This window comes from Pseudoflavonifractor phocaeensis, from assembly GCF_021531815.1.
In the GTDB taxonomy this organism is placed as follows: Bacteria; Bacillota; Clostridia; order Oscillospirales; family Oscillospiraceae; genus Lawsonibacter; species Lawsonibacter phocaeensis_A.
The window spans coordinates 1-57,671 of the sequence record NZ_JADYUM010000013.1 but is presented as its reverse complement, the minus strand read 5'-3'; the positions used below and the strand labels follow the sequence as shown (position 1 = coordinate 57,671).

Genomic DNA, 57,671 nt, shown 5'->3' with positions numbered 1-57,671 from the left:
CGCCCTTTTTACTCTCCACGGTCATGGTACCGCCCATCAGATCTACATATCGCTTTGTGATCGTCATGCCCAATCCGGTGCCCTTATAGTTCGTCCGCGCGCCGTTTTCTTCCTGAGAAAACTCATCGAAGATATGCTTTACGTATTCCTTGCTCATGCCCACGCCGGTGTCTGCAACCCGATAGCGCATCATGATGTGCCGATCATCCCCGCTGAGATGGTAGCTGGCTTCAAAGGTGATGCTCCCGCCGTCCTCCGTAAACTTGACCGCGTTGCCGAGAATGTTCAACAGCACTTCTCGAATGCGAAGGGAATCGGCAAGCACATAAGTGGGTTCCGGCACTTCCAAACTTGTACGGAATGTGATATTCCGATCGGCCAGAAAGCCATGTATGATGCTGAGCGCCGTATCTGTCACCGCCGAAATATCGACGGGAACAGGGGCAAATTTGATTTTGCCGCTTTCGATGCGGCTGATATCCAGCACGTCATTGATCAGGGTCAGCAGATGCTCCGTACTATTACTGATCTTCTGGAGACAGCTCATTACCTCCGGATCGGGGTCCTGTTTCAGCGCGATATTGGTATAGCCAATGATGGCGTTCATGGGTGTCCGAATATCGTGGGACATATTATTCAGGAAAGTGGTCTTTGCGCGGCTTGCGTTCTCGGCAGTACGGACTGCGTCTTCAAGCTCCTGATTGATTTTCTTGTCGCCGGTACGGTCAGACAGATCCAAAATGATTTTGTTCTCACCCTGAATGTCACTGCAGAATGCGACCACGTGAAACCAGCGTACCTCGCCGCTTGACTGGTGGATAAACTCCCGGTCCCATTCCATCTGCTCGCCGGGAAGAATGCCTGAAAGCTGTTCCGGAACGTGGGGAGTTTCGTTTGTGCGGACAAGCTGCTCCAGCACATGGACTTCTTCCCGCACCTGCGCTTCCGAAAAGCCCAGGAGTTTTTCAATGTTGGGGCTGACGTAATCCACCCGAAAATTCCGGGCGTCCAGCATCAGGAACACATCGTCCACATTGATAGACAGTTTGGAGAACAGCTCGTCGCGGGCAAGCAGTTCATGATCCTTCTGTCTCAGCTTCTGCCGGTTTTGCTGGATCACCAGCAGCAGAAGCATGACCGCCAGAGCAATGGCAATTTCCGACACCACGAGTATGGTAGTGGACTGAAGCCTGCTCATACTGGCATTGACCACATCGGCAGGCACGACGCCCAGGACCATCCAGTTCTGAAAATTCGCAGACTCATACACCAAATAATGGGGTTTTCCATTGACATCAAACAGCATTGTGCCGGAATTGCCTGCCTTGAAGTCCTCCTGCAGCGTGTTCAGCTCCACGTCAGAAAGCCTCTCAGATCCTTCCAGAAGGGCAAAGAAATTGTGGGTATTCTTCAAAGCCTCGCTGCCGTTATCCACCACGACCCGGCCATCGGGCAGGACCGCAAAGGTGCTGGCCTGCCCACCGAAGGCTGAGATTTTCAACGCCTCCACCAGGTCGGAGTTGTTATAGGTAATGGCAATGGCCTCATAGTCAAAGCCCCGATAGCTGCCCTGAGCGGTGGGAATGGCAAACACCATGATCTCCGGTTTATCCGGAACAACGGAACGGGCGACCACGGGCTGGTTTTTCAGGATCAAATCCGCAAGCTGATTCCGCAGGTCCAAGTAGCCCATCTGTCCTTCCAACGTAAGGTATTCACCGTTTCGGGAGATAAAATAGAAATCGGTGAAATTGCTTTCTGCTTGTGCCTGGTTCACATAGTCCTGAATATCTGCTTCATTTTCCGCAGTCTCCAGATAAGGCGCCCACATTCGCATACGGCTCCAGTTGAAGGAAACCAGATTGTGCAGCCGCTGATTCGCCTGATTAAAAATTTCCACAAGGTGAGCGGTACTCTCCTCGTAAATCGTCCGGGTGACAAACTCAAAATAGGCAAAGCCGGCCCAAATCATTCCGGAAGCCACCGCAAGGGTCAGCAGCAAAGCAATCACTCGCTTTTTCGTGGCTCCCCCTCCTTTCTTTCGTCCGTAGCCCGGTTGCTCATTTGCCCTGGAGAATGGTTACATACTCCGTAGGCTCCAGAAGCTGTTTTGTTTTCGCCAGGGCATCCCGGATGCAGTCATGGCTCGTGTAATGATCCACATACCGGTCCTCGCGCTTCTCTTTCAGATCCTCCGGCATGGGGCAGTTGCAGAATGTGGGGTGCTCCAAATAGGTATCCGCACCCACCAGCAGCACCGTATATACGGTGTCATCCTCCAACGGCTGGCCGTTCACCGTGATGTCACCCAGAGTGAACTTGCCCCGCTCCGTCTCAGTGACCGTGTATTCCATGCCGCTGGTGATCGGCAACTGGTTGCGGTGCCGGACGGGGTTGGAGCCGTCTTCCTTCACATTCACCAGCCAGTCCATGATCCGGCGGATCTCCGTGCCGGTGTACTCGCTGCGATAGACGTCGTTCTTGTAGGTCATGATCCACTTGATCTGCTGCATGGTGTAATCCCCGGAAAAAATAGGAGAGCTTACCACGCTGGCATAGCTGATGGCGATTTGTTCATCATTGGCCGCCCGCAGAGTATTCATCAGGGAGGAACCGGCGGCGGTGCCATGGACGCCGAAGTCATTGGAATAGGCTTTTTCCTGGGTGAACAACACCTCGTCCGCTTCCGGATTGACATAGTTCGTGATCTGGGCATTGAACGCCTCATAGGCGCCCTGGGCATCATACTCGCCCGACATCATCTTATGTGCCACATCCTGAGAGATCGCGAACATTTCGGTGGAGGCCAGCCGCACATACAGGTGGTTGCTGTCAATGCAGTCCTCCACATACTGCAGAGAAGGGGCAGGGGCGATGCTCACTTCCTTGTTATAAGACAGCACGGAAGCACCGGCGGCAACGTGCTTCTGCCCTTCCTCGCTGAAAATCGCCAAAAGGACCTCCATAATGGCTTCTTTCTTGGCCTCGTCCTCCTCCACGCGCTTGGAAACGGCCAACTGGCACATGGGGTAGGTGAGTACCCAGTTATCCCGGGATGTTTCGCCAAAATATGGAAGTATGACGCTTGAGACACCGTATTCCGCCGTGATGCTCTCTGCCATGGCCGCTGTGGCGCGAATCATGGCGGTCTGTCCAGCCAGATAGGGCTGGATCACAGGGCCAAAGTTCAGTTCCTCGTCGCCGGACTGGAAATGAACATCCTTTAGGAATTGCTCGTACTTTGCAAACACCTGAGGCCAGACAGTATCGTCCAGACTCACCTGATTGCCTGCGTTTTCACTTTCATACTCCATGCGCCATTGGGTGCCTTCCAGGGTCATCAGCTCCGGGATGGCACAGCCCTGCATGGTCTCCAGACAGGTATAATCATACGTCCAGTCGGTCTGGAAGCCCTTGATACCCACTGTCTCGAAGGCTTCGATGGCCGCCACGAACTCAGAATAATTGGTGGGCAGCGGGATGTTATACCGGTCGTACAGATCCTTGTTTGCCATGATGCAGTCCACCTCGGCGCACATGGGCAGCCAGCGGATGGCACCGTTGTTTTCCCGGTTGACCTCCAGGTAACTGCTGTAGAAAGTGCCCGCGACCTCAGATGTGCTCAGATCCATCAGATGCTCAGCTAAGGGGGCCGCATCGTTCAGAGAGAACCGGCGGCAGGTGATGACGTCCGGTATGTCCTCACCCCGGGCAAGCAGATCCTTGTAGTATTCCATGGTGTTGTAGCTCTGGATAAAGGTAAACTCAATGTCGGGGAACTTCTGTTCCAACCAGGGAGTCAGCTCCTTAAACATAGATCTGTCCCACATATACATGGAGATGGCGGTTTTATCCTGTTCAGGCTGCTGGGCGGTGTTCTGCTGACCGCCGCAGCCGGCCAGCAGTGTTGACGCCATCACAACGGCAAGCGGCAGACATATCCGTTTCTTCATTTTCATTTGTGTTCGCCCCCTCCTATGCTTGTTTTCTTATCTATGATCGGAATCTAAAAAAGCGCGAATTACACTTGCGGTCAGCTCATAATCCCTCTTTACTTCTTCAAAAAGAAGATCGGCGCCCGCTGGGATGTTCTCTGACTCAGCCCGAAGCAATTCCGCAAGCTGGGACACAGAAGAATGCAGACTGGTCAAGCTGAGACTTCCGCTTACGCCCTTGAGTGTATGCGCCGCACGAAATGCCTTGTCGCGGTCACCTCCCGCCATGGCAATACACAGATCAGAAAAACTGCCGTCATTCAGGAACTTTCCAATGAATCTCTTGACCAGGCCGGCACTTCCCAACTCCTTTTCTACCTGGGCAAAATCACCGCCCAGCTGCCGGTAGCACTCTTGAATTGTCATATCTCATCCTCTTTTTCTCCGGGGCTTGTCCCCCGATCCGGGGTCCGCTTGTTGTATTTTCGTTCTGTTGTAATTCGTGCGTGCATATAAAACTTGACGACATAATTATACATTTCTCCCTCAACTGATTACAAGAAAAAACCATCGACAGTTTTCTGCACCGTTCAAGCGCAACATCATTCACAAACGATTTTGATCCATGACTCCTGACAGCAACGGGCTCACAGAAGCGTGCGGCGTTCGATCTGCATCGAACACCGCACTTCGTATGTATGGATATTTAGAGTACAGTTGCCTTGGACGAGACATAGTCCATATATGCCTGCCGCACCAGCTTCACACCACGCTGCCGAATGGGGACTATGTCACCATTGGAAAGCAGAAACTGCTTTTCAACCTGTTTGATGTGATCCATATTCACCAAAAAACTCTGATGACAGCGCAGGAAACGCCGGTCATCAAGCTCTTCTTCTATGGTATTTAAGGTCTTGTAGACAGTGTACGCTCCGCCGGACTCGGTATGAAGAATACACTTGGAATTGCTGCTCTCAATATACAGGATCTCATGGTAAACAACCTTGGTCACCGTTGTCCTCTGCCGGATGTGATAGGTACAGGGGTCAATATTCCGAGTGATCCGGTCCATGACCATCTTTAACTTCTCATAGTTGGGCGGCTTGAGCAGATACCCGCCGGCATTCACATCGTAGCTCTCAATGGCGAAGTCGGGCGAAGCGGTCAAAAAGACGATCTCCCCCTGGTATCCCATGGCACGCAGCTTATGGGCAATCTCGTTGCCCATGGCATCCTCCATATAGATGTCCAAAAAGGCGGCGTCAAAATAGGCCCCCTCCTCCATATCGTAGAGAAAATTCATTCCGTATTCGTATGGTACTAACTCAAAGGAGATCGACCGTTCTGAGGAGTAGCGGTTGAGCAAATGCTCCATGATATCCCGATGAATCTCGTTATCATCGCAGACAGCGATACGCATTGGTACCAGATTCCTTTCTCAAAAGCCATCATATAACAGACTCATTCGTATTCCTGAAAACCGCAAAAACCACACAAAACCTTATCCTCAGAGAAGTACACAACTACCACCGCCGCTTCTTCTGCAAGTTTTAGAATAAGGCTATGCATCCTGGCTCGATGTAATATGAGGATCAAATTTCCGTGTTATCATCTTTTCTACTCATATTGTACGCCCAGTGCCCAGAAAATCAATGCGATTCCAACATGAAAATCCGTTTCCTAGGCATGAAAATATAGGCACGTTCTTAGCAGAGAGCTCAACACCTCCCGCCGGAAAGCAGAAACCCTGACAAATTCATCGGTTTTTTGTAAGTATTCGGAGGAAACGTCCAAAACTGTTTTTTTCTAGTAGAATGATGTCACAACACGGCGATCACATGGAACACTGCAGGTTACATATCGTGAAGTATCGGGCAGCAAAGCAAGGCCATCGTCCGGACATTGGAACGTATGCGTGGTGGACATCAAATACAACAAATCGGAGGTTAAAACAATGGAAATAAAAATTCAAAAGCTGCTGTATTCGATTGGATTAACTGCAAACTATACCGGATATCGGCAAATGATGATCGCACTGGAGATTGCGTCACAGGAGCCGGAGTCCCTGTGCTCGGTAACAAAGTGGCTCTATCCCGAAACGGCCCGAAGATGCGGCACAAACTGGAAAGCGGTGGAGCGGAATATCCGGACGGCGCTCCGCTGTGCCTGGAAGAACTCTCAGGGCACTCTGGAGCGGATGGCCGGCTGTTCATTCGACACCATGCCAAAACCGGCGCAATTTCTTGCAATCCTGGCCCACGGACTTTCCAATGGTTATTGATCCTCATCCGAGTGGGTAATATGTTCGGATTTATCATTTCTATTGAAAACATGCTTTGATGAAGCAAGGGCGGGAGATGTAAAAGCTCACGACCGATACTACGGCGTCTGGGAGGATCTGGGCGAGGACCTTATCACGGTGACCATATGGTGGAGGCGGTCTACACCTCCTACACCACCGTCCTTGCCAGTGCGGCCATGCGGGACGGGGTCCATCCGGTTATTTCTGCTGGAGGGGATATTTGACGGTCAGGCCGTCCTGAAGGCGCGCCTCCCTCTTCCGCGCCTTTTCCGGTCCCTCCGCTTTTCCGCCCTGAACCCCTCCCCTGTCCGCCTTGACCCCGGACCGCCCATGTGGTATGATCGTATAAACCAGCGGGCAATACGAAGCCCGTCCAACCATGTGGGGAGGCCCGGCCATGCTCAATCCCAATCTGAAAACGTTCCTCTGCGTGGCGGACTGCGGCAGCTTCAACCGCGCCGCCGAAAAGCTGTTTCTCTCCCCTCCCTCGGTGATGAAGCAGATCAACGCCCTGGAAAAGCATCTGGAGCTGAAGCTCCTGGAGCGCACCAGCCAGGGCATCCGCCTGACTGCGGCGGGTCAGGTCCTCTACCGCCGTACCAGGCTGCTGGAGGAGGAGGCCGCCAAGGCTCTGTCGGAGGCCCGCCAGGAATCGGAGCGGGCGGAGACCACCTTCTGCATCGGCAGTTCCCTTTTGAACCCCTGCAAGCCCTTCATGGACCTGTGGTACCGTGTGAACCAGAGGTTCCCGGGCTACAAGCTGCACATCGTACCCTTCGAGGACGACCATCAGGGCATCCTCTCGGAAATTTCGGCGCTGGGGAAAAAGTTTGACTTTCTGGTGGGGGTCTGCAATTCAAGGCAGTGGCTGGACCGCTGCAATTTCTATCAGCTGGGCACCTATCAGCACTGCTGCGCCGTGGCGCGGGACCACCCTCTGGCGCGCAGGGAGCGCCTGACCATGGAGGACCTCTACGGCCAGACCCTGATGATGGTAAAAAAGGGCGACTCCAATGTGGTGGACCGGATCCGGGAGGAGGTCTCCCGACATCCCCAGATCAAGATCGAAGACACCCCCCAGTTTTACGATATGGAGGTGTTCAACCGCTGCGCCCGGACGGGGAATGTGATGGTCACGCTGGAGTGCTGGCGGGACGTCCACCCCGCCCTGGTGACCCTTCCCGTGGCATGGGACCACCCGATCCCCTACGGGCTGCTGTACGCCAAGGAGCCCCCCACCGACATTCTGGAATTTCTGGAAGCCGTCGGCCAACTGGAGCCCTCCGCCGGCGCGGCAGGGCGGATTACGGCCGGAGATGAAAACTTCTTTGAAATCCGGCGCAAAGTGTGATATACTGAATCAGACGTGTGGCAAAACTGCGTAAATCCAGTTGTGCCGCACGTCTTTTTTATCTCAGAGCAGGAGAATCGATATGTGGAACTATGTGAAAAAGTACCTGTACTTTGCCGTCCCCGCCGCCCTGTTCATGGTGGGCGAGGTCTCCATGGACCTGCTCCAGCCGGGACTGATGCGGCGGATCGTGGATGAGGGCGTGCTGCAGCTGGATGCCGCCGGAGCCGGAGGGCTGGACCTGATCCTCACTCTGGGGCTGGCCATGATCGTCCTGGTGATGCTGGGCGGGCTGTGCGGCTCCCTGAACAACATGTTCGTCCATCTCACCAGCCAGAATGTGGGAAACGAGATGCGGAAGGACTGCTTCCGCCGGATCATGAACTTCTCCTTCCCCCAGATGGACCGGTTCGGCACCGGCTCGCTGGTCACCCGGGTCACCAACGACATCACCCAGGTGCAGAACTTCGTGGCCCAGTTCGTGCGGGGCATGATCCGCACCGTCATGCTGATGGGCGGCAGTATCTTCTGCATGTTCCGGCTGAACCGGCAGTTCGGCCTGATGCTGCTGTGCGCCTTTCCCCTGCTGGCCGGCTGCATGGCCCTCTGCCTGCGCAGGGCCGCTCCCCTGCTGCTCCGCCTCCAGGAGCAGCTGGACCGGATCAACAGCATTTTGCAGGAGGACATATCCGGCATCCGCGTCATCAAGGCCTGCGTGCGGGAGGGCTATGAGAAGCTGCGCTTCGGAAAGGCCAACGACGCCCTGGTGGACACCCAGCTCCATGTGCTGCTGATCTTCGCCTTCATGAATCCGGTGATGAACGCGCTGATGTACATGGTAGTTGTGCTGCTTCTGGTATCCGGCTCCATCCAGGTGGCGGCGGACGCCACCACTCCGGGCACCATCATGGCGGCCATCACCTACACTACCCAGATGCTCAACGGAATTCTGAGCCTGGTCATGCTGTTCCAGACCATTTCCAAGGGCGCCGCCTCCTGGAAGCGGGTTCGGGAGATCCTGGACACCCAGCCGGAGCTGGCCGACGGCAGCTTTGAAGGGGGCGCAGAAACGGGAGGAAGCGTGGAGTTTCGGGACGTCTCCTTCGCCTTCCCAGGCGCTGAACGGACGGTGCTGCGGCACATCGACCTCACCATCCGCCCGGGGGAGACGGTGGCCCTCATGGGCGCCACCGGCTGCGGCAAAACGGCGCTGGTAAGCCTGATCCCCCGGTTTTACGACGTGACGGAGGGGGCCGTGCTGGTGGACGGTGTGGACGTGCGGGACTGGAGGCAGCGGGCCCTGCGGGACCGGGTGGCCGTGGCGGCGCAAAAGAGCGAGCTGTTCAGCCGCTCCATCCGGGACAACATCGCCTGGGGCGACCCGGAGGCGCCGGAGGAGGCCCTGCGGGCCGCGGCGGTGACGGCCCAGGCGGACAGCTTCATCTCCGCCGCGCCGGAAGGCTACGGCACGATGGTGGCGGAGCGGGGCGCCAGCCTGTCCGGCGGGCAGAAGCAGCGGGTGTCCATTGCCAGAGCGGTGCTGAAGCCCGCCGGAATTCTGATTTTTGATGACTCCACCAGCGCCCTGGACTTGAAAACAAAGGCGGACCTGTACGGGGCGCTGAACGCGGCCCGCCCCGCGGCCACCAAGATTATCGTGGCCCAACGCATCGCCTCGGTGCGCCGGGCGGACCGCATTGTGGTCCTGCGGGATGGCGGGATCGACGCCTGCGGCACCCATGAGGAGCTGCTGCGGTCCTGCAAGACCTATCAGGACATCTACCACTCCCAGATCGGAGAGGAGGGACTGGACAATGGCTGACCAAAAGCTGGTGGAACGGAATATCCCCGGGATGAACGTCCGTGCCTCCCGTTTCGCGGAGGTGGAGCACGCCGAAAACGTTTCGGCCACCCTGCGGCGGCTGTCCGCCTACTTTGCCAAGGAAAAAGGACTGGTGGCCGGGATGCTGGCCGTGGTGGCCCTGGGCACAGTGTGCGGCGTCTACGCCCCCAGCCTCCAGAGCCGGGCCATCGATGTCATTGCCGGCGAACAGGCGGGAGCTCTGTTCCCGATTCTGCTGATCATGCTGGCGGCCTACCTACTGTACAGCGCCAGCCAGCTGGTCCAGGGGCGCATCAGCGCCCACCTGAGCCAGCGCATCGTCAAAAGGCTGCGGGCAGAGCTGTTCAGCAAGATCGCGGAGCTGCCGGTTGGCTATCTGGACAGCCACTCCCACGGCGACCTCATGAGCCGCATGACCAACGACATCGAGAATATCTCCACCACGGTGTCCCAGTCGCTGCCCTCCCTGTTCTCCGGGGTGCTGATGGTGTGCGGCACCGTGGCCATGATGCTCTGGTACTGCTGGCAGCTGGCCCTGCTGAGCTGCGCTACCGTGCTGCTGACGGTGGCAGCCACCAGGTTCCTGTCCGGAAAGGTGCGGAAGTTCTCCCGCCGCCGCCAGCGGCTCCTGGGAGAGCTGAACGGCACGGTGGAGGAAATGGTTTCCGGCTACCGGACGGTGGTGGCCTACAACCACCAGGAGCTGACCACGGAGGAGTTCTGCGCCACCTCCGACGACCTGACCAAGGCGGGCATCCGGACGGATATTTTCAGCGGCGTCATGGGCCCGGTGATGAACTGCATCGGCAACATCGGCTTCGTCATCATCGCGGTGTTCGGCGGCTGGTTCGCCGTCCGGGGCACCATCTCCGTGGGGGTGATCTCCGCCTTTATCGTATACGCCAAGCAGTTCAGCCGCCCCATCAATGAGATCGCCCAAATCTACGGTCAGGTGCAAACCGCCATCGCCGGCGCCGAGCGGGTATTCTCCCTTCTGGATGAGGCGGAGGAGGACAAGAGCGGAGCGCCTCTGGCGGCGGCGGGCGCGGCGGTGTCCTTCCGGCACGTCACCTTCTCCTACCGCCCGGGTCATCCCGTGCTGCGTGACTTTACCCTGACGGTTCCCACCGGGAAGAAGGTTGCGCTGGTGGGCGCCACCGGCAGCGGCAAGACCACCGTGGTCAACCTGCTGATGCGGTTCTACGACCCGGACAGCGGCGAGATCCTGGTGGGCGGACAGAATATTCATGACGTCGCCCGGGACAGCCTGCGCAAAGAGATCGCCATCGTTTTGCAGGACACCGTCCTCTTTTCCGATACCATCCGAAACAACCTGACCTACGGAAACCCGGACGCCAGCCAGTCCCAGCTGGACGACGCAGTGGAGATGAGCCGCTGCGGAGAGCTGCTCCGTCTGCTGCCCCAGGGCTGGGACACGGTCCTGACCGGCGGCGGCTCCAGCATCAGCCAGGGGCAGCGCCAGCTGCTGGCCATCGCCCGTGCCTTCCTGGCGGACCCCAGCATCCTGATCCTGGACGAGGCCACCTCCAACGTGGATACCCGGACGGAGCAGGCCATCCAGGACGCCATGCGGCAGGTGATGCAAAACCGTACCAGCATTATCATCGCCCACCGCCTTTCCACCATCCGGGACGCCGACCTCATCGTAGTCATGGACCAGGGACAGATCGTGGAACAGGGGTCCCACGGGGAGCTGCTGGCAAAGAAGGGCAAATACTATGAACTATATATGACCCAGTACGCCGGCTTTGCCACCTGAGAAATGGCACGGTCTATTTTGGACCTTTCCGCGCGACGGTAAAACGCCCGCCTCTGCCCTGCTTGTCCCCGGTAGAGGAGGGCGTTTTGACGAAGCATAGGGCCTCGCTTCCAGCCGGAACCGTCGGAATGAACGGATTTTTGTGCAATTCAATTTTGCGGGTGCCAAATCATTTTGCATGTAATTTGGCATAGCATCCGAAAAAAGCCGCTTTTTCCCCCACAGATCAAACATCCATTGTTGGCACAAAAAATGCTTTTCATAATATTTGGAAGCAGCTTCAGTTTGGCCTCGGCCTTCCTGGAGCTCCAGCTTTCCATAACATAAAATGATCTGTCGAGGAGGCAATTCAAATGGAAAAGACGGTTGAACTGGGCGGGAATCTCAGCCTGGAAAATTTTATGGCGGTGGTCCGGGGCCACGCCAAGGTGACCTTTTCGGAAGCGTATGTGAACCGGGTATCCGCCTGCCGCCAGCTGGTGGAAAAGTGGGTGGCGGAAAAGCGGGTGATGTACGGGACCACCACCGGCTTCGGCTCTCTGGTCTCCCAGGTGATCCCCCCGGAGGACGCGGAGGCCCTGCAAAAGAACATCATCCTGACCCACTCTACCTCGGTGGGCGATCCTCTGGACGAGGAGAGCGTCCGGGGCATCATGCTGATGGTGCTCCAGTCCTTGGGCCAGGGCGTCAGCGGCGTGCGCATCGGCCTGCTGGAGCTGTACCGGGAGATGCTCAACCGGGACGTCACCCCCCGGGTCCCCGGCCACGGTTCCGTGGGCTACCTGTGCACCGAGGCCCACATCGCCATGGTGGCCATCGGCGGCGGCAAGGCCTGGTACCAGGGTGAGCTGCTGGACGGCGGCGAGGCCCTGGCCCGCGCCGGCCTGACCCCCTGGGTCCCCAGCTATAAGGAGGGCCTGTCCCTGACCAACGGCACCCTCTCCCCCACCGCCCTGTCCGCCATCGCCATCTACGACCTGATCAACTGCGCCAAGGCGGCCGACGTGGTGGCCGCCGTCTCTCTGGAGGCCCTGCGCGGCCTGCCCAAGGCCTATGAACAGCGGATCATGTCCATGCGCCATCAGAGCGAGCAGACTGCCACCGCCGACAACCTGCTGCGGCTCCTCTCCGGCTCCCAGGTGGTGGAGAAGAACAAGGACAGCCACGTCCAGGACGCCCTGTCCCTGCGCTGCATCCCCCAGGCCCACGGCGCCGTCAAACAGGTGCTGGACAACGCCCTGCGCACCATCGAGGGCGAACTGAACGGCTGCTGTGACAACCCCATCTTCTTCCGGGAGGGGGACGACGGCGTTGTGCTGTCCAACGGCAACCCGGACGCCGGCTTCCAGGGGCTCCAGATGGACGCCTGCTGCATCGCGGCCACCTATCTGGCCAAGATGTCCGAGCGCCGGAACACCCGCTTTGTGGACTCCAACCTGTCCGGCTTCCCCAGCTATCTGGTCAAGAAGCCCGGCCTCAACTCTGGCCTGATGATCCCCCAGTACTCCCAGGCCGGTATCCTCAACGAGATGCGGATCCTCTCCACTCCTTCCACCATCGACAGCGTGCCCACCAGCGGCAACCAGGAGGACTATGTGTCCATGGGCTATAACGCCTGCCGGAAGGCCCAGAAGGCCGCCCACCTGCTGGAGTATGTGCTGGCCATCGAGCTGATGTCCGGCTATCAGGCCCAGCAGTTCATGGACCAGGACCTGACCCGCGGCCAGGGCACCGCCAAGGTGCTGGAGCTTGTGGGGACCCAGGTCCCGGTGATGGAGGAGGACATGTACCTCTACCCCCACTACGAGACCGTCCGTGACCTGATCCACAGCGGACAGCTGGTGGAGGCGGCGGAGCAGGCCGTAGGCGGCTTGAAGATGCAGTAACATATTCATTCCCCCGCTTCGCCCGGTACGCCGGGCGGGGCGGGGCTTTTTTCTTACCCGGAGCAAAACCCGGGTTTTTGTCCTTTATCCGGGAAAAGTGCCTAATTATTTTCATTTTTTCCGTTCTTCTGTGTAAAATAAGAAACAATTCGTTGACTGCCATTCTCCTATCTGATAGAATGGCACTTACCCGCCTTTCCCGGCGATTTGGAATGGAATAGAGAAAATGGAGGACAATTATGGAACACCACAGAGGACAATGGGGCAGCAACCTGGGCTTTTTGCTGGCCACGGTGGGAGCGGCCGTGGGCCTTGGCAACATCTGGGCCTTCCCCTATAAAATGGGCGCTACCGGAGGATTTCCCTTCCTGGTGGTCTACCTGATCCTGGCCGCGCTCATCGGCTTTCCCATCATGATCTCCGAGCTGGCCATCGGCCGGAAGGTGGGCCGCAGCGTACTGGTCAGCTACCAAAGGCTGGGGGGCCGGACCGGCGCCTTTGTGGGCTGGCTGGCCATGCTCTCCCCCCTGCTGATCCTCAGCTTTTACACCGTGCTGGGCGCCTACTGCATCCAGTACGTGGCGCTGAACTTCTCAGAGCTCATCGGACTGGCCCAGATCTCCCACATCAGCGGCGCCCAGTCCTTTACCGATATGCTCACCAACCAGCCCATGGCGGTGCTGTTCACTCTGCTGTTCATCGGCATCTGCTTCCTCATCATCCGGGGCGGCATCAAGGACGGCATTGAGAAGTTCAACAAGGTGGGGATGCCCGCCCTGTTTCTCATGCTGGTGGTGGTCATCCTCCGGGCGGTGACGCTGCCCGGGGCCGTGGAGGGTCTGAAATTCATGTTCGCCCCCAATCTGGCCCCCTTCACCTCCCTGGAAGGGTTTTTGAAGGTGCTGTCGGTGGCCGGAGGGCAGATGTTCTTCTCCCTGTCCCTGGCCATGGGCATCACCGTGACCTACGGCTCCTACCTGAGCAAGAAGGAGGACCTGGTCAAAAACTCCCTGCTCATCATCGTCTCCGATACCCTGGTGGCCCTGATGGCGGGCATGGCCGTTCTGCCCGCCGCCTTCGCCCTGGGGGGCGAGGGCGCCGAGATGGCCGGCCCCAAGCTGCTGTTCATTACCCTCCAAGACGTGTTCAACGCCATGGGGCCCGCCGGCCCCCTGTTCGGCATTCTGTTCTACTTGCTGGTCTCCCTGGCCGCCATCACCTCCGCCATCGCCCTCATCGAGGTGCTGGTCACCTTCCTGGTGGACCACACGGTTCTGAAGGGCAAGACCCCCAACCGCAGCCGGATCGTGGCCGCGGTCTGCTTCGTCATTCTGGTCATGTCCGCCCTGGTGGCCGCCGACGGTCTGGGCGCCAATGGCCTGTGGGTCCCCTTCCACCAGACCGGGCTGAACCTGTCCGCCTCCTGGCTGGATTTCATGGACTTCATCTCCGAAGGGATCGCCATGCCCCTGGGCGCGCTCATTATGTCCCTGCTGGTGGGCTGGAAGATCGGCCCCGCCGCCATCCAGGAGGAGGTCCGTCTGGGGGACAGCCACTTCTCCGGCGGCCTGTACCGCTTCTACCGGATCTGCATCCGCTTCGTAGCCCCCATCGGCATGGCCTTCATCCTGTACGGCCAGCTGTCCGCCTTCCTCTCCCCCGCGGGCTAAGATTGAGCTTTTAAACTGAAAGAGGTGTTTCCCAGGTTCTGGGAAACACCTCTTTTTTATCCTTCAAGATTTGGTTTTGCGGTACTCCTCCGCCCGGGTCAGCAGCTCCCCGGCGCTCTGGCGCAGGGCTCCGCTCACAGAGCCGCCGCCCATGAGCCGGGCCAGCTCCTCCTCCCGGCCATGGCGGTCCAGCCGCTCCACCCGGGTGTAGGTCCGGCCGCCCCGCTCGCCCTTCTCCACCGAGAAGTGGGCGTCGGCCATGGCGGCGATCTGGGGCAGATGGGTGACGCACAGCACCTGCTTGTGCCGGGCCACATCGGCCATTTTTTGTGCCACCTTCTGGGCCGCCCGGCCGGACACGCCGGTATCCACCTCGTCGAAGACCAAGCTGCCGATGCCGTCGTCCTCCGCCAGCACGTTTTTCAGCGCCAGCATGATCCGGGCCAGCTCGCCGCCGGACGCCACCTTCTGGATGGGCTTCAGCGCCTCACCCACGTTGGCGGACATGAGGAACTGGACCTGGTCCATCCCCGTGGGGTCCATGCCGTCCTCTCCGGCGCTGGGCAGAAATTCCGTCTCGAACCGGACCTTGGGCATGTCCAACTGCCGCAGTTCCTCCTGGACCCGCTGCTGCAGGGCGGCGGCGGCCTCCGTCCGGGCGGCGGTCAGGGCCTCGCCCTTCTGCCGCGCGGTCTTCCTGGCCTTGGCCAGCTCCCCCTCCAGCCGGGCGATGGTGTCATCGGCGTCCTGGATCTGGTCCAGCTCCTGCCGGCACCGCTCCAGATAGTCCAGCATGTCATCCACTGTGGCCCCGTACTTCTTTTTCAGCCGGTAGATCACGTCCAGCCGGCCCTCCAGCTGGTCCAGCTCCTCGGGCGAGAAATCCAGCTCCCGGCTCAGATCCTCCAGGCACTCCGCCGCCTCCTCGGCGGCAGCGCCCAGAGCGGCCAGCTTCTCCCCCAGCTCCGCCGTCTGAGGGCTGTACCGGGCGATGCTCCGCACCGCTCCCTCCGCGTCGGCGATCAGGTCGCAGGCCCCCTGGCTGTCCTCGCTGCCCGACAGGGCGAACCGCGCCGCCTGGATGCCGTCCATCAGCTTCCCGGCGCTGCGCAGCAGGGCCTTCCGGCTGTCCAGCTCCTGGTCCTCCCCCGGCTTCAAATCGGCGCGCTCCAGTTCCTTGATCTGGTAGTTCAACGTATCCACCCGGCGGGACCGCTCCGCCTCGTCCATCTCCAGGGAGGCGATCCGCTTTTTCAGCGCGGCCATGGCGTCGTAGGCTTTCCGGTAATCCGCCAGCAGCGAAGCCGTCTTGCCGAAGCTGTCCAGGTACGTCAGGTGGCAGGCCGGGTCCAGCAGCTGCTGGCCGTCGTGCTGGCCGTGGATGTCCAGCAGCCGCCGGCCCAGCTCCCGTAGTTGGGCCACCGTCAGGGGCCGTCCGTCCAGGCGGCAGGCGTTGCGCCCGTCTCCCTGGATCTCCCGCTGGAGCAGCAGCTCCTCCCCCTGGGCAAAGCCGTTCTCCGCCAGCCACGTCAGCGGGGGCAGATCGGTGAACACCGCTGTCACCAGGGCGGACTTGGCCCCGGTGCGGATCAGCTCCCGGCTGGTGCGCTGGCCTAGAACGGCGCTGATGGCGTCGATGACGATGGATTTGCCCGCGCCCGTCTCGCCTGTCAGGACATTGAAGCCCGGTTCAAAGGCGATGTCCGCCGACTCAATAATGGCGATATTTTCAATATGGAGCAGTGAGAGCATACCCTCTCCTCCTTGTCTGCAAACCCTTATTTCAGCAGCTTGTGGACCTCGCTGCTGAACTGCTGGGCGGAGGCGTTGTCCCGCATGATCAGGATCCCCGTGTCATCCCCGGCCAGACTGCCCACCATTCCGCTGATGTTCATGCCGTCCAGGGCGGAACAGGCCGCGGAGGCCAGGCCGGGCATGGTCCGGACCACCACAATGTTCTGGGCCACATCCACCGAGGTGACCCCCTCTTTGAAGATGTTGCGCAGCCGCACATCGGCGCCGCCCACGGATTTCCGCTCCGTCAGGGTGTAGCGGTATCCGCCCCGGCCCGTCAGCTCCTTCACCAGCCGCAGCTCCTTGATGTCCCGGGAAATGGTGGCCTGGGTGGCGGTAAAGCCCCGGGAACGCAGTTCCTCCAGAAGCTGCTCCTGGGTCTCCACCTCCATGGTCTGGACAATGTTCATGATCTCTGCCTGACGGGTATTTTTCATGGGGTGAGCCCTCCTAACTTCTGATTGATGAGCTGGTAGAAGCTGCGCCGGGCCAGCTGGACCAGCTTGGTGGTGTAGGCGGACCGGCTGACCTCCACCCGGTCGCCCCCGGTCATACGGATGGCCTTGCCGCCGTCCACCGACAGGTAAAGATGCTTTCGGTTGCCCTTGGGCAGCCGAACGGTGACTACCCGGTCCTGGGAGAGGACCATGGCCCGGGCCGCCAGGCGGTGGGCGCACACAGGGGTCATGATGATGCACTGGGAGGTAGGCTCCACAATTGGCCCACCGGCGGACATGGAGTAGGCGGTGGAGCCGGTGGGGGTGGAGACGATGACCCCATCCCCGGAGATGGCGGTGACCAGGGTCTGGTCCGCCAGAACCTCCAACTCCGCCACCCTAGCCACGGAGCCCTTGGACAGCACCGCGTCGTTCAGCGCCAGGTCCTGGGTCACCAATTTATCGCCATGGTATACCCGGACGTCCAGCATCATCCGCTCCTCCACAGAAAACTCCCCTCGGGCCAAGGGAGCCAGCTGGGCCAATTCCCCCCGCTCCAGTTCGGCCATGAAGCCCACGCTGCCCATATTGACCCCCATCAGGGGGACGTTGTGGAGGGTGGCATCCCGGGCGGCGTGGAGGATGGTGCCGTCCCCTCCGAAGCAGATCAGCAGATCGGCCCCGGGCAGCTCCCGTTCCAGAACGGACAGCTGCAGCTGGCGGGGCAGATCCAGGCGGTCCCCCTTCTTGGGGGTGAAGGGCAGGCACAGCACCGTCTCGGCCCCCGCCTTTTCCAGGATGCGCTGAGCCTCCTGGGCCGCCCGGAGTCCCCGGTCCCGGTAGGGGTTGGAGCTGAGGATGATCTTCATACCTCCCCCTCCTTCCAGACGCTGTGGGACTCCTCCACCAGCGCCTTCAGGTCGCCCACGTAGGCGGGTCCCTCTCCGGCGCACAGGTAGCCCAGGTACTCAATATTACCCTCCGGGCCTTTAATGGGCGAAAAGGTAATATCCTTTACAGAAAATCCCGCCTGGGCCGTGTGGGCCAGGAAGTGCTCCAGCACCTCCAGGTGGACCGCCGGGTCCCGGACCACCCCGTTTTTGCCCACCTTTTCCCGGCCCGCCTCAAACTGGGGCTTGACCAGACAGACGCCCTCCCGCCCCTCTTTCATCAGAGGGCGCAGGGCGGGCAGGATCAGCTTCAGGGAAATAAAGGACACATCCACGGAGAAAAAGTCCAGCGGCTCCGGGATCTGCTCTTTTGTCAGGTAGCGGGCGTTGGTCCGTTCCATGCAGACCACCTGGGGATGGGTCCGCAGCCGCCAGTCCAACTGGTTGTAGCCCACATCCACGGCGTACACCTTCGCCGCCCCGTTCTGGAGCATGCAGTCGGTAAATCCCCCGGTGGAAGCCCCGATGTCGGCGCACACCGCCCCATCCAGAGTGATGGGCCAGCAGGCCATGGCCTTCTCCAGCTTCAATCCGCCCCGGCTCACATAGCGCAGCTGCTTGCCCCGGACTTCGATCTTGTCGTCCTCCTTGACAGGCGCGCCCGCTTTATCCACCTTCTGGCCGTTGACATAGACCTGTCCGGCCATAATGATGGCCTGGGCCTTCTGCCGGCTCTCCGCCAGGCCCTGCTCTGTCACCGCCACATCCAACCGTTTTTTAGCCACGGCCCAGCACCTCCATTGCCCTTCGGGCGATCCCCTCACCGTCCAGGCTCAATTCACGTTTCAGGCAGCGCAGCGCGCCGTGGGTCACGAACCGTCCGCCGCAGTTGAGCAGACAGACCTTCCCCGGCACCCCCGCCGACTCCAAAGCGGCGGCCAGCCGCTGGCCCACACAGCCCTCGGCCACACAGTCCTCCGCCACCAGCAGGGCGCCGGTCTGCTTCACTGAGTCCACCACCAGTTCCGGGACCAGGGGGGTGAGCTGGTTCAGCTTGACCACCTGGGCCTCCACGCCCTGCCGCGCCAGCAGTCCGGCGGCCTCCAGCAGGTCGTTGACCTCCATGCCGTAACCCGCCAGGGTGATGTCGCTCCCCCGGCGCAGCACCACAGCGGGCTCGTCGCCCCCGTCGGCGGTATAAGCGCCCTCGCCTCCCCGGGGGTAGCGGACCGCCACCGGACCGCTGATCCGGAGGACGGCACGCTCCAGCATATGCTCCAGCTCCGCGAAGCTGGCAGGCACCAGCACCGTCATGCCGGGGACGCTGTCCAGATAGGAGACGTCAAATACCCCATGGTGGGTTTCTCCGTCCTCCCCCACCAGTCCGGCCCGGTCCACCCCCAGCACCACATGGAGCCGGTCGATGGCCACGTCGTGGATGAGCATATCGTAGGCCCTCTGAAGAAAGGTGGAGTAGACGGCAAACACGGGAATGGCCCCTTGTTTCGCCATGCCCGCCGCCATGGAGACGGCACAGCCCTCGGCGATGCCCACGTCAAAGAAGCGGTCGGGACAGGCGGACTGGAAGTGCTCCAGCCCCGTCCCGGTGGTCATGGCCGCCGTAATGGCGCACACCCGGCCGTCCTCCCGGCCCAGCCGGGCCAGGGTCCGTCCGAAGACAGCGGAGAAGTTGTCTCCTCCCGCCTTCAGCGGCTTACCCGTCATAGGATCAAAGGGCGAGACGCCGTGGAAGGCGTCGGGATTCTCCTCGGCGGGTAGAAAGCCTTTTCCCTTTACAGTCTTGACGTGGAGCAGGACCGGCTCGTTCAGCTCCTTGGCGTACCGCAGGATCTTGGTCAGCTGAGGCAGATCGTGGCCATCCACTGGCCCCAGATAGTTGAAGCCCATGTTCTCAAACATGCTGCAGGGCAGCAGGCTCTGCTTCAGGGCCTGTTTGATCCGGTGGATCACCTTATAGACCTGCCGCCCCGGCCAGGTGGCGTTCATAAACTTCCGGTAGTTCTTCTTAAAGGTCAGGTACTGGGGCTTTAGCCGCTGCCGGGCCAGATGGTCGGCCACCGCCCCCACATTGGGGGTGATGGACATGCCGTTGTCGTTGAGGATGACCAGCAGCTGCTGGCCGCACTCCCCGGCGTTGGACAGGCCCTCATAGGCCAGTCCGCCGGTCAGCGCCCCGTCGCCGATGAGGGCAATGACCTTGTAGTCTTGTCCCATGGCCGTCCGCGCCCGGGCCATGCCCAGGGCCACCGCCACCGAGTTGGAGGCGTGTCCCGCGATGAAGGCATCGTGGACGCTCTCACTGGGCTTGGGGAAGCCGGCGATGCCGCCGTATTGGCGCAGGCTGGACATGGCCTCCCGCCGCCCGGTGAGGATCTTATGGGAGTAGCACTGGTGGCCTACGTCAAAGACCAGCCGGTCTGTCCGGGTGTCAAAGACCCGGTGGATGGCCACCGTCAGCTCCACCGCCCCCAGGTTGGAGGCCAGGTGTCCCCCGGTCTTGGCCACGTCCTCCACCAGCTCTTTCCGCAGGTCGGCGCAGAGGGCGGCGCCCTCCCGGTCCGTCAGCTGGGCCAGGAGAGGGGTATATTCTTGTTTCTCTTGATTGGTCAAATCTGTTTCCTCCCACTTCGGGGACTTTTATTTGGTCCGTCCGGCCATTTTATGGGCCAGCCAGATGTGGAACTCCGGCTGTTCAAAGCCCTCCAGGGCGTCGACCGCCTCCCGGGTCAGCTGCTCCACCAGGGCGGCGCAGCCCTCCAGACCCAGAGCGGTGACGAAGGTGCTCTTGCCGTTGACCTGGTCGGAGCCCACATTTTTCCCCAGTTCCTCGGCGGAGCTGGTCACATCCAGCATGTCGTCCCGGACCTGGAAGGCCCGGCCCAGAGCCTGGGCATAGCGGTCGATCTGCCGGAGCTTCCCCTCGTCCGCTCCGGCGGCGATGGCGCCCAGCCGGGCGGCGGCGGAGATCAGCGCCCCGGTCTTCAGGCTCTGGAGCAGCTCCAGCTCCTTCCGGGTCAGGGCGTGCCCCTCCCCCGCCATATCCAAGGCCTGTCCCCCCACCATACCGGCGGGGCCCGCGCACCGGGCCAGACAGGCTACCGCGGTCACCACCCGCTCGGCGGGCAGCTCCGCCCCGGCCAGCTGCTCAAAGGCGGCGGTCAGCAGACCGTCCCCTGCCAGAATGGCCGTGGCCTCCCCGTACACCACATGGTTGGTGGGCCGGCCCCGGCGCAGGTCGTCGTTGTCCATGGCGGGCAGGTCGTCGTGGATCAGGGAGTAGGTGTGGATCATCTCCACCCCGCAGGCAAAGGGCAGGGCGGCCTGGAGGCTGCCGCCGCACATGCGGCAGGTCTCCAGGGTGAGCACCGGGCGGATACGCTTGCCCCCGGCCAGAAGGGAATACTCCATGGCCTCCTGCAGGTCAGCGTAGTGGGTCTCTTTGGAAAAGATCTCCCCCAGCCGCTCCTCGATCATGGCCTGGTCCCGGGCCATCAACAGTGTAAAGTCTTTTTCCATGTCAGTTTTCTCCCTGGAATGGTTCTTCCACCGGCTGGCCGTCTTCCCCGGCGGTCAGCAGGGTCACCTTCTGCTCGGCCTGGTCCAGCTGGCTGGTACACTCCCGCAGCAGCTTGGCCCCCTCCTCAAACAGGGTCATGGCCTGCTCCAGAGGCGCGTCCCCCCGTTCTAGCAGGGAGACGATCTCCTCCAACCGGGCCATGGAGCCCTCAAAATCCATTTTTTTCTTCGTTGCCATGAAGATTCTCCTTTCGATCTCCACTGCGGAGCCCCAGGCTCCGTCCGCGCGCTATGTGCCGCTCTCCTCCGTCCGGCAGTTCAGCGTCCCGTCGGACAGCCGGAGGGTAAAGGGCTCACCGGGCGCGGCGTCCTTCACCGAGGAAAGGATCGTTCCGTTTTCCTTCCGGGCGATGGCGTAGCCCCGACCCAGCACCTTCAAGGGGCTCATGGCGTCCAGGACGGCGGCCAGCCGGGCCAGCCGCTCCTTCTGGGCCGAGACGGTCCGGTCCAGGCCGTGGACCAGGCGGCGGCTCTGGTAGTCCAGCAGCAGCCGCTTGTTCTGAAAATAGGCGGAGGGCTCCGTCATGGCGCGGCTCTTGGCCGCCCGGTCCAGCCGCTGGCGGCACTGGGACAGGCGGTACCCCATCCCGCCCCGCAGCCGCTCCCGGTCGTGGAGCAGGGCGCTCCACACCTCGTTCTGATCGGGCACCGCCAGCTCGGCGGCGTTGGAGGGGGTGGCCGCCCGCAAGTCGGCCACAAAATCGGCAATGGTCACATCCGGTTCGTGGCCCACGGCGGAAATGACGGGGATGTCCGAGTCGTAGATGGCCCGGGCCACGGTCTCCTCGTTGAAGGCCCACAGGTCCTCCATGGAGCCGCCGCCCCGGCCGGTGATGATCAGATCGGCCACCCGCTTCCAATTGGCCCAGCGGATGGCGGCGGCGATCTCCTCCGCCGCCCCCTCCCCCTGGACCCGGACGGGCAGCACCTTGATCTGTGCCATGGGCCACCGGGCCCCCAGGATACGCAGCATGTCCCGCACCGCCGCGCCGGCCGGCGAAGTCACCAGGGCGATGGTCCTGGGAAACCGGGGAATGGGCTTTTTGTGGCTCTGGTCAAACAGCCCCTCCCGGAGCAGCTTCTCCTTGAGCTGTTCAAAGGCCACATGCAGGTCTCCCGCCCCCTCGGGCGTCAGGCGGACACAGTACAGCTGGTACTGTCCGTCTCTGGGGAATACCGTCACCCGTCCGGCGGCGATGACCTGCATCCCGTTCTGGGGGCGGAACCGCAGAGAGGCGGCGTCTCCCCGGAACATGACGCACCGCAGGGCGCCCTCCCCGTCCTTCAGGGTAAAATAGTGGTGCCCCGAGGGGTACATCTTATAATTGGAGATCTCACCCCGGACCAGAAGGCCGGACAGCACCCGGTCCCGGTCCATAAAGCTCTTAATGTACTGCCCCACCTGGGCAGGGGTCAAAATGGATGGCTCTCCTCTCACCGTGCCCGCTCCCTCTCCAGGGCCCGCCAGGTCAGAATGGCGGTGCCCATGGCGTTGTCGGTAGCAAACCGGGGCTGGGCAAACACAGCGCCGCACTCCCCCGCCAGCACCTCTCGCAGCCGGGTGTTGGAGGCCACGCCGCCGGAACACAGCACCGGCAGGCCGGGCCAGCGCGCCTGGGCCTCCCTGGTGGCCCGAAGGACCACATCGGTCACGGTGTCCAAGGTGAACCGGGCGATATCGGCCGGAGCCTCCCCCGACTCCAGCAGGCCCTTCACCTTATTCTCCATCCCGGACAGGGAGAAGGTCAGGCCGTTCAGCTTGACCCGAAAGGCATGGCCGCTCTCCCCCTGGCCGTACAGGGCGTCCAGGGCCTTCCCCGCCGGGAACTGGAGCCCCAGCAGGACCCCGGTGCGGTCGATGAGCTGGCCGGCGGAGATGTCGCTGGTGCCCCCAACGATCTCCGCCTTCACGCTGGTCCCCTCAGGCTCCACCTTCAGCAGCTCGGTGGTCCCGCCGGACAGGTGCCAGGCCAGGAAGGGGACGTCCAGCAGGTCCAACTGTCCGGCGGACCAAGCCGCCGCCGCCAGGTGCCCCTGCTGGTGGGAATGGGCAAAAAAGGGCACTCCCAGGGTGTGAGCCAAGCTCTGTCCCTGGGAGGCGCCCGCCAAAAAGCATGGCATATAGGAGCCCTCCACCGCTCTGGGGCGGGTACTGGCTCCTACCGCGTCGATATTTTGAAGCAAGCCCGCCCGATCCAGGCGGTCAAACAGCTCCGGCAGCCGCTTCACATGCTGAAACAGGGCATCGCTCTGCCGCAGGCCCAGCTCACCGGGGCGCACCTCCAGCAGATGGCCCTCGTTTTGGCCCGTCCGGCCATCAAAGACTGCCACGGAGGTGGTATAGTTGCTGGTATCCAGACCCAGAACAGACATGGTCACTCCTCCGCCTGTTCCCCGCCGCCGGCAGTCTCCCCCTTCTCAGGCTTGGGGGGCGTGTCGGCGAACTCCGTCCGGACGAAGGTGCCCAGGATCCCATTGATGAAGGAGACCACTTCCTGAGACTCGTAGTTCTTGGCGATCTCCACCGCCTCATTGATGGCGGCGGCGTTGGGGATGTCCGGCATATACAGCACCTCGTACATGGCGGTGCGCATGATGGCCGCGGCCATGCGGGGGATCCGGGAGAAGGACCAGCCCACAGAGTAGCGGCTGATGTAGTCATCCAGCTCCGGACCGTGGGCAAAAACCCCCTGGACCAGCTCCTTGATGTAGGTCACCTGCTTCTCACCAGGGAAATGGGTGTACAGGGGCGACTCCTCCGCCAGCTCCGCGAAGCGCTCCGGGGTCAGCTGCCGCTCCAGCAGTTCTTCGGCACACTCATTGCCAAAACTCAAAGAAAAAACCAGTTGCACCGCGATCTCGCGGGCGTTGCTTCTTGTCATCGTTTGCTCCTCCCCATATTGCCGATCCCCAATCGTTCGGGCCTGTGCCCGGAACATGTCATGTCTGCTGTCAAGGATCGCTCCGGGTCCTGCCCCGGTTAGTTCAAAATCTTTTTTATTATAATGCGGGCAAAAGAAAGCTGCAAGCCTGAAAACGACGGTTCCTGCGGCCGGTCCATTCCGCCGGGAAAAGGCACGCATCCAAGCTCTACCCCAGAGGCCGCCTTTTCTCCTCTGAGGGTATTATAAACATAAATATACAAAAAAGAAACCCCTAATTTCCGGGGAAAATGAAAATAAATTCTCTCATCATCCAGGGCGGCTCCGGCAGCGCCCACAAAAAAGAAAGGGGACCATCCGGTCCCCTTTCTCTCGGGCAGATCACTTATAGAACTTATGTCCGCCGATCACGGCGATACACTCCTTGTTGCGCGCAGCCCAGCTGGCGGCGTTGGAATCAAAATAGAGGGCGCCCTTGCACGCCTCCACTTCGCCGCCGTCCAGCACCAGCTTGGCAGCAATGACGCTGGACTCATTGGGCGTCCGGTTGGCCAGCGCCCCGGACTTATAGGTGGAAAACTGGTTCTTCTGGGCCAGCACTTCCTTCACCGTGTTGGGGTAAATGGGGCTGGCCACCCGGTTCAACACCACGTTGCCCACCGCCATCTTGCCCTCCAGCGGCTGATTGCCGCTCTCGGCGAAGATGACCCGGGACAGCCAAAACAGAGCCTCCTGGTCGTAATAAGTGTCGCCGGACTGGATCCCGCCGCTCCCGCGTTTCACGCTGATGACACCGGTAGAGGCGTCCCAGCTCACGCTGGCGTCAAAGGCCTTGGCCACAGCCCACAGGGGCACGGTGACCTGTCCGTCCACCATCCGCACCTGACCGGGCAGGTACAGGTAGCGACCATTGGCCTCAAAATAGAGCTGGCCCACCTGGGCGGTGATCCGCACCTTGGCCGCGGTGACCGTCATGGTGCCGGACGCCCCGTCCCAGGCCGCCTGGGCGGTCTCATCCAGGGCCTTGGCCATGGCGGCCAGGGACACATGGGTCACATTATTCTCGAAAAACATGGAGATCTCTTCCGGAGCATCTTCTCCGTCGATCAGAAGTCCGCTCTCTTTCTCCTCTGCCAGCTCTAAGGGGCTGACGCCGGCAGCGGCGGGAACCGCCTGGCTGCTCGCCTGTTCCAGGGCCTGGGTATCGGCCTCAAGTGCCTGGCTGTCAGAGACAGCCGCACTCTCCTCCTCTGCCAAGATGGCCGCCTGCTGCTCGGGGGCAGTTCCGGCGCCCATCAGGAGGAGTAAGGCAAAGGCGCACAGCAGCGTGGATAACAGCTTGCGTATCATTGTCTACACTCCTATTGGAAACAAGTTTTGTCATAATTATGACAACCAAAAGCAACTTCCTGTTACTTTTGTTACCATATTGTAACCAATTTGAGCGCCCGATTCAAGGGCAATATTGCCTAGACTTCCCATGCCATTCTTGTTTAATTTGTCCGAATTGTTTAAGAATATCGCAATTTTTGAATAATTCAAACCATTTTAAACCTTTTGCGACAAAAACAGTTTCCAGCTGCGCTTCCGGCGCAGATTCCCTTCCACCTGCGCCGGACCGGACTATTTTTCCCGGAAACAACACGGAAATGAGCGCCGCCCCGGGACAGCCTGTCAACAGCTTCCGGGGCGGCATCTTCTTATTTGATCCGCAGGCGCTTCACCAGTTCCTCATCGGGGGTGACCCATGCGGTTTCATATGTGGTATAGACCACCATGCCCGGCCGGGCGCCGGCGGGCTTTTTCACATACTTGACGGGGGTGTAGTCCACAGGCACCTTGCTGGACTCCCGGCCCTGGGAGAACCATGCGGCCAGAACGGCGGCCTCGTTCAGGCTCTGGAGGTCAGGTTCTCCCCCTTCGGTCCACAGGATCACGTGGGAGCCGTGGATCTTCTGGGTGTGGAACCAAATGTCGCTCTTGAAGGCCTGCTTACAGGTAAGCAGATCGTTTTGGGTGTTGTTCTTGCCCACGGAGATGCGCAGCCCGGCGGTGGAGCGGAATTCCATGGGCTTGGAGGACACCCGACGCCCCCGGTCCTTGGCCTTGGACTGCCTGCGGAGGTAGCCGGTGTCGGTGAGCTCCTGGCGGATCTCCTGGAGGTCCCGTTCCCCCTCGGCCAGAGTGATATTCTCCAGGACGCTGTTCAGATAGTCCAGCTCCCGGCGGCCCTTCTCCAGCTGGATGGTGAGCATCTCCTCCGCCGTCTTGGCCTTGTTGTACTCCTTATAATACTTGGCCGCGTTCTGCTGGGGGGTGAGCAAAAAGTCCAGGGGGATGTCCACTTCCTTTCCCTCCGGGTCGTAGTAGTCCACCGTCCGCAGCACCTTCATCCCCTTCTCCATGGCATAGAGGTTGGAGGTGATGATGTCCCCGAACTGGCGCAGCCGCTCCCGGTCCCGGGTGGCCTCCAGCTCCCGTTCCTGGTTCCCGATCTTCCGGGCGGTGCGGTCCCGGGCGTTGGTGACCGAGCGGATCAGGTCCTGCCCCTTCTGGCGCACCCGTTCCAGGCTCTCCCGCTGCTCATAGAACCGGTCCAGCAGGGCCGAGAAGGTGGGATAAGTGGTGAGCGCCGCCCCGCCCTCATACTGCTCCACCGGCAGGAATGTGAAGTCCTTGGGGTGGTTCTCAATTATGATCAGAGTCGGTGCAAAGTGTTTTTCCCTTACAGCTGAAAAGAGCTCATCCAGTGCCTCTGCCAGCCGCGCGCGGCCCGCCGCCCCCAGTTCCTCCAGGGTCACGTCGGTCCGGCCTCCGGCCCGGTGGGCCATCTCCCGGCAGACCAGGGGCGACATGCCGCCGAAGCTGTCCAGCAGCCACTGGTCCGCCCGGTAATCCTCCGGGGCGGCCGCGAGGCGCTCCTCCCACTCCTCCCGGGAGAGGACGGTGGGGTCCCCCTTCTCCTGGGCGGGCGGCAGGCGGTAAAACAGCCCGGGCAGCACCTGCCGGCTGGCGGACATGTCTCCGTCCACTCGGCGCAGGCAGTCCACGATGCGCCCCTCCCCGTCCAGCAGGATCAGGTTGGCCCGGCGGCCCATGGCCTCCAGTACCAGGTGGCGCTCCACCCGGTCCCCCAGCTCATCCAGGGCCTCAAGTTTAAAGTCCACCACCCGTTCCAGGTGGGGCTGGACGATGTCCAGGATGCGGGCCCCGGCGAGGTGCTTGCGCAGCAGCATGCAGAACATGGGCGGCGTGTCCGGGTTCTCCCGGGACAGCTCTGTCAGTTGGGGCCGGGGATGGCTGGGGTTGGCAGACAGCAGCAGCTTTACGTTCCCTTTTGGGGCCCGCACCGCCAGCACCACCTCGTCCCGGCCGGGCTGGTAGATCTTGTCGATTTTTCCCCCCGCCAGAGCGGTATTCAATTCATGGACCAGCCCGGACAGGCACAGCGCATCCAAAGGCATTTTGATCACCTCAGTTCTCGAAAAATCCCGGTCACTCCCCCGCCATCATGGCGGAAAACAGCTGGTTGAGCCGGTCTGTCCGGCCCTGGAGGTAGAGCCACCCGAACAGGGCCTCCAGTCCGGTGGCCGTCTGATACTCCCCCCGGCTGGCCGCCTTGGGGACGGAATGGGGGGCGGTGTTGCGCCCCCTCCGGAACACATCGGCCTCCTCCGGGGTGAGCATGGCCTCGATGCGCCCAAAGCGCTGGGCCTGGGCCGGAGCGGCCACATAATGCACGGTGGCCCGGTGCAGGTCCTTGGCCTTGGCTTTGCCCTGAAGGCACAGCCAGGAGCGGACCATCACCTCGTACACGCTGTCGCCCAAATGGGCCAGGCCCAGGCTGGACAGGGCCAGAAGCTGGTCGCGCTCCATATTCAAATGAAAATAGTCTGTCATATCCTTCCCTCCAAGGGGTTTTTCAGTTGATGATACCACATTTCAACCCCGGTGGCAAGGGCGGCCCCCCCCTTCCCGGCGTTGACAATTTTTCCTCCAGAACATATAATAAATTAATTAATACATCAATCGATCTCCGGGAAGGAGGCCAACTATGGACATCCATGTGAACGACGTGTTAAAGATGAAAAAGCCCCACCCCTGCGGCAGTCAGGAGTGGCTCGTCCTGCGGGTGGGGATGGACTTCAAGCTGCGCTGCCAGGGCTGCGGCCATGAGGTGATGCTCCCCCGGAGCAAGGCGGAAAAGAATATCCGCAAGGTGTTCCGGGACGGGGAATCCGTGGAAGTATAAGCCCGGACCAAAACCAAGAAAGGAAACATGCCATGCGATACGACAGCGACCTATTATACCGCCCCCCGGGCGAGTGGAAGAGCTATCTGCTCCAGTGCACCATCGGCTGCTCCAACAACCAGTGCACCTTCTGCGGGATGTACAAGGAGAAAAAGTTCCGCATCCGTCCCACCGCCGAAATTCTGGAGGACATCGACATGGCCCGGGACTACTACGGCCCAGGGCTCCAGCGGGTCTTCCTCATGGACGGAGACGCCATCATCATCAAGACGGAGGAGCTGCTGAAGATCCTCCATAAACTGTACGACACCTTCCCCCGGCTGGAGAAGGTGACCCTCTATGCCGGGCCCCGCAGCACCCTGAGCAAGACCCCTAAGGAACTGCGCGCCCTCCGCGAGGCCGGCCTCTCCCGGGCCTATCTGGGTGTGGAGAGCGGCAGCGAGCAGGTGCTCCGGTTCATCCACAAGGGCTGCTCCGCTGAACAGATGCTCCAGGCGGGCAAAAATCTGGTGGAGGCGGGCATCGACCTGTGGGTCACCGTCATTCTGGGCATCACCGGCGCCAACAACGAGGGGGGCGATTGGAAGGAGCATATCCTCTCCACCGCCAAAATGATCAACGAAATGAAGCCCCGGCACCTGTCCGCCATGACCTTCGCCCCCGCCAAGGGGACGCCTCTGGGGGACGACGTGCTGGCCGGACGGTTCACCGTCTGCTCTCCCGACCACATTTTGGAGGAGTGCCGGATGCTCATTGAGCACCTGGACGTGGACCCCCTTCATTTCACCAGCAACCACGCCTCCAACTACCTTCCCCTCAAGGGCGGCCTGCCCGAGGACCGGGAGAAGTTCCTCTCCCTCATCGACCAGGCCCTGGCAGGCAAGATCCGCCTGAGAAAGACCCTGAACCGGGGGATCTGAATACCAAAAGCGGCTTCGTCTGACCGGCGGAGCCGCTTTTATGCCTTCTTCGAAAAAAATGTTTCCCTACCGTCTGGGTTTTTTCGACGCCTCTCCCCCATGTTTTCTCTTCTCCGCCCCGAACCGGGTCGAAACAAGGGATTCCCTGCGATATTTTCTTCTTTCCCTCCCGAAGGACATACTATATAATGTGTCCAAATTAAAATACAAACAAGGAGGGCACAATATCATGGAAATCGAGATCGCCGCCCGTCAGTGCGGGGACAGCCTGGGACGGCTCCGGCGGTTCCACTACTACCTGACGGTGGACCTGGTGGAGACGGACCGATTCTGCTGCGAGGACTACGGGGTGCGCATCACCGAGGAACACGGGGAATCCGCCGCCATCCCCTCCATCACCACCAGCGCCATGCGCATCGATGAACTGATGACCCTGCTGGTGGACCACCAGGTGGGTCCCGCCGGACTGGCCGACGTGGTGTCTGACTGGCTGTAAGCCGCGCGCGCAGACTGCGCAAGTCCCCTGCCATGCCAGAACAAAACGGCCGCCCAACGGGCGGCCGTCAGGCTGTCGAAAAATCCTTTTCGACAGCCTGAGCAAATTTGAAAACATCAAAAATGTTTCCAAATTTGTACTGATTGAAAAGAAAGGGAACCCTGACGGTTCCCTTTCAAACTATCCTTCCCTCCGAACCCTTGAAGAATCAGGGTTTACCGGCAAGCTGACGGCCGCCCAACGGGCGGCCGTTTCGCTTTCGGGGCGTGTTTCTGCCCGCAGCTCCAATCGCCGTACCGGCCGGCCGATGGGAGCATTATTTTTTCCTGTTGTCGATCTTCTGCATCAGGGCCACCAGCAGGGCGATGGCGCCCAACACCACAAAGATACCCGCCATACCCTGGCCCATCATATCCAGCGCCTGAGACACGTTTGTCATATTCATATTGGCCTCTCCTTTGCAAATCTCAAATCGGACCGGCCCCTGGGCTCAGCCGATCAGGTGGGTGGCGCAGTACTGGAGCACCACGCCGCCGGCGACCACGGACGCGATCTGGCCGGAAACATTGGCGGCCACCGCGTGCATCAGCAGATGGTTCTGAGGGTCGGCCTCCTGGCCCAGCTTCTCAATGACCCGGGAGGACATGGGGAAGGCGGAGATCCCTGCCGCCCCCACCATGGGGTTGATCTTGTTCTTGGGGGTAAAGAGGTTCAGCACCTTGACGAACAGCACACCCACCACCGAGTCCAGCACGAAGGCCACCAGGCCCAGGCCCATGATCATCAGCGTCTCGGGCCGGACGAACTCGTCCGCCTTCATGGAGAAGGAGATGGTGATGCCCAGCAGCAGGGTAATGAGGTTGGCCAGCTCATTCTGGGCGGTCTGGGACAGGGTGGTGAGGACGCCGCACTCCCGGATCAGGTTGCCGAACATCAGGAAGCCCACCAGAGCCACGGAGGAGGGCGCCACCAGGCCGGCGATGACCGAGACGATGATGGGGAACAGGATGCGCAGCCGGCGGGACACTCCCTGGGCCCGGTAGGGCATCCGCATGGCCCGGTCCTTCTGGGTGGTGACCAGCTTGATGGCGAAGGGCTGGATGATGGGCACCAGGGCCATATAGGAGTAGGCCGCCACAGCGATGGCCCCCACATAGTTGGAGTGCAGGGTCTTGGACACCAGGATGGAGGTGGGGCCGTCCGCCGCGCCGATGATGCCGATGGAGGCCGCGTCCTTCATGTCGAAGCCCAGGGCGGCGGCAATGAGGATGGTGAGGAAAATGCCGGCCTGGGCGGCGGCGCCGCACAGGAACAGCTTGGGGTTGGCCAACAGGGGACCGAAGTCGATCATGGCCCCGATGCCGATGAACAGGAGGATGGGCATGGCCTCGGAGGCCTCGATGCCCACCTCAAAGAGCCATTGGATGATGCCCGGGGTATTGCCCAGTCCCTCGCTGTACTGGTTGATCACGCCGGACAGGGGCAGGTTGACCAGAATGGCGCCGAAGCCCATGGGCATAAGCAAGGCCGGCTCAAACCCCTTCTCGATGGCCAGCCAGATCAGCAGGCCTCCCACCACGTACATGACCATCTGCTGCCAGGTGATGGATAACAGTCCTTCCCACAAAAATGCCATGTTTCCCAGCTTCCTTTCCAAACGATTGCAAAATTGCAATATAGTATCTGCGGGCGCACAGGTTTTTTCCGCCCTATCACGAAAAAAACCTGCGTTCCCTTCGGAACGCAGGTCTGGTCAATTAAGGCAAAGCCAGGACAGGGCTCATCAGGCCCGCCATGCTTGTTGACTCTGCCGCGCGCCGTGGGAGACGCGCCGACTACTCCCCTTTGTTATTGTAACCGGATGTTACCACACAGCCGGCGGCTTTGTCAAGCAGGCCGAGGCGATCTTTTCCATTTCTGAACATTTTCCCCGAAAAAAGCGGAAAATTTCCTGGGGGTTTATGCTCCTTTTCGACTTAAATGGAACGGACAGCCTCCTCAATGGCGTCCTCCTCCCCCTGCATGGCCTTCAGGGTCATGTCCAGCAGCTTGTCCAGCTCCCAGCCCAGGAGGGCCGCGCCGTCGGAGATGACCTCACGGGAGCAGCCGGCGGCAAACTTTTTATCCTTGAACTTCTTTTTCAGGGATTTCAGCTCCATGTCGGCCACGCTCTTGGAAGGGCGCATGAGGGCGGCGGCTCCGATCAGACCGGTGAGCTCGTCGGAGGCAAAGAGGGCCTTCTCCATCTCATGCTCCGGCTTGATGTCCACACAGATGCCCCAGCCGTGGCTGGCGGTGGCGCGGACGATGGACTCCTCCACTCCCGCCTGGCGCATCAGCTCCTGGGACTTTTTGCAGTGCTCCTCGGGCCACTGTTCAAAATCCAGGTCGTGGAGCAGGCCCACGACGGACCAAAACTCCTTATCCGCCCCGTATCCCAACTGGTCCGCGTACCAGCCCATCACATGCTCCACAGTGATGGCGTGGCGCAGGTGAAAGGTTTCCTTATTATACTGAGTCAGCAGGTCCCAGGCCTGCTGTCTGGTCATAGCCATAGAGGTATCCTCCCCGTTGCGTCGAAAATAGGAGACATCCGCCTCCCAAACAGAAACGGCTGTCTCCTATTTTTACCGCGTTCCGACCAATTTGTCAATAGGCCACCACGATACCGCCGTCATTGGCGTAGACCGTGGTAATGCCCCGGGCTTCCACCACAAGGATCTCCCCAGACTTACACTTGGCCTCTACCTGGGCCTTGACCTGAAAGGCCCGATCCAGACAGTTGCAGTGGCTGATGACCAGGGTGCGGCCCTCATGGTCAGGATCGGAGGCTATCTTTTCGATCATCTTCCCCAGGGCCTGCTTGACGGACAGGGCCTGGCCCAGCTTGGCGATCTCCCCCTCGGGAGTGGCGTGGCAGAGGAGTTTGATCTTCAGCGCGCCGGTGACGATGGCCTGCATCTTGGTCAGGCGGCCGTTTTTCCGCAGGTTCTCCAGGTTCTCCAGCACGAACAGGGTCTTCATCCGGTAGATGAACTGCTCCATCTCCCGGACCACATGCTTAAAGGGCATCCCGGACTGGGCCAGTTCCCGGATCTTCAGGGCGATCAGCACCTCTCCTGAGGCTGCGGAACAGGAGTTGAACACATGGACGTTTACCTGGGGGTCCTCCTCCTCCAGCAGGATGCGGGCCTGCTCGGCGCTGTTGTGGGAGCCGCTGAGCAATGCGGAGAGGGTGACCACATACACATCCTCCGCCCCGCAGCGGTAGGCGTCCAGATAGCTCTGGGGGGCGGGACAGGAGGTGGAAGGCGCCTCCTCGCTCTGCCGCATGGACCACAGCAGGTCCGCCTGGTCAAAGGTCCCGTCATCCACAAAGGTGCTGCCGTTGGAGCGGATGGTCAGGGGCACCTGGACAAAACAGGGGTCCTTCAGCATCTGCGCCGTCAGGTCGCAGCAGCTGTCCACCACAATTTTAAAACTCATGTGTTTCATCTCCAAACATGGTTTTGAAAATCAGATTGTTGCAACTAGTTTACCACATTTTTCGCCATATGTAAAGAGGAACGGCCGATTCCCATGGGATGAGTTTCATAAACCGGGATTGAAGCCAGGCTTCCCCACAGGGGGAAGCCTTCTGGGATGCCCAGTTTGCCGGCGCGGCGGGCTCACTCCTCCCCCGCCTCCTGCTCCAGCTCCTTCAGCAGCTTTTGATCCGCCTTGGAGGACAGGTCCAGCTTCGCGTACAGGTCGGGGCGGCGCTGGCGGGTGCGCAGGATAGACTGCTTCCGCCGCCATTTCTCCACGTTGGCGTGGTGGCCGGACAGGAGGATGGGGGGCACCGCCCGGCCGTGCCACACCTCCGGCCGGGAGTACTGGGGGGCCTCCAGCATGCCGTTCCAGTGGCTCTCATTTTCATAGCAGGAGGGGTCGGACAGCACCCCGGGGACCAGGCGGCACACCGCGTCGGCCACCGCCATGGCGGGGATCTCCCCCCCGGTCATGACAAAGTCCCCGATGGAGATCTCCTCGTCCACACACTCCTCGATGAAGCGCTCGTCGATGCCCTCATAGTGGCCGCAGACCAGGATGATCCGGTCGTAGTCCTCCTTCAGCCGCCGGGCGTCCGCCTGGCAGAAGGTCTTGCCCGCCGGGGACATGTAGATGGTGTGGAGCCGCTCCCCCGCCTCGTCGCAGATGTGCTTCCAGCACTGGTAGAGCGGGTCGGCCTGCATCACCGCCCCCCGGCCGCCGCCGTAGGGATAGTCGTCCACCTGCTTCTGCTTGTTCAGGGTGTAGTCCCGGATCTGGTGGCACTCGATGCGGATGTAGCCCCGCTCCTGTCCCCGGCCCAGGACGGACTCACACAACATATCCCCCACCACGTCGGGGAACAGAGTCATAATATCGATACGGTACATGGTCGGACTCTCTCCTGTTTCGATTTGTCATTCATCCTGACACCAGCCGCCGGCCGGTGCAGCAGATAGTATTATACGGTATGCCGGACCGTTTTTCAACGGCCTTTTCCGGAAATCCGCTCTTTGGGGCCGCAGTTAAAAAATGTGTATCCCCCTATCTTTTTTGCGGAAAATATGATATGCTGTTCCACGATAAAATTCCACAGCCCGAAAGTGAGGTCTTTACCATGTATTGTGTACGAAAGGTGACCGACGATCTGGTCTGGATCGGCGCCAACGACCGCCAGCACGCCTACTTTGAGGCCACCCATCCCGTCCCCCGTGGGATGTCCTTCAACTCCTATCTGCTGCTGGACGAAAAGACCGTCCTGTTCGACACGGTGGACCGGGCGGTTCAGACCCAATTCTTCGAGAACCTGGAATACGCCCTGGACGGCCGGAAGCTGGACTACGTCTTTGTCCACCACATGGAGCCCGACCACGCCGCCACCCTGGGCGACCTGATGATCCGCCACCCCGAGGCAACCATCGTGTGCAACGGCAAGGCCGTGAACATGATCCGCCAGTTCCACTGCACCGATCCCAAGGGCGCCATTCTGGTCAAGGAGGGCGACGTCATTGACACGGGCCGCCACCACTTCACCTTTGTCAACGCCCCCATGGTCCACTGGCCCGAGGTCATGGTCAGCTACGACTCCACCGACAAGATCCTGTTCTCCGCCGACGCCTTCGGCACCTTCGGCGCCCTGAACGGCGTGCTGTTTGCCGACGAGGTGGACTTTGACCACGACTGGCTGGACGAGGCCCGGCGCTACTACACCAACATCGTGGGCAAATACGGCCCCCAGGTGTCTGCTCTGCTGCAGAAAGCCGCCGGGCTGGACATCCGGATGATCTGCCCCCTCCATGGTCCGGTGTGGCGCAAGGACCTGGACTACATCATCGGCAAATACGCCAAGTGGGCCGCCTACGAGCCCGAGGTCCAGGGCGTGCTGATCCCCTTCGCCTCTGTCTACGGCGGCACCGAAACCGCCGCCAACATCCTGGCCTGCCGGCTGGCCGAGCTGGGCATCCCCGTGGAGATGTACGACGTGTCCATCACCCACTACTCCTATGTGCTGTCTGAGACCTTCAAATACAGCCACATCGTCTTCGCCTCCACCACCTATAACAACGGCATTTTCGTCACCATGGAGAATCTGCTCCGGGACGTGGCCCACCATAACCTCCAGAACCGCACCGTCGCCCTGATCCAGAACGGCTCCTGGGCCCCCGCCAGCGGCAAGCTGATGGCACAGATCCTGGGCGAGCTGAAGAACACTCAGATCCTGGAGGCCCCCGTGACCCTGAAATCCGCCCTGGCCCCCGGCCAGGAGGCGGAGCTGGAGGCCCTGGCCCAGACTCTGGCCGCCTCGGTCAAGGGCGAGGCCCCCGCCCAGCCCCAGGAAGCGGCCCCGGCGGCCAAGCCCCGCGGCTTCGTCTGCAAGATCTGCGGCTTTATCTATGAATCCGATACCCTGCCCGCCGACTTCACCTGCCCCATCTGCCGCCGCCCCGCCAGCGATTTCGAGCCTCTGGCCTAAGGGCAAGACATTTTATCAGACAATAAATAAAAAGGAGGAACCTATCATGAAGTATGTTTGCGACCTGTGTGGCTTTATCTATGACGAGGCCAAGGAAGGCCCCATGCCGGACGATTACGTCTGCCCCCTGTGCGGCGCGGACAAGACCCATTTTGAAAAGGATGAGGGCTGAGTCCGTTCTCCGTGCCGCGCTTCGTTTCTGAAAACGAATTTTTCGTTTTTTAACTTGCATTTTTGCGACTTTTACGGTTGACATTCCCCTGTTTTCGACGTATACTTGTGAAACAAGAAGGCGAGGACGCTGTTGGCGTCCCCGCCTTCTGTTTATTTTATCCAATCCCAACGGATAGAATAAAGGAGCCACACAAGGGGGAGTTTTTATGGAAGAATTGGTCCGGCACAGTGACCAGATCAACAAACAGCTGGCCCGGTACGGCGTCAAGTTCGGACTGTACAAAAACGGGGTCTTCAACGAGCGCCTGTTTCCCTTCGACGCCATCCCGCGCATCATTTCAGCCCAGGACTTTCAGCGCCTGGAGAAAGGACTTCGCCAGCGGGTCACCGCCCTGAACCTGTATTTGAAGGACATTTACTCCGAGGCGAAGATCGTCCGGGACGGCGTGGTCCCCGCCGATTTTGTCTATTCCTCCTCAGGCTATCTGACCCCCTGCGAGGGTATCACCCCGCCCAAGGGGATCTACAGCCACATTTCCGGCATCGACCTGGTCCAGGCCGAGGACGACTGGTACATCCTGGAGGACAACCTGCGCATTCCCTCCGGCGCCTCCTATCCCCTGATCGCCCGTGACCTGTGCCGCAAGTCATCCCCCATCACCTTTCAGACCAACAAGTTGGTGGACAACCGGAACTACGGAGAGATGCTCCGGAGCGTCATGGACCATGTGAACTGCGGCGGCATCAACGTGGTCTTTACCCCTGGCCGGTACAACGCCGCCTACTTTGAGCACTCCTATCTGGCCGAGCGCACCGACTCCGTGCTGGTGGAGAGCCGGGACCTGTATGTGGAGAACGACGTGCTCTGGTACCAGGGGATGGACCAGACCTACCGGGTCGGCGCCCTGTACCGCCGGATCAGCGACGAGTACCTGGACCCGGTCACCTTCCTGCCCGAGTCCCTCATCGGCATCCCCAACCTGATGGCCGCCTACCGGGCGGGCAACGTGGCCATCATCAATGCCCCGGGTAACGGCGCCGCCGACGACAAGGGCATTTACTACTTCGTCCCCAAGATGATCCGCTACTATCTGGGAGAGGAGCCCATTCTTCACAACGCCCCCACCTACCTGCCCTTCTACGAGGAGGACCGGAAGTATGTGCTGGAGCACCTGGACCGGCTGGTCATCAAGGACGTGGCTGAGGCGGGAGGATACGGCGTGGTCTTCGGCAGGGACCTGACCAAGCAGCAACTGGCGGACTTCGCGGAAACCATCAAGGCCGAGCCCCGCCGCTTCATCGCCCAGGAGGTCATCAATTTCCTGGACCTGCCCATCATGGTACACCCCCGGCGTCACCGGAGTCAACACCACCGCCGCCCAGGCCTTCTCCATGGCCCGGGGGGTCTGTCAGGACGAGAGCCACATCCTCATCGCCCTGTGCCGCATGGCAGGCATCCCCGCCCGGTACATCTGCGGCCTCACCGTGGGCGAGGGCGCCACCCACGCCTGGGTGGAGGTCTGGTCCGAGGGCTGCTGGTACGGCCTGGACCCCACCCGGAACAAGCGGGTGGACGAGACCTACCTGGTGCTGGCCATCGGGCGGGACTACTACGACTGTCCCGTGGAACGGGGCGTACTCATGGGCAGCGGCGCCCAGCAGCAGTCGGTCTATATGCGGGTGTCGGAACAATAAAATTACCCCACAGGAGTAAACTCCTGTGGGGTATTCTCATGGCGCAAACGCTCTTTCCTTGCCCAGAGCCGGGGCCGCAATGTTCCGGGTGTGGCGTATTTCCTCCCATTCGGTAGTCTTTTTCACGAAGCTGCCCAGGGTGATGGGCAGCCAGGACAGGAGGAACAGCCAGTAAAACAGCAGCCCGCCCAGGATGCGCTGGTCCCATTTCCCCTCCGCCGTCAGCACCAAAGCCGCCGCCAGGGTGGACCAGAGCGCGGTAAACGCCAAATTCGCCGCCAGGGTCCCCACCAGCACCGCCGGGACTTGCCCCAGTGTCCGGCAGTCCAGACAGGCGGACAGCAGAGAGATGGCCAGCCCCGCCACCGCCGCCGCCTGATAGGCGGGAACCAGCAGGGTGGCCTCCAGGTCAGCCAGCGCCAGCCTCCGGCGGCGCGTTCTCCGCTCCCCGGCTGCCTGGCCCAGGTAGGTCTCCGCCACCTGGAGGGTTCCGCTGGACCATCGGCGGCGCTGGACCACGGACTGGGCATAAGTAAGGGGCTGTTCATCATATGTGATAGCCTTGGGGACCCAGTATACCCGCTCCCCCGCCAGCACGCACTGGGCGGTGAGCTCCAGGTCCTCGCTGACGGTTTGGGTGTTCCACCCGCCCAGGGCCTCCAGGGTCTCGGCCGACACCATAAATCCGGTGCCGTTGACCATGGCGGACAGGCCAAGCCCCGCCTTGCCGCCGTTGTGAAAGCGGTCCATCATCCAGTAATAGATGGAACAGCTGCCGGAGACCGGGGTGTCATAGGGGTTTTTGCTGTCCCGGTAGCCTTGGGCCACCCGGACCCCGGACTGGTATGCATTGTTCATCTCCGCCAGAAAATCCGGGTGGGCCAGGTTGTCCGCGTCAAAGACGCAGTAGGCATCATATCCCCGGCCCCGTATCCGCCGGTAGGCGAAGCGCAGCACCTCCCCCTTGGACCGAACGGGAACGGTACATTCCAGCACCTTCGCCCCAAAGCCTGCGGCGGCCCGGGCGGTATTGTCGGTGCAGTTGTTGGGGATGACCCAGATGTCGTACAGCTCCGCCGGGTAATTCTGGGTCAGCAGGCTGTTGATCAGCGGGCCGATGACCAGTTCCTCGTTCCGGGCGGCGATGAGGACGGCGAACCGGGTCCGGGCCGGGTGCCAGCCGTAGTCCTCCGGCTTCCGCCAGGACATGAGGGCGGTGACCAGATAATACCCTCCCCAAAGGGCAAGCCCCAGGCCAACCAGCTCGGACAGCGCCGAAAACACAGCGGCAAACCATTCCATACAGATCCCTCCTAAATTCTGCCACAATGCTATCAGGACTTTGTTAAGGAGAGGGTGGGAGGATCTTTAAGATTTGATAAAGAGATTCTTAATTTGATTTCGAGCCGGTTCCTTTTCCTTCGACCTTTGTTCACATTTTGTTTATTTGACATTTTTGCCAGAAAAAGTTATACTATTTTTGTAGATAACGCCAGATAACCACCCGTGGTCAGGAGCGCGTCCCCGTTGTGCTGTGGACGCAGTACTTTCCGCGGGCCATATTTTACACTTTTTTCGGAAGGGTAAAATATTCCGTCCGGTTGGCGTCCGGACAAGTCCGCCCCGCTCACCCAGGCGCCGCCCGCTTGCCAGGCGCCCACAGGAAAAGGAGGTCATTTTGCTTCGATTCGAGCACGTATCCATGTCTTACGGCAGCCAAACGATTCTACATGATCTGAATTTCGAGATCAAAGAGGGGCAGTTCGCCGTCTTTATCGGCCCCTCCGGCTGCGGCAAGACCACCACACTGAAGATGATCAACCGGCTCATCCAGCCGGACAGCGGCCACATCTATCTGGACGGCAAGGACATATCCTCCGTGGACCGCTACGAGCTGCGCCGCCACATCGGCTACGTGATCCAGCAGATCGGGCTGTTCCCCAACATGACGGTGGCCCAGAACATCTGTGTGGTGCCAAAACTGCTCAAATACCCCAAGGAAAAAAACGAACAGACGGTACGGGACATGCTGGCCATGGTGGATATGCCCTATGAGAAGTATGCCCACAAGTACCCCTCGGAGCTGTCCGGCGGCCAGCAGCAGCGTATCGGAATCCTCCGTGCCCTGGCGGCGTCGCCCCCCGTGGTGTTGATGGATGAGCCCTTCAGCGCCCTGGACCCCATGACCCGGCGCTCCCTCCAGCTGGAGGTGAAAAACCTTCAGCAGCGGCTGAATAAGACCATCGTCTTCGTCACCCACGACATGGAGGAGGCCCTGGATCTGGCCGACGTCATCGTCTTCATGGACAAAGGCCGCATCGTTCAGATGGCGCCCCCGGAGGAGATGCTGGAACACCCCGCCACCGAGCAGGTCAGGGAATTTTTGGGCAAGCATCTGCCCGCCCCCTCCCCCGCCGACATGACGGCCGCCGACTTCATGCGCACCGGCATCATCACCGTCAATCAGAACCGGGGCATTTACGAGTGCGTCAGCCGCATGCAGCACCACAACGTGGACACCCTGCTGGTGGTGGATGAACAAAAACGGTACCAGGGCACCGTGTCCATTGCGGACATCCGACTCACCGGGCACGTGGTCAAGACCATCGGCCCCCTGGTCCGGTGCACCACCCCCACGGTGACGGTGGGAGACAACGCCAAAGACTGCTTCGACCTGCTGATCTCCAGCGGCTTCCCCTATCTGGTGGTGCTCAACGAGGACCAGACGGTGGCCGGTATCATCACCAAGACCAGCATGGCCTCCGCCATGGCGGAGCACCTTTGGGGGTGATGGAATGAACGCTCTCCAATCGCTGTCCGCCGCCTGCTCCGCCATTCTTCCCAGACTGCTGGAGCATCTGGGCTACACCCTGGCCTCCGTCTCCATCGGCTTCCTGCTGGGCCTGGTGCTGGGCATCCTGCTCACCCGGACTCCCAAGCTGTCCCGGTGTATCCTGCCGGTGCTGTCGGTGCTGAACACCATCCCGGGCATCGTCTTCATCGGCGTGCTGTTCCTCTATCTGGGGCGGCGGTCCGCCACCGTCCTCATCGCCCTCTCCGTCTACGCCATGTTCCCGGTGCTGAAAAACACCTTCACCGGACTGAACGAGGTGGACGCCCAGTACAAGGAGGCGGCCCGGGGCTGCGGCATGGACCACTTCCAGCAGCTGGTCCTGGTTGAACTGCCCCTGGCCATGCCCACCATCATCGGCGGGCTGCGCATCGCCACCGTCTACACCGTCAGCTGGACCGTGGTGGCCTCCATGATCGGTCTGGGCGGACTGGGCGACTTCATCTACAAGGGAGTCAGTTCCAACAACAACGCCCTCATCCTCCAGGGAGCCATCCCCGCCGCCCTGCTGGCCTTCGTCCTGGGGACTCTGGTGGACATCCTGCAGCGCCATGTGGTCCCCCGAGGCCTGCGGAAAGGGAGGGATGAGGAATGACCTTTGCCATGGTTTGGGAGCATTTGCTTCTGGTCCTCTCCTCCCTGGTCATTGCTGTGGGGGTGGGCGTCCCTCTGGGACTGCTGTGCTACCTGACCCCGCGGCTGGGGAACGTTATCCTGCGGGTGGTGGATCTGATCCAGACCACTCCCGCCCTGGCCCTGCTGGGCATCATCATGGTGTTCCTGGGACCGGGCAAGCCCACGGTGATGATCGGCCTGGCCCTCTACTCCCTCCTCCCCATCGTCCGGAACACCTGCCTGGGCCTGAATCAGGTGTCCCCCCATCTGAAAGAGGCCGCCACCGGCATGGGGATGACCCCAGCCTACCGCCTGCTCCATGTGGAGCTCCCCCTGGCCATGCCCATGCTGTTCACCGGCGTCCGGATCGCCGTGGTCAACGCCATCGGCACCGCCGTCTTCGCCGCCTCAGTGGGCGGCGGGGGCATCGGCAGCGTCATCAACAGCGGCATCCGCCGCCGGAACATGGAGCTGATCCTGCTGGGCACCCTGGCCCTCATGGTCATGGCCCTGGTCTTGGACCTGCTCATGGGCTGGGCGGAGCGCCGCCTCAACAGGCGCGGCGGGAAAAAGCTGCCCGGCTGGGCCAAATGGACCGGAGGAGCCGCTCTGGCCGCGGCCTCAGTGGCCCTGATCGCCGCCATGCTGGTCCCCGCCAATACCGAGGGAAAGCTGGTCCTCTATGATGGGGACTACTCCGAGGTCAAGCTGATGCACAGCATGGTGAAGCAGCTGGTGGAGGACAAGACGGACCTGACGGTGGAGATCCGGGATCAGATGACCCAGGTGAATAACTACAACTCCCTGCGGGGGGACTCCCCCAGCTGCGACCTGATGTTCAGCTACGACGGCACGGTGCTGACCACCTTCCTGAAGCTGGACGTCACCGACGTACCCGAGGGCATGAGCCTGTATGATTTCGTCAACCAGGAGGTCAGCGCCCGGGAGGACCTGCATCTCATGGGCAAGGTGGGGCTGGACAACACCTACGCCCTGGGCGTCACCCGGGAGGTGGTGGAGCGGTACGGCGTCAAGACCATCAGCGAGCTGGCCACCTGCGCTCCCCAGCTGCGTCTGGGCGGCGAGCACGAGTTCTTTACCGCCGAGGGCAGCATGAAGTATCAGCCCTTTGTGGAATTCTACGGTCTGGCGTTCCAGGAGGCCATCCCCATGGACGCCGCCCTGAAATACAACGCCGTGGAGGAGGGCGCCTTCGAGGTCATGGTGGTCTACGCCACCGACGGCCTGAACAAGCGGGCGGGCCTCACCATTCTGGAGGATGACCGCTCCTTCTTCCCGGAGTACAACGGGGCCTTTCTGGTCCGGGACGACCTGTTTGAGCGGTTTTATGAGGCCGCCCCCAATCTGGAGGACGTGCTGGAGCTGCTCACCGGACAGGTGGACAATGACGCCATGGTATCCCTCACTTACGCCGTGGACGTGGAGGGCAAGGACATCACCCAGACGGCCCACGACTTCCTGGTGGAGCGGGGGCTGCTGGACAACTGAACCCACAACAACGCAGGCCCTGCCGGACAGTTCCGGCAGGGCCTGTGCTTTTCTCGATTCATAGGACGGCCCTTCCCCCGCATAGGCTGGAACCAGCTGAAAGATGGGAGGGCGCGCCATGGAGAGCCGCTTGGAGGAGCTTCGCTACAAAGAGGTCATCTGCGTCTCAGACGGCAGCCGTCTGGGCTATGTGGGGGACATGGAGCTGGATCTGGAGGAGGGGCGGGTCCTCGGTCTGATCCTCCCAGGCCGCCGGAGGCTGTTCGGCCTGCTGGGCCGGGAACCGGACCGCCGCATCCCCTGGGAGGCGGTGCGCCGCTTCGGGGATGACATCATTTTGGTGGAAAACAGCCCCGATCCTCCCTCTTTAGAAGAACCATAAGGGAAAACCGCCTTACAGTTCCGCCGCCGTTCCCGTGGCGAAAAACCAAAGCACCATTCTCCGGACCGGGCGGCCTAAAATGGCGGACAGGGCCCGGCTGTACGCCTCCAGCTGGGGGCGGTACTCCTCCGCCCGGGTCCGCTCCCCGCCGGGGGCGATCCGGTCGCTTTTGAAGTCCACCACTGTGACCCCATCTCCACCGTCAAACCAGGCGTCGATAACGCCCTGGAGCAGGACCTCCTCCCCCTCCTCCGCCTCGGGGTAGTAGTCCCGGGCGGGGACCAGAAGGGAGAATTTGAACTCCCGGCGGCACTCCTTGGCCCCGGCCATCTCCTGGCCCAGTGGGCTGGCAAAAAAGGCCGACAGCCGCTCCGGCTCCACCGCGTCTCCCTGGGCCTGCGTCAAAAACCCCTGGTCTACCAGCCGTTTCAGTTCCACACCGATGGCCTCTGGGCTGTGGTCCCCCGTCAGCGGCATGTACTGCATGGCCAGATGGAGGGCGGTCCCCCGCTGTGTGGGACTCAGGCCCTTCTCTCCGCCCCGGAAGTCAGGACGGTGGATGGGCGGCTGCTCCACCCGCTGGGCGGGGACAGGCGCTCCTTCCTCCGCCGCCTCCCGGTCTAACGGCCTGCCCTTGATCTGGGTGGCGGTGAGCTTGGAGGGGATGTTGGCGGAGGCCATATGGGAATAGCGCCAGGCCAGCCGTGCGGCCAGGTCCTTCGCTTCGCCCCTCTTTTCCTCCTCCGGCAGGCCGGCAAAACGGCCAGGACGCTCCTCCATCTGGCTGAGGGGCAGCCCCTCCACCCAGCGGATGTCCCAGGCGGGTCCCAGCGGGCCGCACTCCACCTCGGGCAGTCCGGCCATGGTCCGCAGCGGGGCGGCCTCGGGCCGGGTAAGGGCGTGGAGCAGCACCCACGCGCCCACATTCTGCTGGCTCTCCAGGGCCATGGGGGACACCGGGGCGGACAGGTCCTCCCCCAGCCGCTCCAGGGCCCGCAGCCCCTCAGGCAGAGCCAGGGTCAGGATCAGCTTCTCCTTTGCCCGGGTCATGGCCACGTACAGCAGCCGCAGCTCCTCCGACATCATCTCCCGTTCCAGCTGGCGGGCCACCGCCTGCCGGGCCAGGGTGGGATATTCCACCATCCGCTCCCGGTCCAGGCCCTTGGGACCCACCCCCAGAACAGGGTGGAACAGCACCGGACGCATCAGGTCGTCCCGGTTCAGCCAGCGGCTCAGGCCGCACAACAGCACCACAGGCTTCTCCAAGCCCTTGGACCGGTGGATGGACAGGATGGACACGCCCTCCCCCTCCCGGCCCGGTCCGGCGGTTGTCAGCTTGGCTCCGTTTTCCCGCATCCGGTCCAGCCGCAGCAGGAACTGAAACAGGGTCCGGCAGCCGGATTCCTCCAGCTGTCCGGCCAGGGCATAGAGGGAGAGCAGGTTGTCCTGCCGCTCCCGTCCCCCGTCCATGGCGCCGAAAACGCCCAGCAGGTTGGTCTTTTCATAAATGTGCCAGATCAGCTGGCGGCAGGTCCGGTCCCCCGCGCCGAAGCGCAGTTCCTCCAGTTCCTCCAGAAAGTCCCGGCATTCCCGGTCCCCCTGCTCCCCGGCATGGACCAGAGCGGAGTAGAAGTCCCCCTCCCAGTCCGCCCGGAGCAGGGCCAGCTTGTCCCCGGAGAAGCCGTACACCGGGGAGCGCAAAACAGCGATCAGGGGCACGTCCTGGCGCGGGTTGTCCACGATCCGCAGCATGGACAGGGCCACGCTGACCTCCGTGGTGTCAAAGAAATCCCCGCCGCCGTCGGCGGACCAGGGAATCCCCTCCTCCCCCAAAGCCCGCAGATAGTGGTGGAGGACGGAGCCGGGGCTGCGCAGCAGAATCATGATGTCCGAGGGGCGGACAGGCCGCTGCCCCTCCCCCTCGGCGATCATCAGGGGCTGGGCCAGCAGTTCCTTGATCCGGCGGGCGGCGTACCGCGCCTCCAGCAGGTCCTTGCTGTCCTTCTCCCCCTCCTGGTCCCCCAGGAAGGACAGGTCCAGGGCGTCCAGCTCCAGGGCATAGTCCGCCCCCTCAGGGAAGGCCGCCCCCGGGACCAGGGCCTGGTCCTCCGTGTAGTCCAGCTCCCCGAATTCTGTTGACATAATGTTTCGGAATAGGTCGTTGCATCCCTCCAGCACCTGGGGCCGGGAGCGGAAATTCCGGGACAGCACCCGCTTTCGGGGTTCCCCCTCCTTGGCCTGTTCCCCGGCGGCAAAGCGGCGGTACTTGTCCAAAAAGATGGTGGGATCAGCCAGCCGGAACCGGTAGATGGACTGCTTTACATCCCCCACCTGGAACAGCTTCCTCCCCCCGTCGGAGATGGCGGAGAAAATGGCGTTCTGGACCTGGTTGGTATCCTGGTACTCGTCCACCTGGACCTCCTCGAACCGGGCGGACCAGGCCTGGGCCAGGGCGGTGGGCGCTCCCGTTACATCCAGCAGCAGCTTCACCGCGAAGTGCTCCAGGTCGGAGAAATCCACCAGGGAGCGGCGGCGCTTTTCCGCGGCGTAGGCCCGCTGAAAGTCTATCACCAGGTCCATGAGGGCCTGGACGGCGGGCCGGGACAGTTCCAGCTCCTCCAGAAGCTGGGCGCTGGTCCCGGCGACCTGCTCCGCGCCCTTGTCCAACAGCTTTTTGCAGCGGGTCCGGATGGCCTTCATCCGCTCCCCCGCTACCGCGGCCCGCTCCTCCTCCATGGGGCTGACCTCTCCGGTACGCTTCTTCTTCCGTCCCGCAGCCGGGAAAGGAATGGGCAGGCGGGCAGCGGCCTCATCCCAGCCGTCCGCCCGGAGGAACTCCTCCACCCCCTCCAGAGAGGCGGACAGGGAGGGGCCGTAGTTCTGTTCCAGCAGCTCGTCCCCGGCGGTAAGCGCCAGGGCCTGGGCCAGCTTGTCCCGGCAGGCCTCCGCCGTCCGCTTGGCCTCCCCCAACAGCAGGGCGCCCCAGGCTGTCTGGGCCAGGTCGGACACCCCCTCCAGATTCCAGACCCGCTTCTGCTCCTCCAGCCAACGCTCCGGGTCCGGGTGGCTCTGGACCCGGCTGTGGATGTCCAGTACGATCTGGGCCAGGCGGCTGTCGTCCCGCCCGGCGGCCAGGGTATCGGCCAGCTGGGCGAAGGGCCCCTCCGGGTCCAGCCCCTCGTACCGCTTGTCCAGAACGTCTTCCAGAGTCCGGGCCATCAGGACCTGGGCCTCCCCCTCGTCGCACAGCCGGAAGTCCGGGTCCAGGTCCAGCAGGTGGCCGCTCTCCCGCAGGAGAGCGGAGCAGAAGGCGTGGATGGTGGAGATATGGGCCTGATAGACCAGAGTGGACTGGCGGCGCAGGTGGCGGTCGTTCGGCCGCTCCGCCAGCCGCGCGGCCAGCTCCTGGGCAACGCGGGAGCGTAGCTCGGCGGCGGCGGCTTTGGTGTAGGTGATGACCAGAAATCGGTCGATGTCCAGCCCCTCCCCGGTCACCCGGTCCAGCAGCCGCTCCACCAGCACACGGGTCTTCCCCGACCCGGCCGCGGCGGACACCAGCAGTTCCCCGCCCCGGTCATTCACGATTTTTTGTTGTTCTTCCGTCAGAGGAAAGGCCATGACGCCGCCTCCTTTCCTGGAGTAGGGCAAGAGCTCTGCCCTTGCCATCCAACGGTCATATCAGCATGAGGGGCCAGTTTGCAAGGCAGAAGCTTTATGATGACCGTTGCTCAAAGTATTGTAGGGTGGCCCTTTTGGGCCGCCGCGTTCAGGGACCACGGACGTTGGAATATCGCCTGCGGGCGGGATGAAGAATAAGAGATTTCGCCCTGCGGGGCGTTGTCTTTGACTGCGTCGATCCCCTTCGCTGTGTGCAGCTTGATTCAGCGACGACCCATATCCGCTCGTCCCGCAGAGCGCAGACTACCGCCCTACAAACCAAAAGTAATCTTTATCACAAAATCAGCACAAAGGTCCCCGCGGCGATCAGCGCGCCGCCCAGAACCTTGGTCACCGTGACCTTCTCCCCCAGCACCAGGAAGGCCAGCACCATGGAAATGACCACGCTGAACTTGTCGATGGGAATGACCTTGCTGGCCTCTCCGATCTGGAGGGCATGAAAATAGCACATCCAGGACAGGCCGGTGGCCAGGCCGGAGAGCACCAGGAAGACCCACCCCCGGGTGGTGATGTCGCTGATCCCAGTATGCTTCCCGGTGGCGAAGACGATGGCCCAGGCCATGACCAGAACAACGACGGTCCGGATGGCGGTGCCCAGGTTGGAGTTGATGCCGTCCATCCCCAGTTTGGCAAAGATCCCGGTCAGCGCGGCGAAGACGGCTGACAGCAGCGCGAAAACAGCCCACATAATAGAATCCCCCTCCTTTTTGTTACTCTTTCAGCACGCTGAGGAACTTTTCGATCCGAATGCCCTTGTTCTTCTCGATCTCGTCCTGTTCCAGGAAAATGAGCCGCTCCAGCACATCCATGGCCCGCTTCACCGCCGGACGCAGGGGCTTGCCGGCCAGCAGCTCCCCCACCAGCACGGCGGAGAACATATCGCCGGTCCCCGGGAAATGGACCTTGATAAACCGGAAGGGAATGGTGAAATATTCCCCCGTGTTCCCGTCATAGCCCCAGACCACATGGTTCCCGGACTCCTGCTCCACGCCGCTGGTGATGACCACCGAGCGGGGGCCGAAGGCCAGCAGTCTGTCCACCACCCGGCGGGCCTCCTCCTTGTTCAGGGACTCCCGGCCCTCATACAGGCCGGTGAGAAACTGGGCCTCGGTGAGGTTGGGCACGATGACGTCGGCCACCCCGATGAGGCGGCGCATATTCTCCACCGTCTCCTCCGTCACCCCGTTGTAGAGCTTGCCGTCGTCCCCCATGATGGGGTCGGTCATGACCAGCAGGCCCTCCTTCTTCTGGCTGGCGATGAAATCCCGGATGATGCCCACCTGGGCCGCCGAGGCCAGAAAGCCGGTGGTGATGCAGTCGAACTGAAACCCCAGCTGCTTCCACACGTCAATGGCCTTTACCATATAGTCGGTGGTGTCCAGGATGGTGAATTTCCCATAGTCCAGAGTGTTGGACACCAGAGCGGTGGGCAGGTTGTAAATGCTGTGTCCCAGGTTGGACAGGATGGGCAGCATGGCCGCCAGAGCCACCTTGCCGTACCCCGGCATATCGTTGATGATCAGAATGTTTTTGTTGTCTTCCACGGTTCTTCCCTCTTTTATGATATATGATATTATGATATACCGCCCCGCGGCGCTCAGCCCTTCTCCAAAAATTCCAGCACCAGGCTGTTGAACTGCTCCGGGTTCTTCCGGGCCAGGAAGTGGTCCCCCGGCAAAATGGCCAGCCGGGCGCTGGGAATGGGCGCGGCGATGGACCGGGTATGGGATTCCAGGATCATGTCCTTCTCCCCGGCCACCACCAGGGTGGGCATCCGCAGGCTCCGCAGGGCCAGGTGGTCAATGTGGGGCTGGGTCACCATCAGGTCCACCATCTCAAATTCCGCTTTCTTCCCGGGGTCCGCCGCCTCCAGGACCTTGAGCCAGGTCCACTTGGCCTTGTCGGCCAGCCGGACGCTCCGCTTCAGGCCGTCAGGCTCCAGGTTCGCCCCGTCCACCACCAGCTTTTCGATGTACTGGGGATACTTCAAGGCGAAGATCAGGGCGATGTTGCCCCCGTCGGAAAAGCCCAGCAGATGGCACCTGGAAATGCCCAGACCGTCCAGAAACTCCTTCAGGTCCTCCGCGAACTGTTCCAGGGTGAAGGGCGCCTCCCCCCGTGGGGACTTGCCGTGCCCCCGGGTATCCGGCGCAATGACCCGGTAGCGGAGGGAGAAGGGCTCCATCTGATGCTCGAAGTAGCTGTGGTCCTCCCCGTTGCCGTGGAGCAGCACCAGGGGAAAGCCCTCCCCCGCCTCAACATAATGCAGTTCAATGTCCATATCCGTTCCTCACAGTCCTGTGCCCGCCAGGGGCAGTATATTGATCACCGGCTCCTCGTAGGGGTGGGCCGATTTGATGGCGCTTACTGTCTCCGCCAGCCGTCCTTCCCGGCAGCAGACCTCGATCTTGATCTCCTCCGCCTGGGACAGCTCCCCCGCCCGGCCGTCATAGGGGCAGGCGCCCTCCAGAGGCCGCCAGCAGCTGTTCACCCGGCTCCAGGACAGGCAGCGGTCGTAATTGCCGATGTGGCCCGCGTCCACGGACCAAAGGGCCTCCCGCACCGCCCCCAAATGGCTCTCTGGGACGAAGATCTCCAGTTTATAGATCCGTTCACTCATGGCGCTCCTCCAGATTCTCCCAGAACTCCCGGGCCCCCACCGACGGCAGCCAGCGGCGGCAGTCGCCGCCCCGGCCCTCCTCGAACTGGCAGGCGTCCGCGTAGTCGCACCAGCGGCAGGCGTTCTTCTCCGGCCCCCGCCAGAAGGGGTCGGCGGAGATGTCCCCCCGGGCCAGCTCCCGGCAGATCTCCTCCAGCACCTTCTGGATGTGGCGGCCCAGCTTGCCCAGCTGCTCCGCCGTGGCCAGCGCCTCCCCGGAGATGGCTCCGGTGGATCTGGACACCTTCAGGGGCAGGAAGCGGTAGCCGCCCTCCCCGGCGGGCTCCATGGCCTCCAGCACGGCGGGATCGTCCAGCACCAGGCCGCTGCGCCGCAGTTCCTTGTCCATGGTCTTCCGCCAGACCTCGTCGCTCATGAGACGGCTGCCCCGGACCACCGCGTCCCGGGCGGGGAGGTAGAGCACGCCGGCCCCCTCCACAGGCAGGCCGTAGAGGCTCTCCCCCTTGCCCTCCAAGGTGAACAGGTATAGGAGCATCTGCAGCCCCAGGCCGTTCCACACCTCGGTGAGGTCAAAGGACTTCCTGCCGGTCTTATAGTCCACCACCCGCAGGTACAGCCGCCCGTCATGGACCCAGCCGTCCACCCGGTCCACGAATCCGGTGACGCTGATGGTCACATCGTCCACCGTCAGCTCCACAGGGGGCAGGTCCTCCTTCCGGCCAAAGCCCAGTTCGAAGGAGATGGGCTTGAACTGGGAGCTCAGCAGTTCTTCCGCCACATTGTCCACCACCGCCTGGACGGACCGGAGCAGACGTCGGAACAGGTAGCGGAACCGGTCGGACTGGCCCTCCAGTCCCCCCAGCTCCTCGGACACATAGCGGTCCACCGCCTCCTGGGTCAGCTGCCGCAGCCGCTTTTTCCGGTCCTCCAGCACCGTCCCCTCCATGCCGGGCAGGGCAGTCTGCCGGAACATCTCATCCCGGAGCACGTGCTCCAGCACATAGTGGACAAAGGTCCCGTACTCAGGGGCTGTAAAGCCGGCAGGCTTGCGGGGTTCCGCCTTTAATCCGTAGCGCATGAAGTAGGAGAAGTGGCAGGATTTGTACTTGTCCATCCGGGAGGCGGACATGGGGACCCGCTTCCCGTACAGGCGGTCCACCGCGGGCCGGGACAGGCTCCCCCGCTCCCACTGGGCCGCCCGGAGCAGCCGCTCCACCTGAGGGGCGTACTGGGGCAGACCCTCCAGAGCCTGACGGGCAGCCGGGTCCCGCCCCGCCTGCTCCAAAGCGGGCAAGGGGGCTTCCAGGCGGAAGGAGCCGTTTAATTCTTCCTCTTTGACCCATTTTAAATCGGAAAACAGCAGCCTGAACCGCTCCGCCAGAAAGCTGGGGCGGCGCTCCTCGCCCCCCGCCCCCTGGGCGGGCCAGGATACCAGCAGACGCCGGCTGGGCCGGGCGCAGGTGAGGTACACCGTGGTCATCTCCCGGTAGAGCAGCTCCCGGGTGGAGCCGTTCAGTTCCAAGCCGTAGGCAGCCAGCAGGGTGCGGTCATCATCGGACAGCAGCCCGGCGGAGGCCCCCACCTGGGGGATGGACGCGTCATCCGCCCCCAGGAGGATCAGGGCCTTGACCCGGTGCCCGGTCTGGCGGGTGGTCTCTCCCGCCGTCACCCGGTCCAGGGAAACAGGGATGGTGCCCACGTCGTACTGGGACAGCACCAGCCGGAACAGCAGGGCGAACTCCTCCAGCTCCATGGGCGTGTCCCCCAGCAGCGCGGCGCACTGCTCCAGACCCGCGCATAAGATCTCCCACAGCTGGCGGTACTCGTCGGCCAGGGCGGGCTGTCCCCGCCGGGACAGCTCCTCCACCCGCCGGGACAGCCGGTCCGGGAGGCCGATGGTTTCCATAAAGCTGTAAAGTGTTTCCACCTGACCCTTCCCGGTTTTCATAGGATTTTTCCGCAGCAGCTCCAGCGGCTCCGCCACCTGGCGGCGGGACCGGTCCAGGCGCGCCAGCAGCGCCCTGTCCTCCTCCTCCAAGGGGAATCCATAGCCCCTGGGGTGCCAGGTCCAGGGTTTGGCCTGGGTCCAGCGGCTGCCCCGGATGTCCCATTTCAGCACATAGTTTTCCAGCAGGTCCCGGTCCTCCTCCGGCAGGTCGGTCAGGCCGGTCTTTAAGTAACGAAACACATCATCATATGTGTAGCCCCCCGCCACCGTATCCAGGGCGGCGGTGACCAGGGCCAGCACCGGCTTCTCCAGAATGTCGGTCATCACAGAGGAGAACACCGGCACTCCGTACCGGGGAAACACCGACTCCACCAGGTCCCGGTAGGCACCGTAGTTCCGGGCGGCCACCCCAATGTCCCGGAAGCGCAGCCCCTCCTCCCGGACCAGACCGAGGATGCGGGACGCCGCCCACTCCACCTCAGACCGGGGACCCAGGGCCCGGAACAGCTCCACCGCTCCCTCCGCCGGCACCGGCTCTGTGTTCCGGTGTGCAAAGAGGTTTTCTTCCAAGAATTTCAACGGCTCCGCTTTCACGGGGCAACTGCCGACAAGGTGTTCCACTTCACAGGAAACCCCCGATTTTTGTGCCAGGCGGATGAGCCATGCCGCCGTCTTTCTGGCCGGCGAGAAAATGCCAGTTCCCCCCTCGTCTTCCTCCAGATGGTCGCAGGTGAGGGTGACGGTCACCGTCTCAGCCTGGACCAGCAGGCGGCGCAGCACCTCCCCCTGCTGGGGGGTAAAGTCCGTGAAGCCGTCCAGCCACAGGTCCTTCCCCTTGGCCCAGGGACAGCCCTCCAGCTTCTCCGCCGCCCTGGTCAGCCGGTCCCGGGGGTCCAGGGCGATGTGGGCGGTGAGGGCGTCGTAGGCCCCGCAGATCAGGCCCAGGTCCCGCAGCTTGTCTCCCTCAGGGCCACCCACCTCCTGTCCGGCGGTGATGAGGGCCTCGGGGGGCACGCAGCAGCTTTTCAGCTCGTCCACCGTGGCCAGCAGGGACTGAAGAAACGCGGGCCGCCGGGAGGGTCGGGCATACACCGTCAGCGCTCCGGACACCGACTTGACGGCGCTGTACATCAGTAGCAGCCGTCCGCCCCCGTCCAGTTCCTCCACTCCCAGCCCTCCGGCCTGCTGGAACACACGGTTGGCCAGACGGCTGAAGGACAGGACCTCGGCGTACAGGGAGACTCCGCTTCCCCCCGCCTTACACAGGGCCCGCTCCGCCTCATGGGACTGCTGCTCGGGCACCATGAGCACCTGGGGCCGCTCCCGTCCCGCCTTGCACAGGCGGTCCAGCACCGCGGTGGTTTTGCCCGACCCGGCCCGTCCCAGGATCAGTTTCAGCATCTGTCTCCCCCCTTTGTGGAAAAATCAGGATCTCCGCGCCGCAGACGCAGGTTTCACCAGCCGTTCCGCCGCCGGCGCGGCGGCTCACTAAGAGAAATTATTATACCATATTTCGCCCGTCAAAAAAAGAGCCGGGAAGAAAATGTTACTTTTGGACAGAAAAACATGGCCGCACCCGAAATGGATGCGGCCACGTGGTCTGTCAGTTGGGGTTGACGGTATAGTTGGGGGCTTCCTTGGTGATATAGATGTCGTGGGGGTGAGATTCCCGGAGGCCGGCGGCGGTGATCTGCATAAACTGAGCCTTGCTCTGGAGCTCCTCCACCGTGTGACAGCCGGTATAGCCCATGCCGGCCTTCAGGCCGCCCATGAGCTGGTACACGGTCTCACCCACAGCTCCCTTGTAAGGTACGCGGCCCTCCACGCCTTCGGGAACCAGCTTCTTGTTGTTCTGCTGGAAGTAGCGGTCCTTGGAGCCCTTATTCATAGCGGCCAGGGAGCCCATGCCCCGGTAAACCTTGAACTGGCGGCCCTGGAACACCTCGGTGTCGCCGGGGGATTCCTCACAGCCGGCCAGCAGGGAGCCCAGCATGACCACGCTGGCGCCGGCGGCCAGAGCCTTGGCGATGTCGCCGGAGTACTTGATGCCGCCGTCGGCAATGATGGGGATGTCGTACTTGGCGGCCACGCAGGCTGCGTCATAGACGGCGGTGATCTGGGGCACGCCGATACCGGCCACCACACGGGTGGTGCAGATGGAGCCGGGGCCGATACCGATCTTGACGCAATCGGCGCCCGCCTCGATCAGGGCTTTGGTGCCCTCGGCGGTGGCTACGTTGCCGGCGATCAGCTGCACGTCGGGGTACAGGGACTTGATGCGCTTGACGCAGTTCAGGATGTTCTGGGAGTGGCCGTGGGCAGAATCCAGGGCCAGCACGTCGGCGCCGGCCTCCACCAGAGCCGCCACGCGGTCCAGCACGTCGGAGGTGACGCCGATGGCGGCGCCCACCAGCAGGCGGCCCTTCTCGTCACGGGCGGAGTTGGGATAGACCTCGGCCTTCTCGATGTCCTTGATGGTGATCAGGCCCTTCAGGTGAAAGTCCTTGTCCACGATGGGCAGCTTCTCGATCTTGTGCTGGCGGAGGATCTCCCGGGCCTCGGTGAGGGTGGTGCCCTCGGGGGCGGTGACCAGGTTCTCCTTGGTCATCACGTTGTCGATGAGCTGGTTCATATCGGTCTCGAACTTCATATCACGGTTGGTGATGATGCCGATCAGCTTGCCGTTGTCGCAGATGGGCACGCCGGAGATCCGGAACTTGGCCATCAGCTCGTCGGCCTCCGCCAGGGTGTGGCCCGGACCCAGCCAGAAGGGGTTGGTGATTACGCCGTTCTCGCTGCGCTTCACCATGTCCACCTGTTCCGCCTGCTGGCTGATGGACATATTCTTATGGATGATGCCAAGACCGCCCTCACGGGCGATGGCGATGGCCATGCGGTACTCGGTCACGGTATCCATGGCGGCGCTGACAAGGGGAATGTTCAGATGGACCTTGCGGGTCAGGCGGGTGCGCAGATCGATGTCGGCAGGGAGCACATCGCTGGCTGCGGGGATCAGCAGCACGTCATCGAAGGTGAGCCCCTGCTTGACAAACTTCTGGGCGGCGTCCTGATTGACCATACACTACAACTCCTTTTCTTTACCCCCGGCGGGCCGGGGCTTCTCTTTAGACTTCTGTAAGGATATTAGGCATATTTTAACTCCCCCGTCCGGGGTTGTCAAGGAAGCACTTTGCCAAAAAACATGGCCGCTTCAAAGCGGGATTTGCCGCTCTCGTCGATTCCCCGGACATAGGACTCCTCCGGCGACTCCGCCGCCTCCATGACGATCAGGTCCCCGGGGCGGCACTCGGCCAAATAACCGATCTGCATGGAGGACAAAAACCGGTCCTCGGGCAGCGTCTCCATTCCCAGGGCATCACAGGCGAAGTCGGCGTACCGGGTGTTGTTTACATGGCCGTTGATGTCAGTATCACTGTACCGCATGAGGCGGCGCTCCACCTCCCGCAGTTCCTCCGGGCAGCGCAGCTTACTGAGGGTGCGGGTCTTGCACAGCTCCCCGCCCCCGGTACCCTCCAGTTCCTGGATAGTGGACAGGCGCATCAGCTTGTGGCTCTCCACATGGGCCAGCACCCAGCCGGACACCGACTCCCCCACCGGAACGCCGTCCGCCAGAATGTCGTAGTCCCGGTACATCATGGCGGCCTTGCCGCCCCGGTGCCAGGTGCGGATGGTGATGTCCTCCTCCCACCGCAGGGGGCGGTCCAGATGGTACCAGGACCGGGCCAACATCCAGAAGGCTCCGTATTTCTCGATCAAGGTTTCCCGAGAAAAGCCCCCGTCCTCCGCCGCCAGGGTAGCGGCGATCTGGAGGTGGTTCAGGAGCGCCGAAGCCTTACAGATCCCCCTGCTGTCCACGTCCATGCCGGCCAGGCGGACCTTGTGTTCGTAATACATGCTCATTCCTTCTCTTTTCCCCGGATCAGCAGGTTGGTCTTGCAGCAGATGTCGTCGATGTCGTCCGCCGTGGCGGCAGGGACGCGCATCTGGGCCCCGCACTCGGCGCAGATCAGGTCCACGGAACTGTAATTCACCTGGAAGGTCCAGTTCCTGCTGCCGCAGGCGCAGGAGATGCCCCCCCGCTGGGCGATATCCTTGATCTCAGACAGCACCTCGTGCATGACGATCTCGTCCAGGAACGCGCCCTTCTCCTCGGCGTCCTCCTCCAGCTTGTCCACCGCCTGCTCCAGGCGGGCGGTGGCGGCGTAGACGGGGCCCTCCTCCCCCACATAGCAGCAGTCCAGCCCGGAGGCGGCGCAGGAGAAGGCCAGAGCCTTCTCCCGGATAAAGGCGTGGGAGGGACAGGAAACCGTATGCTCCCGGCCGCAGAACAGACAGGGCACCGTCAGCTGGACCCGGTTGGGCATGAAGTCCACCGTCAGCTCCGACTTGCCGCAGGGGCACTTGATGTGGTTGGTGGAGGCGGCCAGGGAAAACAGGTCCCGCTCCACGATCACCGACTGCCGGCAGTGGGGGCAGATGTAGGATAAAAAGCGTTTTTTCTCATGTTCCATCAAATGGGTTCTCCTTTGTGTCAATGGCTGGGCCTTCCCGGGCATCCGGACCGGAGGCCCACAGCCCCGCCATTCTCATTTCTTCCGGAAATTCTTGCTGCCGCCCTTGTGGAAGGGAGGCTTGTTCTGGTCAGGCTTCCGCTCAATATCCGCCTTGTTCTTCTCAAAGGCGTCGATGATCTTGCCCACCAGCCGGTGGCGGACCACGTCGGCTCCGGACAGGCGGATCACCTTGATGTCCTCGATACCTTCCAAAATCTGGGCGCACCGCTCCAGGCCCGAATCCTCGGGGGAGGGCAGGTCGATCTGGGTCACGTCGCCGGTGAGCACCATTTTGGAGCCCTCGCCCAGACGGGTCAGGATCATCAGGTGCTGGGAGAGGGACATATTCTGGCACTCGTCACACAGCAGGAACATGGATTTCAGGGTCCGGCCCCGCATATAGGCCAGAGGCGCGATCTCGATGATTCGCTTTTCCATATAGCTCTGCACCGTCTCCGGGCCCAGCATCTCGTCCAGGGCGTCGTACAGGGGGCGCAGGTATGGGTCCACCTTATTCTGAAGGTCGCCGGGGAGGAAGCCCAGCTTCTCCCCTGCCTCCACCGCCGGACGGCACATGACGATCTTGTTCACCTTTTTGTCCTTCAGGGCCCGGACGGCCTCGGCCACCGCCAGATAGGTCTTGCCGGTGCCGGCGGGACCGATGGAGATGGTGACGGTGTTCTCCTCGATGGCCTTGATATACTTCCGCTGTCCCAGGGTGCGGCACTTCACCGGAGCGCCGCTGTAGGTATAGGCCACCACGTCCTTCATGGCGGTGACAGTCTCCTCCGCCCGGCCCTGGCGCACCGACTCCAAAGCCCGCACCACGGCGAACTCGTCGATTTTTTCCCCGATGCCCCGCATCTTGTTCAGCATCCCCAGGGTCTGGACCGCCAGGCGCAGATTCCCCTCGTCCCCGCCGGAGACCTCCACGTCCCCGTCCCGGGTGATGAGCTTGACCCCCAGCTCCCGTTCCAGGATCTTCAAATTGGTGTCGCTGATGCCAAACAGGTCCTGCATGGTCAGGACATCCAGTTCAATCTTCTCTGAAGCCAACAGTTTTGTCCTCGCTTCCGTGTGGTATTTTTTCTAGTATATGCTTTTTTTCTTCTTATTTCAATATGGAAATTCGCGCGGTCCTGACCGGCGGAGGGGGCAAGCCCCCGCCCTGCCGCGTAGGCAGCCCATGGCCGGGCGCAGGGCGGCGCGCCTCTAAAGGGTCTCCCCATCCTCCCCGGGGGCGGGTTCCTGGGGCAGGAGGGTGGTACCCGGCACCTCCCTGCCGATCTCCTCCCGGCACTCCGCTGTCAAAGTCACCTGGAGCCGGCCCTCCGCCACCCGGGCGGAGTAATCCACGGACGTGACGGTACCGTCCTCCCCCACCAGCTTCTCCAGCCGCTCCAGCAACCGGCCCTCCAGCAGGTTCTGGGCCGCCTCCAGGTCCACCTCCGCCGTCCGGGTGGTGTAGGCCCGCCGGGTCTCCCGCTCCAGGGAGAGGGGCAGCGTCACGCCGCCCGGCAGGACCGCCTGCCAGGTTTCGGCCCTCTGCTCCCACCCCGGCCCCGCCGCTCCGCCCCCCCACAGGG

Annotated in this window: 50 protein-coding genes and 1 pseudogene (1 of these 51 running past the window's edge); 17 read left to right on the top strand and 34 right to left on the bottom strand. The window is 62.0% G+C overall.

What is annotated here, in order from left to right:
* The 4 genes from I6E42_RS09185 to I6E42_RS09170 all read right to left on the bottom strand — a co-directional run.
* Positions 1 to 2,002 carry the 5' portion of an ATP-binding protein gene (locus I6E42_RS09185; protein ID WP_235371623.1) on the bottom strand. Its footprint begins 479 nt before the window's first position, so only the first 2,002 of its 2,481 coding nucleotides appear in the window; the start codon lies at positions 2,000 to 2,002; its stop codon lies beyond the left edge, outside the window.
* 58 nt (positions 2,003 to 2,060) lie between these two features.
* Entirely contained in the window at positions 2,061 to 3,959 is a 1,899-nt protein-coding gene (locus tag I6E42_RS09180) for a 5'-nucleotidase C-terminal domain-containing protein (RefSeq protein ID WP_235371622.1), read from the bottom strand.
* A gap of 30 nt (positions 3,960 to 3,989) precedes the next feature.
* On the bottom strand, positions 3,990 to 4,361 hold the full coding sequence (locus I6E42_RS09175) for an Hpt domain-containing protein (RefSeq protein WP_235371621.1): 372 nt from the start codon (positions 4,359 to 4,361) through the stop codon (positions 3,990 to 3,992).
* A gap of 280 nt (positions 4,362 to 4,641) precedes the next feature.
* Positions 4,642 to 5,355: a LytR/AlgR family response regulator transcription factor gene (locus I6E42_RS09170; RefSeq protein ID WP_235371620.1), complete on the bottom strand. Its 714-nt coding sequence runs from the start codon at positions 5,353 to 5,355 to the stop codon at positions 4,642 to 4,644.
* A gap of 498 nt (positions 5,356 to 5,853) precedes the next feature.
* On the opposite strand from I6E42_RS09170, the gene I6E42_RS09165 reads away from it, so the two are divergent.
* The 6 genes from I6E42_RS09165 (at position 5,854) to I6E42_RS09140 (ending at position 14,767) form a co-directional block, all read left to right on the top strand.
* Entirely contained in the window at positions 5,854 to 6,216 is a 363-nt protein-coding gene (locus I6E42_RS09165; protein ID WP_235371619.1) for a sporulation initiation factor Spo0A C-terminal domain-containing protein, read from the top strand.
* A gap of 418 nt (positions 6,217 to 6,634) precedes the next feature.
* Complete coding sequence (locus tag I6E42_RS09160; RefSeq protein ID WP_235371618.1) at positions 6,635 to 7,588, top strand: LysR family transcriptional regulator; 954 nt, start codon at positions 6,635 to 6,637, stop codon at positions 7,586 to 7,588.
* A gap of 82 nt (positions 7,589 to 7,670) precedes the next feature.
* A complete protein-coding gene (locus I6E42_RS09155) occupies positions 7,671 to 9,410 on the top strand; it encodes an ABC transporter ATP-binding protein (RefSeq protein WP_235371617.1) in 1,740 nt (579 codons plus the stop codon).
* Complete coding sequence (locus tag I6E42_RS09150) at positions 9,403 to 11,211, top strand: ABC transporter ATP-binding protein (protein WP_235371616.1); 1,809 nt, start codon at positions 9,403 to 9,405, stop codon at positions 11,209 to 11,211. Before I6E42_RS09155 ends, I6E42_RS09150 begins: the two co-directional genes overlap by 8 nt.
* A gap of 353 nt (positions 11,212 to 11,564) precedes the next feature.
* A complete protein-coding gene (locus I6E42_RS09145) occupies positions 11,565 to 13,097 on the top strand; it encodes an HAL/PAL/TAL family ammonia-lyase (protein ID WP_235371615.1) in 1,533 nt (510 codons plus the stop codon).
* A 239-nt stretch (positions 13,098 to 13,336) separates the two neighbouring features.
* Entirely contained in the window at positions 13,337 to 14,767 is a 1,431-nt protein-coding gene (locus I6E42_RS09140; protein WP_235371614.1) for a sodium-dependent transporter, read from the top strand.
* A gap of 63 nt (positions 14,768 to 14,830) precedes the next feature.
* Here I6E42_RS09140 and recN read toward each other — a convergent pair whose 3' ends face one another.
* From recN to I6E42_RS09075, 13 genes are all read right to left on the bottom strand, one after another.
* The gene (recN, locus tag I6E42_RS09135; protein ID WP_235371613.1) at positions 14,831 to 16,519 is read right to left on the bottom strand and encodes a DNA repair protein RecN; all 1,689 of its coding nucleotides are present in this window, start codon (positions 16,517 to 16,519) and stop codon (positions 14,831 to 14,833) included.
* A 26-nt stretch (positions 16,520 to 16,545) separates the two neighbouring features.
* The gene (locus tag I6E42_RS09130) at positions 16,546 to 16,998 is read right to left on the bottom strand and encodes an arginine repressor (RefSeq protein ID WP_235371612.1); all 453 of its coding nucleotides are present in this window, start codon (positions 16,996 to 16,998) and stop codon (positions 16,546 to 16,548) included.
* Positions 16,995 to 17,867: an NAD(+)/NADH kinase gene (locus tag I6E42_RS09125; protein ID WP_235371611.1), complete on the bottom strand. Its 873-nt coding sequence runs from the start codon at positions 17,865 to 17,867 to the stop codon at positions 16,995 to 16,997. The genes I6E42_RS09130 and I6E42_RS09125 overlap by 4 nt, the downstream gene beginning before the upstream one ends.
* Positions 17,864 to 18,673, bottom strand: a complete 810-nt coding sequence (locus I6E42_RS09120) for a TlyA family RNA methyltransferase (RefSeq protein ID WP_235371610.1) — start codon at positions 18,671 to 18,673, stop codon at positions 17,864 to 17,866. The genes I6E42_RS09125 and I6E42_RS09120 overlap by 4 nt, the downstream gene beginning before the upstream one ends.
* A complete protein-coding gene (dxs, locus tag I6E42_RS09115) occupies positions 18,666 to 20,519 on the bottom strand; it encodes a 1-deoxy-D-xylulose-5-phosphate synthase (protein ID WP_235371609.1) in 1,854 nt (617 codons plus the stop codon). The genes I6E42_RS09120 and dxs overlap by 8 nt, the downstream gene beginning before the upstream one ends.
* A gap of 27 nt (positions 20,520 to 20,546) precedes the next feature.
* The gene (locus I6E42_RS09110; protein WP_235371608.1) at positions 20,547 to 21,425 is read right to left on the bottom strand and encodes a polyprenyl synthetase family protein; all 879 of its coding nucleotides are present in this window, start codon (positions 21,423 to 21,425) and stop codon (positions 20,547 to 20,549) included.
* A gap of 1 nt (position 21,426) precedes the next feature.
* Positions 21,427 to 21,663 carry an exodeoxyribonuclease VII small subunit gene (locus I6E42_RS09105; RefSeq protein ID WP_235371607.1) on the bottom strand — a complete coding sequence of 79 codons (237 nt, stop codon included), beginning with the start codon at positions 21,661 to 21,663 and terminating at the stop codon, positions 21,427 to 21,429.
* A gap of 51 nt (positions 21,664 to 21,714) precedes the next feature.
* Positions 21,715 to 22,902 (bottom strand): exodeoxyribonuclease VII large subunit, encoded by a 1,188-nt coding sequence (xseA, locus tag I6E42_RS09100; RefSeq protein ID WP_235371606.1) that lies wholly within the window; start codon positions 22,900 to 22,902, stop codon positions 21,715 to 21,717.
* A 17-nt stretch (positions 22,903 to 22,919) separates the two neighbouring features.
* Positions 22,920 to 23,858 carry a tRNA (adenosine(37)-N6)-threonylcarbamoyltransferase complex transferase subunit TsaD gene (locus tag I6E42_RS09095; RefSeq protein ID WP_235371605.1) on the bottom strand — a complete coding sequence of 313 codons (939 nt, stop codon included), beginning with the start codon at positions 23,856 to 23,858 and terminating at the stop codon, positions 22,920 to 22,922.
* A gap of 2 nt (positions 23,859 to 23,860) precedes the next feature.
* On the bottom strand, positions 23,861 to 24,367 hold the full coding sequence (gene nusB / locus I6E42_RS09090) for a transcription antitermination factor NusB (RefSeq protein ID WP_235371604.1): 507 nt from the start codon (positions 24,365 to 24,367) through the stop codon (positions 23,861 to 23,863).
* Positions 24,368 to 24,748: 381 nt separating this feature from the next.
* Entirely contained in the window at positions 24,749 to 25,717 is a 969-nt protein-coding gene (locus I6E42_RS09085) for a cell wall hydrolase (RefSeq protein WP_235371603.1), read from the bottom strand.
* Between the two features lie 350 nt (positions 25,718 to 26,067).
* Positions 26,068 to 27,831 (bottom strand): Rqc2 family fibronectin-binding protein, encoded by a 1,764-nt coding sequence (locus I6E42_RS09080; RefSeq protein WP_235371602.1) that lies wholly within the window; start codon positions 27,829 to 27,831, stop codon positions 26,068 to 26,070.
* A gap of 31 nt (positions 27,832 to 27,862) precedes the next feature.
* The gene (locus tag I6E42_RS09075; protein WP_235371601.1) at positions 27,863 to 28,267 is read right to left on the bottom strand and encodes a Mini-ribonuclease 3; all 405 of its coding nucleotides are present in this window, start codon (positions 28,265 to 28,267) and stop codon (positions 27,863 to 27,865) included.
* 154 nt (positions 28,268 to 28,421) lie between these two features.
* On the opposite strand from I6E42_RS09075, the gene I6E42_RS09070 reads away from it, so the two are divergent.
* From I6E42_RS09070 to I6E42_RS09060, 3 genes are all read left to right on the top strand, one after another.
* A complete protein-coding gene (locus I6E42_RS09070; protein WP_235371600.1) occupies positions 28,422 to 28,619 on the top strand; it encodes a DUF951 domain-containing protein in 198 nt (65 codons plus the stop codon).
* A gap of 32 nt (positions 28,620 to 28,651) precedes the next feature.
* Positions 28,652 to 29,539 carry a B12-binding domain-containing radical SAM protein gene (locus tag I6E42_RS09065; protein WP_235371599.1) on the top strand — a complete coding sequence of 296 codons (888 nt, stop codon included), beginning with the start codon at positions 28,652 to 28,654 and terminating at the stop codon, positions 29,537 to 29,539.
* A 229-nt stretch (positions 29,540 to 29,768) separates the two neighbouring features.
* Positions 29,769 to 30,035: a DUF6514 family protein gene (locus I6E42_RS09060; protein ID WP_235371598.1), complete on the top strand. Its 267-nt coding sequence runs from the start codon at positions 29,769 to 29,771 to the stop codon at positions 30,033 to 30,035.
* Positions 30,036 to 30,351: 316 nt separating this feature from the next.
* On the opposite strand, the gene I6E42_RS12765 is transcribed toward I6E42_RS09060, so the two are convergent.
* The 5 genes from I6E42_RS12765 to trmD all read right to left on the bottom strand — a co-directional run bounded on the left by I6E42_RS12765 (position 30,352) and on the right by trmD (position 34,456).
* Positions 30,352 to 30,480, bottom strand: a complete 129-nt coding sequence (locus I6E42_RS12765; RefSeq protein ID WP_268841953.1) for an OadG-related small transporter subunit — start codon at positions 30,478 to 30,480, stop codon at positions 30,352 to 30,354.
* A 45-nt stretch (positions 30,481 to 30,525) separates the two neighbouring features.
* Positions 30,526 to 31,671: a sodium ion-translocating decarboxylase subunit beta gene (locus tag I6E42_RS09055; RefSeq protein ID WP_235371597.1), complete on the bottom strand. Its 1,146-nt coding sequence runs from the start codon at positions 31,669 to 31,671 to the stop codon at positions 30,526 to 30,528.
* Positions 31,672 to 32,011: 340 nt separating this feature from the next.
* Positions 32,012 to 32,590 (bottom strand): HDIG domain-containing metalloprotein, encoded by a 579-nt coding sequence (locus tag I6E42_RS09050; RefSeq protein ID WP_235371596.1) that lies wholly within the window; start codon positions 32,588 to 32,590, stop codon positions 32,012 to 32,014.
* Between the two features lie 94 nt (positions 32,591 to 32,684).
* Positions 32,685 to 33,521 carry a DegV family protein gene (locus tag I6E42_RS09045; RefSeq protein ID WP_235371595.1) on the bottom strand — a complete coding sequence of 279 codons (837 nt, stop codon included), beginning with the start codon at positions 33,519 to 33,521 and terminating at the stop codon, positions 32,685 to 32,687.
* A 182-nt stretch (positions 33,522 to 33,703) separates the two neighbouring features.
* Positions 33,704 to 34,456, bottom strand: a complete 753-nt coding sequence (gene trmD / locus I6E42_RS09040) for a tRNA (guanosine(37)-N1)-methyltransferase TrmD (RefSeq protein WP_235371594.1) — start codon at positions 34,454 to 34,456, stop codon at positions 33,704 to 33,706.
* Between the two features lie 227 nt (positions 34,457 to 34,683).
* Between trmD and I6E42_RS09035 the strand changes: the two genes are divergently transcribed.
* From I6E42_RS09035 to I6E42_RS12915, 4 genes and pseudogenes are all read left to right on the top strand, one after another.
* On the top strand, positions 34,684 to 36,039 hold the full coding sequence (locus tag I6E42_RS09035; RefSeq protein ID WP_235371593.1) for an oxygen-binding di-iron domain-containing protein: 1,356 nt from the start codon (positions 34,684 to 34,686) through the stop codon (positions 36,037 to 36,039).
* Between the two features lie 43 nt (positions 36,040 to 36,082).
* Positions 36,083 to 36,211, top strand: coding sequence for a rubredoxin (locus I6E42_RS09030; RefSeq protein ID WP_235371643.1), 129 nt, complete (start codon positions 36,083 to 36,085; stop codon positions 36,209 to 36,211).
* A 208-nt stretch (positions 36,212 to 36,419) separates the two neighbouring features.
* Positions 36,420 to 37,511, top strand: a pseudogene (locus I6E42_RS09025) (circularly permuted type 2 ATP-grasp protein); the annotation flags it as partial.
* A gap of 94 nt (positions 37,512 to 37,605) precedes the next feature.
* Positions 37,606 to 37,908 (top strand): transglutaminase-like domain-containing protein, encoded by a 303-nt coding sequence (locus I6E42_RS12915; RefSeq protein WP_412761298.1) that lies wholly within the window; start codon positions 37,606 to 37,608, stop codon positions 37,906 to 37,908.
* Between the two features lie 36 nt (positions 37,909 to 37,944).
* Here I6E42_RS12915 and I6E42_RS09020 read toward each other — a convergent pair whose 3' ends face one another.
* Positions 37,945 to 39,210, bottom strand: a complete 1,266-nt coding sequence (locus tag I6E42_RS09020) for a glycosyltransferase family 2 protein (RefSeq protein ID WP_235371592.1) — start codon at positions 39,208 to 39,210, stop codon at positions 37,945 to 37,947.
* Between the two features lie 376 nt (positions 39,211 to 39,586).
* On the opposite strand from I6E42_RS09020, the gene I6E42_RS09015 reads away from it, so the two are divergent.
* The 4 genes from I6E42_RS09015 to I6E42_RS09000 all read left to right on the top strand — a co-directional run bounded on the left by I6E42_RS09015 (position 39,587) and on the right by I6E42_RS09000 (position 43,265).
* Positions 39,587 to 40,699, top strand: a complete 1,113-nt coding sequence (locus tag I6E42_RS09015) for a betaine/proline/choline family ABC transporter ATP-binding protein (protein WP_235371591.1) — start codon at positions 39,587 to 39,589, stop codon at positions 40,697 to 40,699.
* A gap of 4 nt (positions 40,700 to 40,703) precedes the next feature.
* Entirely contained in the window at positions 40,704 to 41,354 is a 651-nt protein-coding gene (locus tag I6E42_RS09010) for an ABC transporter permease (RefSeq protein WP_235371590.1), read from the top strand.
* A complete protein-coding gene (locus I6E42_RS09005; protein ID WP_235371589.1) occupies positions 41,351 to 42,883 on the top strand; it encodes a glycine betaine ABC transporter substrate-binding protein in 1,533 nt (510 codons plus the stop codon). Before I6E42_RS09010 ends, I6E42_RS09005 begins: the two co-directional genes overlap by 4 nt.
* A 118-nt stretch (positions 42,884 to 43,001) precedes the next feature.
* Positions 43,002 to 43,265 (top strand): YlmC/YmxH family sporulation protein, encoded by a 264-nt coding sequence (locus I6E42_RS09000; protein WP_235371588.1) that lies wholly within the window; start codon positions 43,002 to 43,004, stop codon positions 43,263 to 43,265.
* Positions 43,266 to 43,277: 12 nt separating this feature from the next.
* On the opposite strand, the gene addA is transcribed toward I6E42_RS09000, so the two are convergent.
* The 11 genes from addA to I6E42_RS08940 all read right to left on the bottom strand — a co-directional run.
* Entirely contained in the window at positions 43,278 to 46,883 is a 3,606-nt protein-coding gene (gene addA / locus I6E42_RS08995) for a helicase-exonuclease AddAB subunit AddA (protein WP_235371587.1), read from the bottom strand.
* A gap of 334 nt (positions 46,884 to 47,217) precedes the next feature.
* The gene (locus I6E42_RS08990) at positions 47,218 to 47,631 is read right to left on the bottom strand and encodes an EamA family transporter (RefSeq protein WP_235371586.1); all 414 of its coding nucleotides are present in this window, start codon (positions 47,629 to 47,631) and stop codon (positions 47,218 to 47,220) included.
* Between the two features lie 22 nt (positions 47,632 to 47,653).
* On the bottom strand, positions 47,654 to 48,487 hold the full coding sequence (locus I6E42_RS08985; RefSeq protein ID WP_235371585.1) for a pyridoxamine kinase: 834 nt from the start codon (positions 48,485 to 48,487) through the stop codon (positions 47,654 to 47,656).
* A gap of 53 nt (positions 48,488 to 48,540) precedes the next feature.
* Complete coding sequence (locus tag I6E42_RS08980) at positions 48,541 to 49,224, bottom strand: alpha/beta fold hydrolase (RefSeq protein ID WP_235371584.1); 684 nt, start codon at positions 49,222 to 49,224, stop codon at positions 48,541 to 48,543.
* A 9-nt stretch (positions 49,225 to 49,233) separates the two neighbouring features.
* A complete protein-coding gene (locus I6E42_RS08975; RefSeq protein ID WP_235371583.1) occupies positions 49,234 to 49,563 on the bottom strand; it encodes a YqfO family protein in 330 nt (109 codons plus the stop codon).
* Positions 49,556 to 52,912: a PD-(D/E)XK nuclease family protein gene (locus I6E42_RS12760; protein WP_268841951.1), complete on the bottom strand. Its 3,357-nt coding sequence runs from the start codon at positions 52,910 to 52,912 to the stop codon at positions 49,556 to 49,558. The genes I6E42_RS08975 and I6E42_RS12760 overlap by 8 nt, the downstream gene beginning before the upstream one ends.
* Positions 52,913 to 53,114: 202 nt before the next feature.
* Positions 53,115 to 54,590, bottom strand: coding sequence for an IMP dehydrogenase (gene guaB / locus I6E42_RS08960; RefSeq protein ID WP_235371582.1), 1,476 nt, complete (start codon positions 54,588 to 54,590; stop codon positions 53,115 to 53,117).
* A gap of 98 nt (positions 54,591 to 54,688) precedes the next feature.
* The gene (locus tag I6E42_RS08955; RefSeq protein WP_235371581.1) at positions 54,689 to 55,426 is read right to left on the bottom strand and encodes an acyl-[acyl-carrier-protein] thioesterase; all 738 of its coding nucleotides are present in this window, start codon (positions 55,424 to 55,426) and stop codon (positions 54,689 to 54,691) included.
* 2 nt (positions 55,427 to 55,428) lie between these two features.
* The gene (locus I6E42_RS08950; RefSeq protein ID WP_235371580.1) at positions 55,429 to 56,043 is read right to left on the bottom strand and encodes a hypothetical protein; all 615 of its coding nucleotides are present in this window, start codon (positions 56,041 to 56,043) and stop codon (positions 55,429 to 55,431) included.
* A 75-nt stretch (positions 56,044 to 56,118) separates the two neighbouring features.
* The gene (locus I6E42_RS08945; RefSeq protein WP_235371579.1) at positions 56,119 to 57,141 is read right to left on the bottom strand and encodes a PhoH family protein; all 1,023 of its coding nucleotides are present in this window, start codon (positions 57,139 to 57,141) and stop codon (positions 56,119 to 56,121) included.
* 156 nt (positions 57,142 to 57,297) lie between these two features.
* Positions 57,298 to 57,671, bottom strand: a 374-nt coding sequence (locus I6E42_RS08940; protein WP_235371578.1) for a sporulation protein YqfD, incomplete at its 5' end; no start/stop codon positions are given.

Bases quoted from the DNA above. Each gene is read 5' to 3' on its own strand.
- I6E42_RS09180 (WP_235371622.1), bottom strand. From the start codon at position 3,959: ATGAAAATGAAGAAACGGATATGTCTGCCGCTTGCCGTTGTGATGGCG.
- I6E42_RS09170 (WP_235371620.1), bottom strand. From the start codon at position 5,355: ATGCGTATCGCTGTCTGCGATGATAACGAGATTCATCGGGATATCATG.
- I6E42_RS09055 (WP_235371597.1), bottom strand. From the start codon at position 31,671: ATGGCATTTTTGTGGGAAGGACTGTTATCCATCACCTGGCAGCAGATG.
- I6E42_RS08950 (WP_235371580.1), bottom strand. From the start codon at position 56,043: ATGGAACATGAGAAAAAACGCTTTTTATCCTACATCTGCCCCCACTGC.
- I6E42_RS09010 (WP_235371590.1), top strand. From the start codon at position 40,704: ATGAACGCTCTCCAATCGCTGTCCGCCGCCTGCTCCGCCATTCTTCCC.
- I6E42_RS08980 (WP_235371584.1), bottom strand. From the start codon at position 49,224: ATGGACATTGAACTGCATTATGTTGAGGCGGGGGAGGGCTTTCCCCTG.
- I6E42_RS12765 (WP_268841953.1), bottom strand. From the start codon at position 30,480: ATGAATATGACAAACGTGTCTCAGGCGCTGGATATGATGGGCCAGGGT.
- I6E42_RS09085 (WP_235371603.1), bottom strand. From the start codon at position 25,717: ATGATACGCAAGCTGTTATCCACGCTGCTGTGCGCCTTTGCCTTACTC.
- trmD (WP_235371594.1), bottom strand. From the start codon at position 34,456: ATGTACCGTATCGATATTATGACTCTGTTCCCCGACGTGGTGGGGGAT.
- I6E42_RS09140 (WP_235371614.1), top strand. From the start codon at position 13,337: ATGGAACACCACAGAGGACAATGGGGCAGCAACCTGGGCTTTTTGCTG.
- I6E42_RS09035 (WP_235371593.1), top strand. From the start codon at position 34,684: ATGTATTGTGTACGAAAGGTGACCGACGATCTGGTCTGGATCGGCGCC.
- recN (WP_235371613.1), bottom strand. From the start codon at position 16,519: ATGCTCTCACTGCTCCATATTGAAAATATCGCCATTATTGAGTCGGCG.
- I6E42_RS08975 (WP_235371583.1), bottom strand. From the start codon at position 49,563: ATGAGTGAACGGATCTATAAACTGGAGATCTTCGTCCCAGAGAGCCAT.
- I6E42_RS09125 (WP_235371611.1), bottom strand. From the start codon at position 17,867: ATGAAGATCATCCTCAGCTCCAACCCCTACCGGGACCGGGGACTCCGG.
- I6E42_RS09050 (WP_235371596.1), bottom strand. From the start codon at position 32,590: ATGGCTATGACCAGACAGCAGGCCTGGGACCTGCTGACTCAGTATAAT.
- nusB (WP_235371604.1), bottom strand. From the start codon at position 24,367: ATGACAAGAAGCAACGCCCGCGAGATCGCGGTGCAACTGGTTTTTTCT.
- I6E42_RS09045 (WP_235371595.1), bottom strand. From the start codon at position 33,521: ATGAGTTTTAAAATTGTGGTGGACAGCTGCTGCGACCTGACGGCGCAG.
- I6E42_RS09070 (WP_235371600.1), top strand. From the start codon at position 28,422: ATGGACATCCATGTGAACGACGTGTTAAAGATGAAAAAGCCCCACCCC.
- I6E42_RS12760 (WP_268841951.1), bottom strand. From the start codon at position 52,912: ATGCTGAAACTGATCCTGGGACGGGCCGGGTCGGGCAAAACCACCGCG.
- I6E42_RS09160 (WP_235371618.1), top strand. From the start codon at position 6,635: ATGCTCAATCCCAATCTGAAAACGTTCCTCTGCGTGGCGGACTGCGGC.
- I6E42_RS09095 (WP_235371605.1), bottom strand. From the start codon at position 23,858: ATGTCTGTTCTGGGTCTGGATACCAGCAACTATACCACCTCCGTGGCA.
- I6E42_RS09150 (WP_235371616.1), top strand. From the start codon at position 9,403: ATGGCTGACCAAAAGCTGGTGGAACGGAATATCCCCGGGATGAACGTC.
- I6E42_RS09075 (WP_235371601.1), bottom strand. From the start codon at position 28,267: ATGACAGACTATTTTCATTTGAATATGGAGCGCGACCAGCTTCTGGCC.
- I6E42_RS09080 (WP_235371602.1), bottom strand. From the start codon at position 27,831: ATGCCTTTGGATGCGCTGTGCCTGTCCGGGCTGGTCCATGAATTGAAT.
- I6E42_RS08955 (WP_235371581.1), bottom strand. From the start codon at position 55,426: ATGTATTACGAACACAAGGTCCGCCTGGCCGGCATGGACGTGGACAGC.
- I6E42_RS09175 (WP_235371621.1), bottom strand. From the start codon at position 4,361: ATGACAATTCAAGAGTGCTACCGGCAGCTGGGCGGTGATTTTGCCCAG.
- I6E42_RS09145 (WP_235371615.1), top strand. From the start codon at position 11,565: ATGGAAAAGACGGTTGAACTGGGCGGGAATCTCAGCCTGGAAAATTTT.
- I6E42_RS09155 (WP_235371617.1), top strand. From the start codon at position 7,671: ATGTGGAACTATGTGAAAAAGTACCTGTACTTTGCCGTCCCCGCCGCC.
- I6E42_RS12915 (WP_412761298.1), top strand. From the start codon at position 37,606: ATGGCCCGGGGGGTCTGTCAGGACGAGAGCCACATCCTCATCGCCCTG.
- I6E42_RS09105 (WP_235371607.1), bottom strand. From the start codon at position 21,663: ATGGCAACGAAGAAAAAAATGGATTTTGAGGGCTCCATGGCCCGGTTG.
- I6E42_RS08990 (WP_235371586.1), bottom strand. From the start codon at position 47,631: ATGTGGGCTGTTTTCGCGCTGCTGTCAGCCGTCTTCGCCGCGCTGACC.
- I6E42_RS09005 (WP_235371589.1), top strand. From the start codon at position 41,351: ATGACCTTTGCCATGGTTTGGGAGCATTTGCTTCTGGTCCTCTCCTCC.
- I6E42_RS09130 (WP_235371612.1), bottom strand. From the start codon at position 16,998: ATGAAAAATACCCGTCAGGCAGAGATCATGAACATTGTCCAGACCATG.
- I6E42_RS09065 (WP_235371599.1), top strand. From the start codon at position 28,652: ATGCGATACGACAGCGACCTATTATACCGCCCCCCGGGCGAGTGGAAG.
- guaB (WP_235371582.1), bottom strand. From the start codon at position 54,590: ATGGTCAATCAGGACGCCGCCCAGAAGTTTGTCAAGCAGGGGCTCACC.
- addA (WP_235371587.1), bottom strand. From the start codon at position 46,883: ATGGCCTTTCCTCTGACGGAAGAACAACAAAAAATCGTGAATGACCGG.
- I6E42_RS09060 (WP_235371598.1), top strand. From the start codon at position 29,769: ATGGAAATCGAGATCGCCGCCCGTCAGTGCGGGGACAGCCTGGGACGG.
- I6E42_RS09020 (WP_235371592.1), bottom strand. From the start codon at position 39,210: ATGGAATGGTTTGCCGCTGTGTTTTCGGCGCTGTCCGAGCTGGTTGGC.
- I6E42_RS09110 (WP_235371608.1), bottom strand. From the start codon at position 21,425: ATGGAAAAAGACTTTACACTGTTGATGGCCCGGGACCAGGCCATGATC.
- I6E42_RS09000 (WP_235371588.1), top strand. From the start codon at position 43,002: ATGGAGAGCCGCTTGGAGGAGCTTCGCTACAAAGAGGTCATCTGCGTC.